The organism is Rhodomicrobium sp., from assembly GCF_047605405.1.
In the GTDB taxonomy this organism is placed as follows: Bacteria; Pseudomonadota; Alphaproteobacteria; order Rhizobiales; family Rhodomicrobiaceae; genus Rhodomicrobium; species Rhodomicrobium lacus.
Genome location: NZ_JASGFR010000029.1, coordinates 1 through 53,215, shown reverse-complemented (window position 1 = coordinate 53,215; position 53,215 = coordinate 1). Strand labels below are relative to the sequence as shown.

Sequence of the window (53,215 nt, the reverse complement as noted above, 5' to 3'; positions counted from 1 at the left end):
TTCTCGTTGACCTTATCCTTGGCCTGCTCGTAGGCTTGGCCGGCCTTCTCCTTCGCCTGCTTCCAGCTTTCGGCGGCCTTCTGGCGCCACTCGGCAACGCGCTGATTGAACGCCTGATCGTTCAGCGTCTTGTAGGCGGGAGCGGCCTTGAGCTGCTCTTTCGTCGCGTCGACCGTGAAGACATGCTTGTTGTCTTTGCTTTCGGACTTGATCGCGTCGAACGGAACCGCGACTTCCTTTTCACCGATCCCGAGCACGCCGCCAACGCCGATCACAGCGATCGCAATGCGGCCGTCCTTGTCGAACACGAGGTTGGCGATCTTGCCGATCTGCTGGTTGTCCTTCGCGAGGACGGGGGTGCCGACGAAGTCGGTGCCAAGCACTTCGTTGTTCGTCTGCTGTTCGATAAAGGTGACAGGGGCCGTAGCCGCCGGCGCCGTCGTCTGTGCTGCGAGGGGGCTGATAGCGATCATCAAAGCCGCGGCAGCCGTGAGAGTCGTTTTCATTCGGGAAACTCCATGTTCGCCGTGTCAAGAAACACGGGTGGTAAGACACACGCATATAGGAAAGGTTCCGGTACGGAGGAATGACGCGAGATCATGAATATTTAGAAAGACTCGAGCTTCCAGGTCGGCCGGAACTTAACAAAGCTGCAAAAAACGCCGGGCCTCATGCAACCTCTGCGGGTTGATTCGTCCGTGTGATGATGAGTTGCACCGCAACAAGGCCGTTTTCGGGCCGGATCGCGTGCCTTCAAGGCCGACACCACCCCGCGCTCGGCGGTTATCAAGAAACGATGTCGTGATGCGAAGAGCCGCACCGCCTATATCCAGCGGCGCACGCGCTTTCGATAATCGAAGAACTGCGGGCCGAATCGCGCCGCCAGATAGGCTTCCTCACGCTTCACGACGCGTTCCTGCATGTAGAGGAGAAGCGCGGGTGCGAGCAGGATCAACCAGAGGTTCGCAAGCGCGAGGCCAAGCCCGACCATAAAAAGAATGAAACTCAGATAGATCGGATTGCGAGAAAGCGTGAAGACGCCGCTTTGCACCAGCGCCGCAGCCTTCTCGCCGGGCAAAATGGCGGTTCTGGCGCGGAACATCTCGCGCGCGGCAAGCACGGCGATGACAAACCCGGCTACCATGAACGCATTGCCCGCCACGATGCTCGCGACGTCCGGCTCGCCCTGGAGCAACGGAAGGAAATGCTGAAGCACGAAGCCAACGGCAAGGAACAGCAGCAGCACGACTGGCGGCTTCGGAAAGATTGGTGCATTGACCGGCTCGCCGCCCGTGTGATCTTTAGTGCTCATCGCTTGCCTCTTATAACAGTGATCCCATGCATAAAGCTGAACGGTTTCCCTCTGTCACGCCGCTTTCGCGCGACCTTGAACCCTCGCTTCGCGCCGCCATCGACCAGAAGGCGAAGCCGGTCGGTTCGCTCGGCCGCATCGAAACGCTGGCGATCCACGCCGGTCTTATAACGCAATCCTTAAAACCAGATCTGGGTCGCGCGGCGCTTGCGATCTTCGCGGCCGATCATGGCGTCGTTGCGGAAGGCGTGACGGCGTACCCGGCCGAAATCTCGACACTCGTCACCGGCATGGCCTGCGACGGCAAGGCCGGGGGCAACATCGCAGCCAAGGGCGCTGACGTCGAGGTGTTCGTGATCGACGCGGGGCTGCGCCAGCCGCACCCGCCGCATCCGCGCCTCACGTCGCGGCGTATCGGTCCCGGCACGCGCGACTTCCTGCACGAATCCGCCATGACCGATGATGAACTGAGCGAGGCGTTGCGCGCGGGATCCGAGATCGCGCGGGATCTGAGGGCGCAAGGCTTCGGCATGCTAGCGCTCGGCGAGATCGGCATCGGCAACACAAGCTCGGCGGCGCTTGTCGCGCATTGCGTGACGAAGCTTCCGCTCGATGTCGTCGTGGGCCCCGGCGCGGGCGCACCGCCAGCGGGCCTGCAACACAAGCGCGATGTGCTCGCGCGTTCGTTTACCCGCGCGCCGGTCGAAACCGGCCTCGACGCGCTGCGCGAGTTCGGCGGCTACGAAATCGCGATGATGGCGGGCGCGATGTTCGGTGCGGCGAACGCGCGCCAGATCGTGATCGTCGACGGCTTCATCGCCACCGCCGCCGCCTGCGCTGCCGTCGCCATCGACCCGAACCTTCGCGATTACCTGCTGTTCTCGCATCAGTCGGCCGAACCGGGGCACATCGCGCTCATGCAATGGCTGAACGCGGAGCCCTTCTTCAGCTTCGGCATGCGGCTTGGCGAGGGCACCGGCGCCGTGCTCGTCGTGCCCATGCTGCGCATGGCGCAGGCCATGCTCGACACCATGGCCGACCTGCCCGGGCCGCATCCGACGCACGCCAAGTGAGGCCGAACCCGACATGATCGCCTTCGTCCGCACGGAGTTTTGCCTGTTCCTGAGCGCCGTGCAGTTTCTCACGCGGTTGCCGGTGCCCGGGCTGTTCGCCTTCGACCATGCCTGGCTCGACCGCAGCGTGAAATATTTCCCGCTGGCGGGCGTGGTGGTTGGCGGCATTTCGGCGGCGGTGCTGCTGGCCGCGTCGCTCGTGTGGACCGGGCCGCTCCCCGCGCTGCTGGCGGTCGCGGCTGGCGTTGCTGCGACGGGTGCCTTTCATGAGGATGGTTTCGCGGACTTCTTCGACGCCATGGGCGGCAGCACGAAGGAAAAGCGCCTCGCGATCATGACCGACAGCCGCCTCGGCACCTTTGGCGTGGTGGCGACGGTGCTGAACCTCGGCGTGAAGGTTTTCGCCCTGGCGGCCCTTCCGGTAACAGTTGCCGCTGCCGCCCTCATCGCGATTCACGCGGGCGGGCGGCTTGCGGTCATCGCGGCGATGCCGGTGCTGCCGTACGCGAAACCCGTCGAGGCAGGGAAGATGAAGCCTGCCGGGCAGAGCGTGACCGCGCGCGGGCTCGCCGTCGCCTCCGTCTTCGGCCTCGCGCCGCTGGCGCTGCTGCCGCTGCCGCTCGCACTGGCTGGGCTGGCGGCGGGCGTCGCCGCAGTGCTGTTCATGGGCTGGCGCGCGAAGCGGCTGATCGGCGGCTATACGGGTGACGTTCTCGGCGCTTTCGAGCAGAGTTTTGAACTGGCGTTCCTGCTGGCGCTGGCGGCATGCGTCTGATCCTCGCGCGCCACCCGAAGCCGGTCGTCGAGGCGGGTGTGTGTTACGGGCGGCTCGCTCTGCATTGCGATTCGCATGAGGTGGATGCGGCGGCGGCTCGGCTCATGCCACATGCCAGCGGCGCACTCATCTGCACGAGCCCCGCGCGGCGGTGCCTTGATCTCGCGCTGCGGGTCGATCCAGCCGCTCGTATCGATCCGCGCTTGCAGGAACTCGACTTTGGCGCCTGGGAGGGCGTGCGCTGGGACACAATCGCGCAGCCGGACTTCGATGCGTGGGCCAACGGCCTGCCCGATACCGCGCCGCCTGGCGGGGAGGCGCTGACCGCCATGGCCGCGCGCCTCTCGGACTGGCTCGCGGATATGTCGGCCGGTTTTGCCTCTGCGGGGGGCGAAACCTCGGGCGAAAACGGGGGCCACTCAAACACCGTGCTTGCGATCACCCACGCCGGCGCGATCCGTGTGCTTCGCGCGATCGTCGAGGGTGTGCCGCTGCTGACGCATTTCGCGCAGCCCGTTGCCTATGGCGAGGCGATCGCGCTGGATCTGGCAAGGCTCAAGTCATGATCGCGAGCAGCCGTCGACAATCTCGGAGCAAGGATCGAACTCAGCTCTCGCCTTCAGGACAGCGGCAAGCGAGATCACGACGCGCTGATGGAGGCGAAGTCATCGGAATACCATTCCTGGTGAGGCGCGCGACCTGACCTTTATCAGTGTGATCGCGCGCCCGCTTCCTCTGGCCTGGCTCATTCGACGGACGTTGAGGACGCGACCTGAGCCATGAGCTGATCGAACAGAAGCGTCTTGTCCAATATCGGAATGAGACCGATGTCCGAGAAATACATGTCCCGCGCGAAATTCGTCTTGCGGCTCTGAAAATGGGCGGGAACCCCGGTTCGGCTGATTTCCGGCAATGTCAGCACATCGCCGATCCTGTCGACGAGCAAAGCGAAGCATTCGTTTTGAACCTCAAGCGCTATTGCATATTTCTCGGTTCCCCCCTCTTTCGGGCGAAGGCTTAACCATTTGCGAAGGCTCACCGTCACCACGATGCGCCCTCGCAGGTTTGTCAGCCCGATATATCCGCCTCGCGCCGACGGCATGGGAGTAACCTCGCCAAGGGTGAAAATCGTCGGAGCGTCGCCGACGCTTATTCCGTAAACTTGGTCGGCCACAAACACGGTGAAGAAACTGGTGCGAATGTCGGACGTCGCCATGGAAGCTGGCTCTCGGCGATGTGTCGTGACAAGTCCGGGTTCAGCCTGCATGGCACATATCCTTTTCAATCGCTCCGGCTGCTGCATGGTTGCTGGACGGCTCAGGCATGGCGTAGTCACCCCCTGCGCGATCCGTCACGTCCGCATCGTCGTCATGAAGAGCGAGTTCCGCTCCGGGCTCGTTCACCGCGAGTACGATCTCCCTCGAAAAGGCAAGCTGGCGAAAATGCTCGGGGTCGATCAGTTCGACCGCATCACGCGCAATGCTGACGGTGCCGAGGAGACCGGGCGTGGCGGCTTCGAGTTCGATGACGGCTTGAGACGACACGATGTCGATCACGGCGTCTATAGCCAGACCGAACGTCTCGTCCCCGACATTCAGGATCAGGATCAGCACCGATTTACCGGTGGGTGAGTCCGTGAGAGGTTGCACCGGGATCAATCGACCCTGATAACGATGCACGAGGCGTCCGTCCGCCCGCGTGATGTCGGTCGCATCCACACGGATGATTCTCGACACGACCTTGCGGAAAACCGCCTTCGTGGCGCCGTTGCCAGCTTTGAAAAGAATGAGTGGCGTCTCCGTCCGTTCGACGGCGCGCTCCACTGGCGGCCCGCTCTTGACGGGCTCTTGATCGAGTTTCATGAAGTCGGCCATTCCGGCCGGATCCAGAATGAGGATGACGGATCCTTCTCCGAGGATTGTGCACCCCGTAAAGATCCGAAATTTCTGAAAGAGCCGACTCAGGGGCTTTACCACGATCTCCTGAATGTCGCCGATGCCGTCGACGATCAGGCCGAGCTTTCTGGCGCCAAGCCGCAAGACGATCACGACCTTGTCGGGAGACGCGTCGCTGTCGTCCAGATCGAACATCGTGGCCAGCGCGGCGACCGGGAACACTTCATCGCGAAGCCGAAGGACGCGCTGCCCCTCCATCTCGCCGATCACATGCGAGCCGTCATAATAATCGAGCGCCTCGACGACGTATTTCTGCGGCAACGCAAACCGCTGGCCCGCGGCCTGGACAATCAGCGCGGGCTCGATGGCAAGCGTCAGGGGAATTCTGAGCAGAAAGCGCGAACCGGCGCCCTTCGTCGAATGAAGCCCGATGCTTCCGCCGATCGCTTCGAGGTGCGCGCGTACGACGTCCATGCCGACGCCACGGCCCGATATCGTCGTTATCGTCTGTGCGGTGGAAAACCCCGGTTCCAGAATGAAACGGTACACCTCTTCGTCGGTCATGCGCGCGACCGCGTCTGCCTCCGCAAGGCCTCGCTCGACGGCTTTCGCCCGAATCCGTTCGCTGTCGAAGCCCCGGCCATCGTCTGACACTTCGATGACGATCTGGCCTGAATCCTGACTTGCGACGATGGAAATGAGGCCGGCGGCCGGTTTGCCGCGTGCCGCGCGCTCCTGCGGACCTTCAATGCCGTGGTCGGCACAGTTGCGCACGAGGTGCATCAGCGGATCGCGAATGGATTCGATCAGCTGGCGGTCGAGACGGGTGTCGGCCCCTTCGATGACGACATTGAATTCCTTGCCGGTTTCCGCCGAGAGATCCCGGATCAGCCGCGGCACGCTATCGAACAGGCGCCTGAGCGGCTGCATGCGGGCCTGCATGACGGCATCTTGCAATTCCGAAGTGAGGCCGGAGAGCCGCTCCAGCGGCATCTTCATCTGATGCATGTCCTGCCGCCGCGACAGGTTCATGATCTGGTTGCGCGACAGCACCAATTCCGTGGCAAGGGCCATGATACGTTCGATGACCGCCGTTGGAATGCGAAGCGTCTCCTGTCCCATCTCCTTCCCGGACGCCGGCTTGGACGAAGTCTGGTCGGCTTCGACCTTCTGCGAAGGAGACGGTTGCGACGGGGCAATGGCCTCAGCGACGGAAGGCGCCACGTCGGCTTGCGGAGAGTTCCCAGCGACAGTGCCCGGTGTTTCGGGCACGATTTCCTGACGGTCAGTCGACGCCTGTTGCGCGCAGGTCTCATCTTGCTTCGGCGTCACCGGCGTGTCGGCGAGAGCGGAGCCCGCTTCCAGGTCATCGCCCCGATCGAGAAAGGTCTCGATGCGGCTGACAATATCGGTGTCGTTGCCAGCCGGCTCCTCGCCAAGCTCCGCGACGCTTTCGAGCAGGCTTTTCACGCGGTCGATCGCCTTCAACAGCAACGAGGCTGCTGGCGATACCGGGGCACGTCCGCTGCGGAGCCCATCGATGAGTGTTTCCGCGGAGTGCGAAACGCTTTGAAGACGGGTGAGCCCCAGAAAACCGGCCGTTCCCTTTATGGTGTGAAAGAGCCGGAAAATCTGGCGGATAGCTTCTGAATTGTCGGGGTTCTTCTCAAAAACGACCACATGGGATTCGATTTCCTGAATGTGATCGGTCACCTCGCTCAGGAAATCGCTCAGCAACTCATCCATGGCAATACACTCTATAAGGACTTGATATCAGTGGCGGCTGCCATCAGGCGGTCGGCCATCACCTGGGATGTTTCGCTAGGCTGATCGATACCGTGATTGACGAGATCGACAGCCTTCTCGATCTCGATCCTGAGGCGTTTGGCGATGACCCTGCAGAAACCCTCGACATTCTCCGAGGTGAGTTCCCCGGCTTTCGACTGCATGACTCGAATGAGATAGATCGCCTGTTGTGTGATCGCATTCAGAAGAGCGAGTTGCTTCTCGAAAGCATTCCTGAAATCGACGTCGATCAGCTGGTAAACCGTGATTGCGATGTCGCCGCCACTCAGCGGTGAGCTTTCGAAGTACGCCACGTACGACTTCGGCTTCCAAGCCAATAGTTCATCGATCATCTCGGGGAGCAATACGGGCAAGTTCTCAATGAGGAGCAGCGCCTCATTGTATTGATTAAGAAAATCGTTCGCGATGCCGGATGCGGGATTAATGAGGTGCGGCGCACGCGCGATCAGATCCATGATCAGCGGTTCAGTCTGACCGAAAGTTGGGTGGGGGAGTGCGTTCGACATTGCAACCTGTTCCTGATTTCGAGGGTACTATCCCGTAGTCAGACTAATTTTTCTGCCCAGCTGGCATATCCACTTTTATGTAAATCGCGACGAATATTCCGAGCATCTCCCGCTACACACATTTCGCAAACATCGGAGGCTGGAAACTCCGCCTTAATGCTGTTCGTGTACAACCTGCGAGAGTTTTGAGTGGAGTATGCATCTATGGCCGCCCGTCTGAAAATTTTAACCCGGATCAATATGATCGTGGCCCTCGCCCTGTTCGCCTATGGGGTGACTGCCTTGGTGAGCTTCTGGTTCCTGCACTGGCAGATGGTGCAGGACAAGCAAAGCGAGCTGCGAAATTGGACAAATCTCGTGCTTTCCGTTGCTCGCGCGCAAATGGCAACGGCGGGGGGACCAGCCTCAAAGGTCGGTCGAGAAGCTTATCTCGGTGTAATCCGTTCCGCGCGCTTTCAGGACCAAGATAGTGTGACGACCGCCCTCGCATATGACCTCAATGGCGTCGCGCTCGGTCATGGCACTCCCTCCCAGTCGGGAAAGAATGCGCCGGAAGCAGGGCCGGAGAATCTCAAGAAGTCGCCGCAGACCTTCGCGGAAATTGCGAAAAGCCCCGCGGGCGCGGGCTTTACGCACGGTCCCGAAATCGTCGCGCGCCATTCCTGGACCCCGAAACTTACATTCGTGCAGGCCGCCCCGGAAATAGGAGGCTTTGTCTCAGTGAGTGCCGATGCGGCAAGCCTTCATGAAGCTTTCCTTTATCGGCTCTACGTCCATGGCGCTATCGTATGTGGTCTTCTGGCGGTCCTGGCGCTGGCTGTATGGTGGATCGCTCGCTCCATTCTCAACCCGCTCCTCGATATCGGGCGCGCCATAACGAGCCTCGCAGACGGCAATGTGCAGCCAGCGAACCTCCCGTTCGGTGAGAAGGCTCCCTTGGGGCCGGTCGCGCGAGCTGTCGAAGCGCTGCGCCGCAATTTGATAGAACTGTGGTCACTTCGGGAAGAGGTCACCCGGTCACGAGACCGCGAAAAAGAGCGCGAGCACTATCTGAGGCTCGAAGCAATTCAGTTTGAACAGACGATGGCTGGCGTGGTCGAGGGCTTGAAACGGCAAATCGGCCAACTGCGGCAATCGGCGGAAACCCTTTCCGACGCGGCTGAAACATCGACCCGCGAAGCTGAGATAGCCGCGCGAGTTTCCGCGAGCGCCGCCGACAATTCGAATGCCGTCGCGACGGCGACCGAGGAACTCAGCTATTCGATCCGGGATGTCTCGCAGCAGGCGCACAGTACCAACGCCGTTGTGGAGGTGGCGACGGAAGAAGCCCACCGGACGAACAGGGATGTCGAGAATCTGACGACAGCAACCGAGGAAATCGGCTCCATCGTTGAAATCATCCGCACTATCGCCGATCAGACAAACTTGCTCGCGCTCAATGCCACGATCGAGGCCGCGCGTGCTGGAGATGCCGGAAAGGGGTTCGCGGTGGTCGCCTCGGAAGTCAAGGAACTATCCGCACAAACGGCCAAGGCGACCGATGCCATCGCCGACCAGGTTCAGTCGATCCAGCAATATACCACGGCGGCTATCGCGACCATACAGTCGATGGCCGGAAGGATATCGGAGATTCATAGCTTCACTGGTGCGATCGCGTCAGCTGTAGAAGAGCAGACCGCAGCAGCCCAGGAAATCGCGCAGAATGTTTCTCTCGCCGCTGAAAGTAGCGAGAAGGCGGCGAAAAGCTCGGGCTCCGTCTCTGTCGTCGCGGGCAAGACGAGGGAACAGGCGGCGGCGCTGTCGGGGATCTCTTCCAGCCTCTCCGATATCACGTCGAAGCTATCGAAGAGCATGTCCGAATTCGTCCACGTCATCAATACTGACGACGACGGCGCCAAGTATCTGCCGCCAGTCAGCAGTGGTTTCGAGCCAGCACACCGCGCGCCGGAGCAAATCCACGCCTGACTACGTCTAAAAGCGCGGAACAAGTTGACAAATCCCGTCGCCTTGCGGCGGGATTTTTCTGTCATCGCTCGCTGTTTGACAGGCGACTCCCAGGCCATACAATTGAAAAATCAATGACGATCGATTGAATAGTTATTGATGTTCTTCGAGTTGTCCCGATCTGGCTATTCTTAACGAAAAATTAGCATTTTTCCTGTTTACTGTAGTTACGCGGGAGCGAGGTGCACAAATGCGAAGCACCATCGCAGGCATGATGCCGTTTCCGCGTGCCGGTTCAAGTCCGGTATGTCCCAAGATGCAATCCGACCAAGGGACACTTCCATGACCAGCATTCTGACGAACAACGCCGCCAACACAGCTCTGCTGAACCTCCAGAACACCGTCAAGAACCTCGACAAGACTCAGAGCGAAATCTCCACCGGTCTGCGCGTCAGCACGGCGGCGGACAATGCGTCGTACTATTCGATCGCGACCTCGCTGAAGAGCGACAGCTCGGCTCTTACGACGATCTCCGACTCGCTCGACGTCGCCGATGCGACGCTCTCGACCGCGACGGATGCGATGAGCAAGATCTCCGACACGCTTTCGAAGATCAAGAACTCGCTCATCACCGCTCAAACCCAGGGCGCCGACCGCACCAAGATTCAGGGTGAAATCGCTACATATCAGGCGCAGTTGAAGACGTATGCCGAGGGCGCCAGCCTCAACGGCCAAAACTTCCTGTCGGTCAATTCGGCCGGCACGGGCTACAACGACACCGCTTCCTTTGTCGCCTCTCTGTCTCGTTCGTCCGACGGCAGCGTCAGCTACGGTACGATCACATTCAGCAAGGCCGATACCGCGCTCTTCGATTCCAACGGCAACATCGGCATTCTCGACAAGGTCGACAGCACGACGACCGGCTCCTTCACCAAGGCTGACGGCACCACCGACACGGCTACGGCGGACGGCAAGAGCGTCTTCAACCTCGACATTTCGGCGCTGACCGATGAGGGCGCTGATCTGGCGATGATCAATGCCTACCAGAAGCAGGTTGAAGCGGCGATCAAGTCCGTGACGGCAGCGTCTTCGGTGCTCGGTTCGACGCAGTCGCGCATCGAGAGCCAGAAGGACTTCGTTGATTCGCTTGTGAATTCTGTGGATGCCGGTGTGAGCTCGCTCGTCGACGCCGACATGAACGAAGCGTCGACCCGTCTCTCGGCCCTGCAGGTCCAGCAGCAGCTTGGCGTGCAGGCCCTCTCGATTGCGAACGAGTCCTCGCAGTCGATCCTGAAGCTCTTCCAGTAAGCCGAACCGCGTAGCGGGAGTGCCTGCAACCCAGGCCTCCTGCCACGCGCAAGGTAACGAGCCGATGATCCGCCCTGCTTCGCAACGGGGTTGGGGAAACATGGCGATTCGCGATCAGATTGACGCGTTGACGGCGAGCTTTTTGGGCTTGGGCGCACGCCGCCTTGCTGCATTGGCGGCGGTGGGCATTGCAATTGTGGCGATCATCGGAATCGGCAGCTACTATGTCAGCCGGGCGGATAAAGATGTGCTGTATGTCGGGCTCACGCCTGCAGATGTCTCTCGCATCGGTGCCGCTCTCAAGGAAGCTGGCATCTCCTTCGACGCCAGCTCGGAAGCGAACAAGGTTTTCGTGAACCGGGGTGACACCGCGCGGGCCCGCATGATCCTCGCCGAGCGCGGTCTTCCCAACAACGCAACGGCTGGTTACGAGCTGTTCGACAAGCTCGGGTCGCTGGGTCTGACCTCCTTCATGCAGAATGTCACCCGTGTCCGGGCGCTCGAAGGTGAAATCGCCCGCACTATCGAAGCCATGCGGTCCGTAAGTTCAGCGCGCGTTCATCTCGTCATGTCGGACGCCGGCTCCTTCCGGCGCGAGCCTCAGCCTGCTTCGGCGTCGGTGGTCGTCAAGCAATCGGGAGCGCAGCCGCCCTCCGCAGCCGCCATTCGCCAGATCGTGGCGTCGGCTGTGCCGGGAATGAAGCCGGATCATGTGGCGGTGCTCAGCACCGACGGCACCATCCTTTCCGCCGGCGATGACGGTCCCGGCGTTGCCAGCGGCAAGATGCTGGAACTCGAAAAGCAGGTCTCCCGCGAAATAAACGACAATATTCGCAAGACGTTGACCCCCGTCATCGGGCTCGGAAACTACGAGACGAGCGTCACTGTCCGGCTGAACCTCGACAAGAAGCAGATCAACGAGACCGCCTTCGACCCTGAATCCAAGGCCGAGCGCTCCACCCGCACGGTAAAAGAGAGCAGCAACTCTCAAAATACCAATCAGAAATGGAATGTCAGCGTGGAGCAGAATATTCCCGCTGATCAGCAGAACACGAAGCCTTCCGATCAGTCGAAGCGCGCGAGCGAAAGAAAGGAAGAGACGACAAATTACGAGGTGAGTTCGAAAAGCGTCACGACACACAGCGAGGGCTACCGGGTGGAAAACATCGCCGTGGCGGTGGTTTTGAACAGGAAGCCGCTCATCGCTGCGGCCGAGAGCGCCAAGACCGCGCCGGATGAACAGCTACGGGTTGTGGAGCGGCTTGTCTCGTCAGCCGCGGGGCTGGACTCGCTGCGCGGCGACAAGGCTACGGTTGTTGCACTCGACTTCGCTGGAGGCAATGAGTTCGAGCCGGCGCCGGCGCCCTCGTTCTGGGATCATGTGATGGAAGGACTGGGAAGCTATGTGCTTGCCGCTGCCATACTTCTCTCGACGATCCTGTTTGTGGTGATCGGGCTTCGTCCCTCGCTGCGGATGATCCTTGAAAACAAGCCCAAGCCCGCGCCACAAATCGCCGCCGACAAGCGAAACACACCGATTCTCGACACCGTTGCCGCGCCGGTTGATGCTCTCGCTGAGGATGTCCCGCCCCTCACAACGCTGGGCACCAGTAATAAGGATACGCCTCTGAAATCCGTGGAGAAGGCCATCGCTCGGGACGAGGAGAAAGCCGCCGCCGTTCTCATCGACTGGATCAGGGAGGGTTGACGTGGAAGCGGTCTCGGGGCGCCTGCCTTTGCCGGATTTTCTTGCCCGTCTTGGGGCTCCCTTGGCACGCGAAAGCGTCGAAGCGCGGGAACTCGAAATGGCCGCAGCCTACCGGAAGGGGCTGGATGAGGGCGAAGCGAAAGCCCAGGCGGTCGCCGCGAAGATGCTCGCAGAGAGTGACGCAAGCCATAAAGCCGAGATGGAGGCGGCAAGAAAACAGTGGGTCGAGGGCGAGGCGGATCGTCTCCAGGCCCTGCTGATTCAGTCGTTGGCTGCCATGCAGGCTGAAATTTGCGACGTGGCAGCGCGGATCCTGACACCCATCGTCGAACGCCACCTGACTGATGAAGCTATAGCTCGACTTTTAGCGGAAATCCAAAGGCTAACTTCAGACGAAGGCGTCATAAAATTAAAAATCTGCGGTCCTTCGGATCTGGTTCACGAACTGGCCCAGCGCCTCGATGAGGCAGTGACAGTCGAGACGGTGATCACGAAGGCATGTGACGTGACGGTTTCCGTCGATAGAACCGTAATAGAGACGAGCCTTGGTCGCTGGTTAATGAGTATCGGAGTTCATGAGTATGACGCGACACAAGAAGAACGCGGCGGCGCACGCGGACATCGTGGTCCGCAAGAAGCTGTACAAGGGGGACGGGGACCAACATGGAGGCGTATGGAAGATAGCCTACGCGGACTTCATGACCGCCATGATGACCTTCTTCCTCGTGATGTGGCTGGTGAATTCCAGCTCGAAGGAGCGCCTGTCCCAGATAGCAAACTACTTCAATCCGATAAAGCTCAGTGAAGAGACGCCGCCAGCGAAAGGCGTCGCTGAGGCCATACCGAAAGCGCTTGATACAGACCCTTCCGAGGCTGCAGTGCGGCGGGCTAAGGCCGCTGCCGCAGATCCGCAGGATCGGCAAATCGTCTCCGAGGAAGAGCTTACCCGCAATCCCTTCGGCGTGCTGACCGAACTGGAGACCCGGGCTGAAGAAGCTCTGCGCATCGCTTCGAGAGATAACGTCTCAAGCAAGTCTGGTAGCGAGTTTTCGCGCGACCCCTTTATCGCCGAGCCGCGGTTGATCCAATCTGCGAAGCCGGAGGACATCACGCAGCCGGTGTCACGGTCATCGACTGACCACCCGGAGCCTGCCAAACCGCAAAAATCCATCACTATCGCCGAGAAAGAGCCGACGGAGACTCCTGCTCCCCTGGCAGAGCAGATTTTGAAGGAAATCGAAAATTTTCAAAGCAATCTGCCGCAGTCGTTTCGGGTTCAGGTCTCGGTTGCCAGCGTGACGGAAGGAACGCTGATCAGTCTCATGGATGACACGAAGCGCAGCATGTTCGATGTGGGCTCGGCGATGCCGAAGCCGGACACTGTCCTCGTGATGACCAGGATTGGCGATATCATCTCCAGGTATCCGGGTCAGATCATCATCCGGGGTTACACCGACGGGCGCCCCTTTGCGGGTGATCCCTACGGAAACTGGTCGCTGTCTTCCGAAAGGGCGCGCATGGCGTTCCTGATGCTGGCGCGAGGCAAGATCGGCGATGGAAGAGTGCTATCGATCGAGGGGTATGCGGATCGACAGCCACGCAATCCCGAAGATCCCCTGGCCCCCGAAAACCGCCGTATCGAAGTCCTGCTCAAGGACAAGGACAAATGAGGGCGGCGATTGCAACGTTGTTCGGGGCCCTGCTGCTGATGGCAGGCTCTGGGGCGAGCGGCGCGGAGCGCGAGCAAACGCTGATAGCGGATCTTCGGCAGGATGTGCGACGCTTCGATGAAGTGGCAAGGACACAAGCCTCTTCGCTGGAGATGGCCGAAGCCCGCGAGCGATATGAGGCCCATCTGCGCGAGGCTGAGAACCTCAAACTCATGAGCGGGGAATTTCTCAGATTCGCGGAAATCTTCGTTTTGAGCGGCGGCAGCGTCGAGCTGATCAAGCCGTGGAAGGAAGATCAGTTCAGCGAGCTGGAAAGAAATCTGATCCGCGGGATCATCGCGCATGGCAGCGGCGACGCGAATCGAGCCTCTTCGATACTCCTGTCGATCGATGCCCGCCGGTTCGAGCCGGTATTGGGAGGTCACCTTGCCCTCGTTCAAGCCCTGCTTGCCGCCCAAACCGATGCCGAACGCGCCTTCTCCTATTACACTCTCGCCCGGCTTCTGCTGCCGGGGACGCTCGTGGAAGAAGCAGCTTTGCGTCAGAGTATCGTTCTCGCAGGCGAGAAGCTCCGGGTGCAGGAGTTTTCGAAGGCTGCGCTGAGCTACATCCGGCGCTTCGAAACATCGACATTTGCCGCCGATGCGGAAGCGCGAATCGTCGGTTACCTTCCCCGTTTCGATGACGCCGATGGTGTAGCAACGCTCTCCCAACTCTTGGAAGCGAGGCCGCTGGGTTTTGGACGCTGCCCTGCCTGTTTGCTCACGGATGTTGCGCAACGCGGTGTGTTTTCCGGGCGGCGGTCGCTCGTCACGCTCGCCGCGGGCAAGGGCCTCTCGCTCGTTCAGAACGATCAGGCCCGAAAGCAGCGTCTTCTCTTGTACCAGGCGGCAGTCGACATCGTCACCGAAAAGTATGAAGAGGCGAACGCCACGCTCAATTCGCTCGACCCCGCAGTTTTCGATGCAGATGACGCCGCGCTGCTTTCTGCTTCGCTGCAGTTGGCGCGCAAGCTCCACGAAACCCCCAAGCCGTTAATAGGTAATGAGGTGGCTTTGGCAGGGAAACGGGGGGGGGACCGAACTTTTGTCGGCGGCAAACGGATGATGGAAGCGCAATTGGCCATCGCGAACGCCGATCTGGTCCTGAAAAAAGAAAGATGACAGCGACAGCGATAGCGCAGCCGGCGGCTGCGGCATCCTCGACGTCCGCCATAGTGGGCGCTGAGACGCTCGGCCAGCATAGAGGAAACAAGGGAGGAGCGGAATTTTCTTCCTTCCTCGATACCGCGTCCGACGGTGAAGCACCGGACTCGCGCTCCCACGGCGTTGAAGCCTCTGTCAGCGCAACAACAAGGTTTTCCGGTTCGCTGGCGGACGCGCTAATTCAGGGCGCCGGCCAGCGAAGCACAGGGAAGGATGTCCGCTCCGTCGACGACGCAAGCCGCACCGAGGCAATCGATTCGGAGCTGTCTGAACTCGCTGGGAGCGACATCGAGGACGGATCTCTTTTCGAGTTGGACGACACCGCGACGAATGCAGCAGACGCCTCCGAAACAGACGGAAGTGCTGCGGGCTCCACGAGTGTTATCCCAATGCAGGGGCAGCTTCTTCCGGTGCTCCTCCAGTTTGAAACGGGGGCGACAGCGGAAGGACCTCAGACCGCCGCAACGAGAGGCGAGAATTCCGCGCCCCTTTCCGCGATGAACGACGCGCTTTCATCGAACGGACAAGCCCTCCCGTTCAGCGTCCTGAAGTCCGAAACGCATTTTCAGCCATACGCTGACACTGCGGCGCGTCTCTCCCAAGTCCTGAGTGGCTCGACTTCGTCGCAGAACGCACAGGCGTCGCTATCGGCCGCGAGTGCACCTTCGCTGTCCTCATCGGCGCCATCGGCCGCGTCCGAAACGGAAGCCCTTCGCCAACGTTCGCTTACGTCCGCCGCACTCGCGGGCGATCCCGCATCGGTTGCCGGCTCCGGCGCGTCAGGCAGCGGCGCGGTAACGGCATCGAACAGCGCCGGGGATGCCTCCAGTTCGAGCACCGGCAAACGCGCTTTCCCGTCCGCCCCCGCTGCGTCTGGCTCGGGCGGAGCAACCATGGTCCCTGCGCAAGATGCAAGCGCACTGGGCGAGGCTCTTTCCGCGTCCGCTTCCCCCGCTTCCGGCACCCTCGCGCAGCAGGTCTCGAACGCGATATCAACGTCTTCGTCCGATGCGTCGCAATCCACATCCCGTGTCGCACTTCCGACTGCGGAGGCTACGCAGCCCTTGCGTACGCTTACCATCGGCCTCACGCCGCAAAATCTTGGCGAAGTCACAGTGCGCATGTCCATGAACGGCGGCAAGCTTTCCGTCGTCCTCAGCGTCGAGAAGCCCGAGGCCGCCCAGTTGCTGGCACAGGATCGGGAGGTTCTCGAAGGGCTGCTTCGCTCTACCGGATACAAGGTCGACACCATTTCGGTTCAGCTCGCGCCTCAGCCGGTAACGCCTTCCGTCACCGGCACCTCCACTGCTTCCAGCGATCAGTCGCTATCGGGTTCGACAGACACCGGGTCGGACGGAATGGGACAGAGCGGTCAGAAGGACAGGGGGGAGCCCGGCAATCGGGGCATGAGAGAGGGATCGGAGCATGGGCAAGCTGAGAGCCATCTCAACCGCACTGCTCTTTATATCTAGCCTCGTTCCAGCCGAATCGGTCGAGCCAAACCTGTGCGAGCGCGAGATGGTTGCGGCGGCCAGCAAGTATCAGATACCGCTTGGCGTTCTTTACGCCGTGGGGCTTACTGAAACTGGCATAAACGGCAATCTGCGTGCGTTCTCCCTCAACCTTGAGGGCAAGGCCATATATTCGCTCGACAAGGCGCAGGCGATCGAGCGTTTCCACGCCGCACGCCGCGAAGGGTTGAAGCTCATCGACGTGGGCTGCATGCAGCTGAACTACTATTTCCACGGCGAGCATTTCGCGTCCGTCGACGAAATGCTCGATCCGCACAAAAATGTCGACTACGCGGCGCGTTTCCTGAAGGCGCTCAAGCAACAGGAAAGCACGTGGACTGTGGCGGTGGCCCGGTACAACGCGGGAAAGAACAACAAGGAAGGACAAAAGCGTTACGTCTGCCGCGTTCTGGATCGCCTCGTTCAAAGCGGCTTCGGGGCCTGGACGCCTCAGGCATCGGAATTTTGCGCCTCGGAGAAGCTCCAGACGGCACCGCAATCAAAATAGCATCCAGGTTGTAGCGCGGATAGTCTCGCATAAGCTTTTTCAGCAAGAATGGAAAAAGATTGGGCGCCCGCCCGCGAGCAGGAGACGACACAATGACAGCCGGTTTAAAGATTCTGGTCGTAGACGATTACAGCACTATGGTCAGAATAGTTCGCAAATTGCTGAAGCAAATCGGCTACGACGATGTCGATGAGGCGTCCAACGGCGGAATGGCGCTGGAGCTGATACAGAAGAATTCTTATGGCCTGATCATCTCCGACTGGAACATGGAGCCGATGTCGGGCTACGATTTGCTCCGCTATGTTCGCTCGAATGCAGCGACGGCGCAGATCCCTTTCATCCTGGTCACGGCAGAATCGCGAGCGGACAACGTCGCGGCGGCAAAGGAAGCGGGCGCGAACGAATATCTCGTGAAGCCGTTCAGCGCTCCCGTACTCAAGGAGAAGATCGACAAGGCGCTTGCTGTCGCAAAAGCCGCCGCCGCCTGACGCTTCACCGGGCTCGCCCGGTGTCTCCTGCTTCCATCCCCGCATCTCTCAGCACGCCCCACCGGAGACGTTTATGCAGTCGTCGCTCTATGTTGCGCTTTCCGCTCAGGTGGCGCTTCAGAAACGCCTGGATACCGTTGCCCAGAACGTGGCGAACGCCAATACCGTTGGCTATCGGGGCACTGAAATGAAGTTCGATAGCGTTCTGTCGGCTGCCGATGCGCAGATGACAGCTTTCGTTACGTCAAAAGATAGCGTCGTCAGCCTTGGCGCAGGCGGGTTGGTCAAGACGGGCAATCCGCTTGACGTCGCCCTCAAGGGGCAAGGCTGGCTCTCCGTCCAGACTCCCGCTGGCAGGATGTACACCCGAGACGGTCGCATGCAGATGACGACGAGCGGCATGCTTGTTTCGATGCGGGGTGATCCGGTGCTCGATGCCGGCGGCGCGCCATTGCAGGTCGATCCCAACGGCCCGACGCCGCAGATTGCCGAGGACGGCACGATTACGCAGAATAACGAACGCATAGGCATGATCGGCGTGTTCGTGTTCGGCTCCGACGCGAAGCTTTCGCGGGTCGAAGGCGGCTTCGTTTCCGACAAGCCGGCCATCGCCGCGACAGACCCGGCGAAGAGCAACATGGCATCGGGCTATGTCGAGGAATCGAACGTAAACGCGATCAAGGAGACGGCCAGACTCATCTATGTGCAACGCGCATTCGATGAGGCGGCATCGACGATCCAGTCTGTCGAATCGGGCTTGAAATCCGCGATTCAAGCGCTCGGGTCGCCGACTTCCTGATGGTTGAGCAGCCGCATCGCGATCTTGACGGCGTTCTGCCGCGTTTCGGTCGCACCGCTCTCACAACTCTCGCCGAAGCCTTCGAGGCTGCTCTCGACGATCGGCTCGCTGTTGTGAGCGGCAGGGTCGTGGAGCTTTCGACGGAACACATCCGCGTCGATGGGCTGTCGAAGTTCACGAAGCTCGGCGATTGGGTGTCTATTGCGACCGACGAAGGCGATGCCCTCGCCGAAACGCTGCGGGTGGAGCGCGATACGATTCTGGTGCGCACCATTGAAGAGCGTCACCAGCCTTTTCTCGGCGCCCCGGTCAGGCTTGCTTCGACGCTGAAGCTTCGACCGAACGAGACCTGGAAAGGCCGCGTGATCGATGCGCTTGGCCGCGTCATCGACAACGGCCCGGCCCTGGGGCGCGGGGCGCGTCTCATTCCAGTCGATCAGGCGCCGCCGCTCGCTCTTGAGCGACAGCGTGTCAGCGAACCCGTACTCACGAGCGTGCGCGTCATCGATGTCTTCACGCCTCTCTGTGCCGGGCAAAGGATCGGAATTTTCGCCGGATCGGGCGTCGGAAAATCGACGCTCCTGTCCATGTTGACGCGCGGCAGTTCCTTCGACGTGACCGTCTTTGCCGCCATCGGCGAGCGTGGGCGAGAGGTCAGGGAATTCATCGACGACACATTGACCAAGGACGGAATGGCCAAGGCCGTTCTTGTCGTTTCCACGAGCGATGAAAGCCCGATGATGCGGCGCTTGGCTGCGAAAACAGCCTTCGCCGTGGCGGAATATTTTCGCGATGAAGGACAGCGGGTGCTTCTCGTGTTCGATTCCGTCACCCGCTATGCGCACGCGGTGAGAGAAATCGCATTGTCAGCGGGCGAACCTCCTGTCTCTCGGGGGTATCCGCCAAGCGTCTTCACGGACCTTCCGAAGCTGCTTGAAAGGGCCGGCAACGCGAGTGGCAAAGGATCGATAACGGGCGTCTTCTCGGTCCTCGTGGACGGTGACGACCATAATGATCCGGTGGCGGATACGCTGCGCGGCATACTCGACGGCCACATTGTGCTCGACCGCGCCATCGCGGATCAGGGGAGATTTCCGGCGGTCGACGTTCTGGGCTCGGTTTCGCGTCTTGCTCCCCGCGTCTGGACGCCGAACCAGAAGTCCGCGGTGCGGGAACTCAAGGGGCTCATTTCGAGGTTCGAGGAGACGCGGGATATTCGGATGATTGCGGGCCACAAGCCAAACAACGACGCCGAACTCGACAAGGCTGTCCGTCTCGTTCCCGCCGTATACCGCTATCTGACGCAAAGCGCCGAAGACCTTCGGCCCGGCGAAACGCTGGATGACATGCTGCGCCTGATGCTGCGCGCTTCCTGACTGCCGTAGCGTTTTCGAAGTCGCGGCTGCTCACCCTTCGATCCAAGGTCCGCACAAGCTAAGGAGCCTACAACCAATTAGGCGCATAGGTTGGGGGAGCGATTCGCAATGAGCCTTTACGGACTAATTAACACGAGTGCAGCGGGCATGGCCGCCCAGTCGACGGCTCTGAGCACAGTGGCCGACAACATCGCCAATGTGAGCACAACGGGATACAAGCGCTCGACGACAGAGTTCTCGACCCTCGTGACGAGCAGTGGCTCGGGAGATTATCAGTCGGGCGGCGTGGATACCGATGTGCGCACGGCGATCAGCGGCAAATCCACCACGACATCAACGACCAGTGCGACCGACCTGGCCGTGAACGGGAACGGCTTCTTCATCGTGTCGGGCCCGAACGGCACCCCGGTTCTGACGCGCGCGGGCGCATTTGAGAAGCAGGCTGACGGCACTCTGAAAAACGCGGCAGGATATACGCTTCTTGGGTATCCCGTTGGTACGACGCCGTCTGCAAACAGTTATGCGGGCCTCGAAGTGGTGAACGTCGGCGACCTTGCGATGAAGGCGGTCCCCTCGACGGAAGGTGTCGTCACTTTCAACCTGCCTATAGGCGCAACGGCAGTCACGGATGCCACCAAGCTGCCTTCCGCCAACGCCGCAAATGCGACCTATACGCAAAAAACCTCTTTCACCGCCTACAACAATGCCGGCTCATCGCTCAATCTCGACGTCTATTACACGAAGACGGCCGACAATGAGTGGGAAGTATCCGTCTACAATCAGGCTGATGCCACCAATGGTGGCTTTCCCTATTCGAGCGCCGCGCTTGTCACCGAAACCTTGACGTTCGACCCTACGACATACGCGCTCTCTACGCCAACGAGCCTTTCGGTTCCGGTGCCCAACGGCGGCACTCTGACGCTCGATATTTCGAAATCGACGCAGCTCGATTCCGCCTACACGTTTTCGGCGAACGTGAACGGCAACGCGGCGAGCGCGGTGAAGTCGGTCGAGATTTCGTCTGACGGCACGCTGTCGGTCGTTTATGAAAACGGATCGACGGTCGCCGCTTACACCATCCCGCTCGCAACCGTCGCCAGTCCCGACAACATGACCGTCATCAGCGGCAACGCCTATCTGCCAAATCAGGAGTCGGGCAGCGTTCAGATCGGGACCGCCGGGAACAATGGCTTCGGAACGATCAACTCTTATACGCTTGAGAATTCGGACGTCGATCTTGCGACGGAACTGACGCGAATGATCCAGGCACAGAACATCTATCAGTCCAACGCCAAGGTCTTTCAGACGGGGTCCGACCTTCTGAAAGTTCTCGTCAATCTGAATACCTAGGGGGCTGACCGATGTCGCTGACCTCTGCGCTGAATACAGCCGCCGCGGGCGTTTCCGTTGCCTCTTCTCAAACCGCCGTCGTTGCGCGCAATGTGGCGAATCAGAAGACGGACGGAGCGAGCCGCAAGCTTGCGAATGTGGTCACGATCAACGGCTTGCCGTCGGTTGTCTCCATTACGCGCGTTACAAATGCGGCCGCTCTGAAGAGTTTGTTGACTGCAAATGCCAACGACGCGCGCGACGGAGCGGTTTCGGACGCGCTCACGCAGCTTCAGAGCACGGTTGGCGCAACCACCGTCGATGATACCACATCGCCAACCGCTCTCATCGCGGCTTTGTCGGATGCGCTGTCGACCTATGCTGCCTCGCCTGAATCCCAGGCGTCCGTAGACGCCGTGCAGGCTGCGAGCGATCTCGCCGGCGCGCTCAACAGCGCCGCCGATACCGTGCAGCAAGTGCGCGCGGATGCTGACGCCGCGATCGGCGATTCCGTCTCGACCATCAACTATCTCCTGACGCGGTTCCAGGCTGTCAACGAAACGATTGTCAAGGGAACGGTCGCCGGTGCGGACATCACCGATGCGCTCGACGAGCGGGACAGTATCCTGCAAAGCCTGAGCGCCGAGATCGGCATCTCCACGGTGACGCGCTCAAACAACGACATGGCCATCTACACCGACAGCGGCGTGACGCTGTTCGACAAGACGGCCCGTTCTGTAACCTTCGAGGCCAAGACCACGTTTACGGCCTCCACGCAGGGGAACGCGGTCTATGTCGATGGCGTGCCCGTCACCACTTCGGGTGCCTCTTACGAAATCAAGAGCGGGCGCCTCGCCGGGCTCGTCGAAGTGAGGGACGATCTCGCCGTCACCTATCAGGACCAGCTCGACGAGATCGCGCGCGGCCTGATAACCGCTTTCCAGGAAACCGATCAAAGTGGTGGCGGGGGCTCGCCACAGGCTGGCCTGTTCACCGACGCCGGAAGTCTTGTCGTCCCAACCTCGGGAACGGTTTCCGAGGGGCTTGCGTCAAGGATATCGGTTGCGGCTTCGGTCGTCGCCACACCGACTCTCCTGAGAGATGGCGGCATCTCGACCAATGGCGCCGATCCTTATGTATATAATCCGACTCCAGGCGAAACCGGATACACGGATCGTCTGAATGAGCTGGTCAGCGGCCTTAAAACCGCCCAGGCTTTCGACCCCGTTGCCGACGCCGGAACTTCTCTCAGTCTTGCTGACTATGCCGCTGCCTCAGCCTCATGGCTCGGGGTCAAGTCGCAAGCTGCATCGTCCACGGCGGCCTACAGCGCCACCGTAAAAAGCACCGCTGCGACCGCGCTTTCGAATGCGACGGGAGTGAACATCGATACAGAGCTTTCGAAAATGCTCGCGCTCGAACAGTCGTATGGCGCTTCCGCGAAGCTCGTCTCTGCCGTCGATCAGATGTTTTCCGATCTTCTCAACGCGATCTAGCCGGAGGACGAACCATGGTAAGCACAGTTTCTACATCAGTCCTCTATTCAATTGCGCCTAACGCAGTTGCGGACGCCCAGGCAAAAATCGCGAAGATTACGGCCGAGACCACAAGCGGAAAGATCTCGGATCCCGTATCCAGTCTTGGAAGCCAATATGGGCTCTATCGATCTCTTCAGGCAAGATCGACGAGCCTGACGAGTACAATCACCGCAAATTCGGTTGTGCTGAACAAGATATCGACCTCGACCACGGCACTCACCTCGATCTACAGCGATGCCGAAAAGCTCAGCAACGCCCTCCTGTCCGCAAAGAGCACCGGGGACGTGAGTGCGCTCTCGGCGCAGGCGAAGGGAATGCTGGAATCCCTGATCACCTCCCTGAATGCGGCCACAGCAGGCGCTTACGTTTTTGGCGGCTCCAACACCGGAGCTACGCCGTTGAATGATTATTCGGACTCGGCAAAGGCCGCGACCGCCAGCGCCTTTTCCACGGCTTTCGGCATTACGCAGTCCGACTCTTCGGCGAGTTCGATAACATCCGCCGACATGACATCTTTTCTGTCCGGCGATTTTTCCGCGCTGTTCGACGATGCGTCGTGGTCAAGCAATTGGTCCAACGCCTCGTCGACGAGGGGAACCGCCCGGATCTCCGATGGGCAAACGGTAACGACATCCGTTTCCGCGAATGAAGAAGCATTCCGCCAGCTCGCCGAAGCCTACACGATGATCTCGGACCTCGGGCTCGACAATCTGAATACGGGAACGCAGCAAACGGTTATCGCAGCAGCGCTTGACAAGGTGAACAGCGCGATGGCGGGCATCAGCGGCATGCAATCCACGCTCGGCGTGTCGCAATCCCAGATCACATCGACGAACGAACGGCTCACCACGGAAAAGAAGCTGGTCGACAACTGGTCGAGCGAGCTGGGCGACTCGGACCCGACCGAGGCATCGACGAAGCTTGCCCAGCTTCAAACGCTTCTCGACACGTCATACGCACTCACCAATCGGATCTACAGCCTGTCGCTCGTCAGTTATATCAGCGCCTAAACAAGGCCGGGATTTCAACGATGTATCATTCGCCGTATCAGGAAGTGCTGGCGACAGATGTCAGAACAGCACGGGGGACCGAGCACGGGGCGATCCTGCGCTCGATAGAGCTTCTGCAGCGAGGTGCTGAGGCAGGCCCGCGATCTGCAGAAGCAATCGAAGCCCTTCTCTACACAAAGCGACTTTGGGTCTTCTTCATTGAACAACTGGGATCGCCGGAAAGCAGGCTGCCGAACAAGCTTCGCGCGGATCTGATTTCGATCGGTATCGCTGTGCTCCGCCGCATCGAGGCGATCCGACGCGGTCGGAGCAACGATTTCGGCTTCATCATCGATGTCTCTCGTTCCGTAGCAGAAGGTCTCAAATGAGTCGCCCTTTTTCTGTCAGTCTGAAGCCGGGCGAACGGATATTCATCAACGGCGCGGTCTTGCGGGCTGACCGGAAGGTTTCGGTCGAGTTTCTCAACGATGTCGCGTTCCTGCTGGAAGCCTATGTCATGCAGGCGGAGCGAGCGACAACCCCGGTCCGTCAGCTGTATTTCTTGATTCAAGCGATGCTGATCGAGCCGAAAAGCGCGGACAGCGTCAAAAAATCCGTTGTCGAGATGATATTGGAGTTGGGTGTCGGTGCATCTCACGAATTGGGTGCCGCCCTGGATCAGGTTGAGCAACTGGTCGATGGTGGCCGGTATTTCGATGCGTTGAAAGTTCTCAGGCCCTTCGTGGCCGAGTGTCTCCACGGCAAGATCAAAGACGCAGGGAAACAAAGAAATGTCAGTTCCGGCAACCACTTCGTCCACAGCGACCACGTCGACCGAATCAACGTCAACCAGCTCAACAAGTAAAACAAGTACGCTGGACTATAACGCTTTTCTTCAATTGCTTGTGGCGCAGCTCCAGAACCAGGATCCGACAGATCCCACGGACCCGACACAGTTCGTGTCGCAATTGGCCTCGTTCTCGTCGGTCGAACAACTCGTCAACGCTAACTCGCGGTTGGATACGCTGCTGACGCAAAACGCGATTTCGCAGGGCGCTTCGCTCATCGGCAAGACGGTGACTTCGGCGGACGGCACAATCTCCGGCATTATCAAGTCGATTGAAATCAACTCCTCGGGCTCAGTCGCGACCCTTACCAACGGGAGCACCATAGAGTTGGCTTCCGGCGTCGTGATCTCGTAGGCGACCATGAATCAGGCAGATGCCATGGATCTCGTGAGGTCAGCCATCTGGGCCGTTATCATGGCTAGCGGACCGATGATTGGTGCGGCGATGGCGGTCGGGATCGCCATCTCGCTGTTTCAGGCGCTGACCCAGATCCAGGAAGCGACGCTGACGTTCATCCCGAAAATCGTGGCCGTCTTCGTGGTGGCCATGATGACGGCGTCGTTCATCGGAAGTGTGTTGCTCGGGATCTCCGAGCAAGCTTATTCGCGTATCGAGCACGGCTTCTGAACCGATAGCCGCTTTCTCTAAACTTATCACGGAGATCGAACGTGTCGTCACCCCAGACGACCGGCGTGCAACCCATTGCCGCCGGAATGAGCAATCAGGATGTCGGGTTCGCCTTCGGTATCCTGTTTATCCTCACGGTGCTTTTCGTCCCGTTGCCGCCCGTGATCATCGATATCGGCCTGGCGATCTCGATCGCCCTGTCCGTGCTGATCCTGATGGTTGCGCTCTGGATTCAGAAGCCGCTCGATTTCTCGGCCTTTCCGACCGTGCTGCTGATTTCGACGTTGCTGCGATTATCGCTCAATATCGCAACGACGCGCCTGATCCTGTCTCACGGCGCCGAAGGCTATTCCGCGGCCGGTTATGTCATCGCGGGCTTCGCCGATTTCGTGATGAGCGGCGACTTCCTTATCGGTACGATCGTTTTCCTGATCCTCGTGACCGTCAATTTTCTCGTGATCACCAAAGGCGCGACGCGCATCGCGGAAGTCGGCGCGCGCTTCACGCTCGATGCGATCCCGGGCAAGCAGATGGCCATCGACGCCGATCTCGCCGCCGGCAACATCGACGAAAAGGAGGCGATGGAACGCCGGCGTGAGCTTGAAGAGGAGAGCGCGTTCTTCGGCGCCATGGACGGCGCATCGAAATTCGTGCGTGGAGACGCGATTGCCGGCCTGATCATAACGGCCATCAATATCTTTGGCGGTATCGTGATCGGCGTCGTCAGGCACGACATGACGTTCGCGTCCGCCGCCGACGTCTTCGTCAAGCTCTCGGTCGGCGATGGCCTCGTTACCCAGATCCCGGCCCTCATCGTCTCGCTCGCGGCCGGTCTGCTCGTTTCGAAAGGCGGAACGCGCGGCTCCGCGGAGAAGGTGGTTCTCAGTCAGCTCGGCAACTATCCCCGCGCTTTGTTCGTGGCAGGCGTCGTTTCATGCGTGCTCGCGGTTGCGCCAGGTCTGCCGTTCTTTCCATTCGCCCTTCTCGCCACGACACTGATGTTCGTTGCTTATGCGGAACCGCGGCGGAAGGCAGATGTCGCAACGCGGCTGGCGGCCGCGACCGAGCGCCAGCGCGCTGAAGCGGAGGCGCAGGCCAAGCTTTCAGTCAAGGAGTCGCTCAAACTGTCGGACGTCGAGCTTTGCCTCGGCAAGCAGATATCAAGCGTTCTTCTTCCGGAATTCCAGGAGATCAGCCATCGCGTCTCGATCATACGCCGCAACTTCGCGAAACAATATGGCTTCATCGTCCCGGAGATAAAGCTTACAGACGACATCTTCATGCCGCCCAAAGCTTATCAGATCAAGATCCATGGGGCTGTCGTCGCAAGCGGCGAACTTCGCCTCGGAGAAGTGCTCGTGATAACGGGAGACGGCCTCGTACCTCAGGTGCCGTGCGAGGCGACGCGCGATCCGACTTTCGGCATCAAGGCGGTATGGGTGCCGGATGGGTTCTCGGCGAAGCTGCGCGCGCAGGGCTTTACGCCGATCGACCGCACGTCGGTCCTGCTCACCCACCTCGCGGAAACATTGAGGAACAATCTCTCTCAACTGCTTTCCTATAAGGACTATCGTCGCCTCGTCGACACGCTGGAGCCGGAATACAAGCGGCTCATGGATGAAATCGTTCCTTCCAGCCTGTCGAATTCGACGTTTCACGCCGTGTTGCGGCGGCTGCTCCAGGAGCGTATCTCGATCCGCAATTTGAGCCTCATTCTCGAAGCCGTTGCCGAAATCTCACCACACGCAAAGCGCGTCGAACTGATCGCCGAACACGTCAGAACGCGCCTCGCGCAACAGATTTGCGCCGATTTCTCCGATAATGGGACGCTCAGAATTCTCCGTCTCGGCCAGCGTTGGGAGACGGCCATGCAACAGGCACTGCGCCGTGACGTGAAGGGCGGGATCGTTGAGTTCGACATCAGTCCGGCCCTCATCGAGCAGTTCGCACTGGAGCTGTCCGAGAAGGTCCGCGAATTGATGGACAAGAAGAACAATTTCGTTCTGGTTGCGGGCCCGGAAATCCGGTTCTACGTCCGTATGATAACGGAGCGCACCTTCCCGAACCTGCCGGTTCTGTCGCATCTGGAGATCGCGCGCGGCATTCCCATCGTGCAGCTTGGGGCTGTGTCATGATCTCGCAGGCTCTCGATGCTCTTCCGGGCGGGGTGCTCTCGATATTCCTCGTGTTCTGCCGCATCGGCGGATGCCTGATGGTTCTGCCGGCCATCGGCAGCTCCCGTATTCCGGTGCGCGTGCGCTTGATGGTGTCTCTCGCAATCAGCGTTGCGGTTGCCTTTTCTCTTGGAAATTTCGAGCGCGTGCAGGAGGGGTTGTCCTCGACGCCCTCGCTCGCGTCCCTCGTTCTGATCGAGACCGCAAAGGGACTCGTCATCGGTATAATGGTTCGCTTCTTCTTCGCGAGCCTCAAATTTCTTGCCGTCGCGGGCTCTGCTGCCATCGGCCTCGCTACGCCTGTCAATTCCGTGGAAGACGACGGAGAAACCACGCCTCCGCTGGCCGACTTCATTACTCTGACGGCGGCCTTTTTGTTTCTCGCAACCGACCAGCACCTTGAGGTGCTGAAGGCGCTTCTGCAATCCTACGAGGTCTTGCCCATCGGAACCGGTATCAGCGTCTCTCATAGTCTGACCAGCCTCGTAGACACTCTCAGAGAGGCGTGCCTCATCTCGCTTCAGGTCGTAGCCCCTCTTCTCGTGTTCGCCTTCCTCGTGAACCTGATGTTCGGCGTACTGAACCGCATCGCTCCGCAGACACCCGCCTACTTTCTGTCGATGCCGTTTGTCGTCGGGGGGGGCCTTCTGATGTTCTACTTCATCGCGGGGGAGATGTTCATCCTGTTCATGGGGGCCTTCGCATCCTGGCTTCGAGCGATCTGACCCATGAAAAATTCTTTAGAACGCACAGAACGCCTCTTGAATGCATACCGTCAACTGCAAGTGGCAACACGGATCGAGGCGCAGCAGATAAAATCTCTCATCGAAGAGAGCAAAAGAGAGGTGGCGGTAGCCGAGCGCTATCTGAACGAGGCTGTGGAAGGGGGCGTTCCGCCGCTACTCATCGTTCGCAGGCTGGCCGCCTGTGAAGATGCGGTCCAGAGGAACACCATTCTCCTAGACGGTCTCTCTCAGGAGACGCTGGAACTCGCGAAGATAGAGCTTCTCCTCAAGAAGCGCCTTGACCGGTTCGAGGACGAAAAATTTCGCATGGAACTGAGATCGTGGCTCGCCGAGGCCATCGACGCGTTTATCGGGCAAGCCGACCGCAACAACACCCGCAACCAGACAATTACCTCGGAAACAAACGGATGATGGTCGATCAAGGTGCAGACCTTATCGTGGACGCGATGCGCGCTGCAAATCCGCAACGCGTCAGGGAATCCACGGAACGACTGAGACTTCTGGCCGAAACGACCGGCTCGGTTCCTTCGATGGAAGAGCTGCTATCAGCGCCGCAAGCGCAGGCGGCGAGAGGTCTGGCTGGCCAGGGGGCCGCATCTCTCGCCGCTTTTCATCCCGCGACTTCGGGGCAGGCGGCAACCGGAAAATCTCCCTACGAACTGTTCGAGATTTCCGTGCTGAGCACGCTGTTCGAAATCATGCTGCCGAAAAGCGCTTCGGCCTTTGGCGCCGGCTTCTCGGGCAACGTCTGGAAATCGATGATGTCGCAGTCGCTCGCGGATGCGTGCGGCCGTGCCGGCGCGCTCGGCATAGCGAACCGCCTGGAAGAGCGATCAAAGAACGGCGGCGCGCGCGCCGCCCGATCCGTTTGACCAAATATCCATTTTGAAGGAGGGCCATATGATTGACCGGGATACATCGATAGGTGTTGCGCGAGTTGCGTTGAATCGTCTCGTTCGCACTCTTGACGCCGAGAACAATGCACTGGCCGCCCTCGATGCGAGGCATATCGGCGAGTTTTGCGCGGCCAAGACTGAGTCCCTTCTTGAGCTTCATCATATCGGTATTTCCATCTCGGCGCAGACCCTGCCTGACGATCTGAAGCCGCTCGTGAGCCTTGCGAGGCAAAAACTCGACCTCAATCAGTGGCTGCTGCTTATGCATCTGGACGCCGCGCGCGCCATCACCACGACGATCATGCACGCTATCTGCGATTCCGAGTCGGATGGCACCTACTCCAGATCAATCCGATAAAAGGGGGCCTTCTTGTTTCGGGAAATCGCCATTGCCGCGTGGATCGTGGCCGTCACTCTTGGAGCGGTCTTTGCCGGGAGCGTCGCCGCCAATCGCGCCGTTTCCTCGCCGTCCGTGGAGCAGGCAACTGAAGAAACTACGATCAAATTGAGGCAGCTGACGATACCGGTGATCGAGGCCGCAGGGGTCCATGGCTACGTTCTGGTACAGATGTCGGTGGTGGCCAATGTGAAGTCGGGCGGCCATGCGGCCAACTATATCGAGCTTGCCGTCACCGACGAGGCGCTCAAAGCGCTTTTCTTCAAGAACAGGGTGGCCCTTGCCAATCTCAGCAAGGACAGCCTCAAGCAGCTCGCGGAGGATATCAGGAAAAACGCAAACTCGAAAGTCGGAGACGCAACCATCAAGGACGTCTTCATCACGAGTTTGCACTTCCTGGGCAGGGATGAACTCGCCAGGGCCAACGAGCTCCGCGAGCGATAATCGCGGAGCGCCCATTGGAGCGAATTTGACATTTGAGTCTCGGCTGCCGCGAGCTCTCGCTCAAATGTCAAATTCAAAAGCTCCACCAGAATCATGGTGTTGCCAGTGGTCCTTTTGATTCCGACATTCGCTCCCAAGCGTACGAACGGATGCAAATGCCGGAATCCGGCCAAAAGCTTCAGGATCGATGATGCGGTTCGGTCTGTTCGACGTCGATATCGGACAGGGCCTCGTCAATGGTAATGGTGTAAGTTCCACGTTCCCTGCCGAGACAGCCGCGGAAGAGACGTTCGCCTTCGTACTCGAAGAAGATCTGCCGTTCCGTGCCTTCCAGTTCCAGGGTCTTGCCCACCTGAAGGTTCAACATCTCGCCAAGTTCGATCTCCTTGCCGAGAATGACGGCATCCATCGCCACCTCGGCGCGCGAAACCCGCTGGCTCAGAAGGCTCGTCCATCTTGGATCTACGGACGAAAGCATGGGAGCGCGCTGCCGCTCAAGCTTTTGCCGCACGGGAAGCAGCACGTTTTGCGGGATCAGCACGAACATGACGCCGCCGAAGTCCAGAACCTGGAACAGAATCTGCGCGTGGATCAGCATCATGTTGTGCTGGCCGAGGCTCGCGAAATCCAGCGCGGTCTCGGTACGCTCGGGCACGAGGGTGATTTCACCGACTGTCTGGAACGCTTCCGCCAGCGAGCGCGCGCCAAACTCGCAGATGACGCGGCCAATCCTCGTCTCAAGCGTAGTAAAGGGACGCTTGTCCTCATACGGCAGTTCACTGCCATCTCCACCGTACATCGCATCGACGATGGAGAAGACAAGTCGACGTTCCAACCCGATCACAATGCGCGCGTCCCACTCGCGGCAGTAAAAAATCACTGAAACGCCATCCGAGCACGCTTCGAGCAGGTCCCAGGAATCCCCGGACACGATCTGATTGACGAAAGCGGTGACGGCTGGCGAGCAATACTCGCGGAATTCTTCGCAGCACGTTGTCGCCGTGCTTTCGAAGATCGACGTGAGCACCGGCAGGCGATCGAGCGAGAGTTTCGTCAGTTCTTTCAGCTTGTCGACGATCTCGACACCGGCCCCGGCGTCGGGCGATTGGTTTCCCATGCGATCTCCAATAATCAGTTCGAACCGTCGGCGAAATTGAGTGAGATGATGCCCTGTTCCGAAAGCTTGAGAGCGATGTCTGCAATTTCGCGCCTTGCAGTCTCGATTTCTTCCTCGGTCAGTCTTGGCGGATTCGCCAGTTCCTGCTCGATGTTGCGCCTCGTGCGGGAGGGCATGGACGAGAGAATCAACTCCTTGATGCCCTCATCGAGGCCAATCAGCGAAGGAGCTATCTGGTCGGCTTCGATGTTTTCAAAAAGCTCGATCCGGGACTTCTCCGACATCTTTGCGATATCTGAGAACGTGAACATGAGATTGCGGACCAATTCCGCTTCTTTCGGACGACAATTTTCCAGACTTTGGAGCACGTCCTCCATTGCCTTCCGGTTCAATCGGTTCACGATCTTGGCCACGCGCTCGTGACTGTTCTGACCCGTTGCCTTCGCAACCTTGAGAATAAGTTCGTCTCGGATGGTCTGTTCGAGCAGCCTCATGGCGCCCTGCGTGACAAGCTTGGTCGTCAGCATCCGCCGCATGACTTCGTTGCGGTTCGGAATGAGGGGCACGATCTCGGCCGAAAAGGAGACCTTGAGCTTCGACAGGACAAAGGTAATGACCTGCGGGTGCTCTCGGTTCAGAAACTGCGCGATGAGGTGCGGCGGAAGTTCTTCGAGCCTCGGCCATACTGCCTCGTTCATTCTGGCGCGGACGTCAGCCATGATCTGGCGCACTTGCCCGGGGGGAAGGACACGGCTCAACAACCCCTCGATGGCCTCGCCGGAGCCCTTGAGACCTCCCTCGTTCGACAATTGAAGGAGAAAGTCGCCTGCAATTTGGTTGATCGTTGCCTGCGGCACGGCGCCAAGACGGGATGCAGAGCGCGCTACCGCGCGAATCTCCTCTTCCCCGAGATGCGGAAGAATCTTGGACGCGTTTTCAGAGCCAACCGCAAGAAGAAGAGCGGCCGCCCTTTCCGCCCCGCTCAGTTGTCGCGTGGGCTCTTGGTCGATGATGAGCGTTTCGGTCACAGTGGTCCACCGGTTGAGACGTACTCAACCCAGAGGTGATTCAGCTTGCGCAAAACCCGCGTAATCGCCCGAACCGTCAAATCTCCTGAAATTTGTCCCCAGACTGTTCGCTACGCACGAACAAAAACGCCCCGCACATGGCGGGGCGTTTCCGACAGGAGCAATGCCTTCAATCAGGCTCGCGTGCGGGAATGACAGGCCTCGGCGCCATCACCGCGAGCACGTTCTCCAGGCTGCAACCTGCTGTAGAGTTAGATATATAGGCGACACCTTAACGATATCTCACCAACGCGGGTGCAGCAGAAAAAATAACAACCGAAGATATCAGTCGGTTGCAACCACCCTTTAATGTGTGTGCGTTATACCTGCTACAGGTTGAAACGCAATTGGGCGGCGGCATCAGGACCATCCGCGCCGACTAAGGGGGGCTTCGTTGAAATCGACAGATTCGCAGGCAATCGAACTCCCGGGCAGCCTTGATATCAGGACTGCTCCCGAGCTGAAAGAGAGCCTCATCGCAATGCTGGCCGCTTCACCGGACCTGCGCGTTGTCGGCAACGGCGTCGGCATAGCAACGACGCCTGGCCTGCAACTGCTGATGGCTGCTGCCAGTTCGGCCGAAAAGCAGGGTGGAAGGCTGGTTCTCGTCGATCCGTCCCCTGCGCTGTGTGCCGCATTCACGGACATCGGATGCGGTTCGTTAATAACAGATTGGAGCAAGGCCGATGGCTAAGCGTGTCCTCACCGTCGATGACTCAAAGACCATGCGCGACATGGTCGCTTTCACTCTCAAAAATGCCGGCTTCGACGTGGTGGAAGCCGAAGATGGCCAGAAAGGTCTCGGCGTGCTCGGTAGCGCCAACGTTGATGTCATCATAACCGACGTCAACATGCCGAATATGGATGGGATGACCTTCATCAGGCATGTCCGGGCCCAGCCTCAATTCAAGTCGACCCCGATCCTCGTACTGACCACCGAAGGCAGTGAGGACACGCGGCAAAAAGGCCGAGATGCTGGCGCGACCGGCTGGATCGTGAAGCCTTTTTCGCCCGAGAAATTGCTGCAAGTCGTCAACAAGGTTTGCCCGTAACGCGAGGCTCAGATGTCTTCCGACCGATCTTCAGCGCTGGATCTTGACCAGTTTCGGGCGACATTCTTCGACGAATGCGCCGAAGTATTGCCAGATCTGGATTCGCGCCTTTCTACGCTCGACGCAAACGCGGTGGATGGTGAAAACTTGAATGCGATCTTCCGCGCGGTGCATTCGATCAAGGCCGGCGCCGCCGCGTTCAATTTCCGGTCGCTCGTCACATTCGCGCATGGCTTCGAGGCCCTTCTCGACCGCCTGCGGGATGATCGTCTGGAACTCAGCGCGGACGTCGCAAGCGTCTGCGTCCGTTCCGGCGACGTGCTTGCAAGCCTGGTGGAAGCCGCCCAGAAGGGCACGGACATCCCCGAAGGCTTCGGCGCGGACGTCCTCGCCGAGGTCGAGGCGCTGATCAACCCGGAGGGCACTCCCGCCTCTATTCCGGAAGAGAAGGCCTCAGCTCCCACCGCATCGGAGATGCAAAGCTGGCGCATAAATTTTACGCCCCATCGCGAGCTGTTCCGTCATGCCAACGAGCCGCTGCTCATCATCCGTGAACTGAAGCGACTCGGCGAACTCGAAGTTTGCTGCGACAGGACGGGGCTGCCCGAGCTTGCGACCCTCGATCCAGAGGAAGCCTATCTCGGATTTTCCTTCAGCCTGCGGAGCAAGGCTTCGCGCGCTGACATCCAGGAGGTTTTCGAGTTCGTAGATCAAGATTGCGATCTTGTCATCGAGGCGTTTTCTCCCGAACCCACCAAGGAAACGAAAGTGCCGTCGCGAGCGCTCCTCCCCGGATCGGCTGCGACCGCTAAGAGCGCTTCCTCGGAACGCAAGGCGAAAAGCCCCAGCTTCGTCCGCGTCGACCTGGCCCGCGTCGACCGCCTCATCAATATGGTCGGAGAACTCGTCATCACCCAGGCCATGCTGACCCAGCAGCCTTCCGAGGTTGGAACGAATCTGCGGGACCAGCGCGTGCAGGGCGCGGATGAGCTTGCAGCGCATATCCGTGAATTGCAGGAATGCGTGATGGCCATTCGCATGCAGCCGGCGCGAACGGTCTTCGCGCGGATGAACCGCCTCGTGCGCGAGTTGTCTCACAAGCTCGGCAAGAAGGTGCGACTGGTCACCTCGGGTGACGAGACGGAGGTAGACAAGACCATCGTCGAGGAATTGGTCGATCCGATCACCCATATGATCCGGAATGCAATCGACCATGGCATCGAGATGCCGGAACAGCGCCTGGCGGCGGGAAAACCGGAAGAAGCCGTGATCCACCTCTCCGCAACCCAGCGCGCCGGTAACATCCTCATAACCATCGAGGATGACGGCGCGGGCATAGACGCGGAAAAAGTGCTGGCAAAGGCCATCAGCAAGGGGCTCGTCCGACCGGATGCCGATCTCAGCGAAGAAGAGATCCATGAATTGATCTTCGCCCCCGGATTCTCCACGGCCGACAAGGTGACCGAGGTATCCGGGCGCGGCGTGGGCATGGATGTCGTGAGGCGCAACATAGCGAGCATCGGCGGCCGCATTCATACCAATTCGCAAAAGGGCCAGGGGTCGAGCTTCACTGTCGTCATCCCGCTCACGCTGGCTGTGCTCGATGGAATGCATGTCGCGGTTCGCGGGGAAAAATACATCATCCCCCTGGCCAGCATCGTTGAGAGCTTGCGCCCCGACCGGCGCCAGATCCGATCCGTTGCAGGCGGCGATGTCATCTTCATTCGCGGAGAGTACATAAGGCTCATCTACCTGCACCAGCTTTTCAACGTCGCCGGTGAAAGCGAGAATTCGCATCCGGCCCTCGTTGTGGTGGTCGAGACCGAAAACGGCACCAAGGCTGGGCTCGTGGTAGACGAACTGATCGGCCAGCAGCAGTTCGTCTTCAAGAACCTGAACGAGAATGCGGACCCGGTGCCCGGCATCGCCGGAGCTACGATCCTCGGGAACGGCCGCGTCGCCCTGATCCTGAACCTTGAGGATATCTGCTCGATTGCGAGCGCGAGCCTGAAACGCAACTCGAAGCTTGAACACCAGCGTGAGGCCTTTCTTGACGCTGGCGAAATGAGCGCCCTGGCGCAGGCTTCCGCTTCCGCCGAGCCGGTCTTGCAGGCGCAGGCCTAGATCCCGAACACCGTTGCAGAGAGAACGAACATGACCGAAGCGGCACTCGCAGTCCCGAGACAAAAATCAGTAGACAGATCATTGGGCGCCGACGCGGCCCATCAGTTCATCAGTTTTTCCATCGGCGGCGAGGAATACGCCATCGACATCACCGCTGTCCGGGAAATCCGAGGGTGGAGCGGCACCACTGCGCTGCCAAATCAGCCGGACTACGTTCTCGGCGTCATGAACCTCAGAGGCACGATCATCCCGGTTTACGATCTGAAACTGCGGTTCGGGACCGGTGCCACGGAAGCGGCCAAGTCGAAAATCGTCATCATCGTTGCGATTCGCGAACGGACCGTGGGCCTCCTTGTGGATGCCGTATCCGACATCCTGACGATCGAGACTTCGGAGATACGGCCTGTTCCGGAAATGGATCGAGGCGCCGTCGCGGAATTTCTCTCCGGCATCGTGTCCGTCGAGGGAACGATGGTGGTCGTCCTTTCGCTCGAACACCTCTTCCAGCGAGACGAAGTGGAGCAGCTACGGGAGATGGAAGATGCAGCAATCCAGTAATTCGACATCGCCCGCGAATAAAGAAATCAAAATTACCGAGAAAAAAGGCTCCATCATGTTCAATGTCAGTGGCACAGCAAAAAAAATCGCAGGCGGCCTGTTCCGAAAGGAGAAGAAACTCGAGGAGGAGCACGCGCTGCTGAGCCAGGTGCGTCGCCTTGCCGATGTCGCTTCCAATCCGCTGATGATGATCGATCGCGATTTCAAGATCATCTATGTCAACGACGCGTCGAAGGCCCTCATTCGGAAGGTGCGTGACAGCTTGCCTGCTCGGGCGCAAAGCCTGGATCCCGATAACATGACGGGGCTCTCCGCTGACATCTTCCACAAAGACCCGTCGCACATTCGCCGGTTGCTCGATGAGCCTTGGCGCTTGCCTCACAAGGCGGACGTCAAGGCCGGCGAAAGCACGTTCGAACTGTGCGTGAACGCGATCTACGGAGCGGACGGCGCCTATATCGGAAACGCTTTCGAGTGGGCTGATGTGACCGAGATCCGCGACATCATTTCGCGCGCGAAGGCCGATGAGGAAGCCAGCCAGAGGCTCCGCGCGATCATCGAGTTCACGCTGGACGGGCATGTCATCACGGCGAATGCCAACTACCTCAATATCATGGGTTTTACGCTGAACGAGATCAAGGGGCAGCATCACAGCATGCTCGTGGATCCCCAGATTCGCGGCACTGAAGCCTATCGCAACTTTGTCCAGAAGTTCGAGAAGGCGGAATTCTTTAGAGGAGAAGGAAAGCGCATCGCCAAGGGCGGTCGCGAAGTCTGGATCGCGGCGAGTTATAACCCGGTTTTCAATCACTTCGGAAAGCCGGTGAAGATCGTTGCTCACGTCACGGACATCACCGAGCAGAAAAAGGCAAATCTCAACTACGAAGCGCAACTCGCCGCCATCAACAAGAATCAGGTGGTGATCGAATTCAGCCTCGATGGCAAGGTTCTGAACGCCAACGAGAATTTCCTGAAGGTGACCGGTTATACGCTCGAAGAAATCCGCGGCCGGGATCATGAAATTTTTCTCGATCAGGATTTGCGGGGATCGAGCGAAATTCGGGGTATTTGGGACCGTCTCCGTAGTGGCGAAGCCTACAACGGGCAGGGCCGCCGCATCGGCAAGAATGGGCGCGTTTTCTGGCTGCAGGCCAGCTACAACCCGATCCTCGACTTCGATGGCAAGCCAACGAAGGTCGTCGAATTCGCCGCGGACATCACCGAGCAGAAGATTGCGGAAGTCCAACTCGTCAAAACCGTCGAGGAGATTCGAAGCGTCATCCAGGCGGCGAAGGAGTCGGACTTGACCCGCCGAATTCCGATCAATGGAAAAAGCGGAGACATGCGCGAACTGTGTCTCGGAATCAATGGGTTCCTTGATGAGATGACAGGCATCATCGGCTCTATCCTGCATGCCTCATCGACGATCGCGGCTGCGACTGCCGAAATTGCGACCGGGACGGACGACCTTTCACAGCGGACCGAACAGCAGGCATCGAGCCTTGAAGAAACGGCTGCCTCGATGGAAGAAATGGCGTCGACGATCAGGAACAATGCCGACAACGCAAGCCGCGCCAATCAGTTCAGCGCGAGCGCGCGGACTGTTGCCAGCGACGGCGGCTCCGTCGTTGCAAGGGCGGTCAGCGCCATGTCAGCCATCGAGCACTCGTCCAACAAGATCTCGGACATCATCAGCGTCATCGACGAGATCGCCTTCCAGACCAATCTCCTCGCTCTCAATGCGGCGGTCGAGGCGGCGCGCGCGGGCGATGCCGGCAAGGGCTTTGCCGTTGTTGCGTCGGAGGTTCGCTCGCTAGCGCAGCGCAGTTCGGTCGCCGCTAAAGACATCAAGGCGCTCATCGTCGAAAGCGGGCGCCAGGTGAAGGACGGTGTGAAGCTCGTCGCCGATACTGGCACGGCGCTTCAGGAAATCGTCACCTCGATCAATAGCGCCGCCGACATCGTCTCCGAAATCGCTTCGGCGACACAGGAGCAGTCGACCGGGGTTTCCGAGATCAACAAGGCCGTGGCGCAGATGGACCAGATGACGCAGCAGAACGCCGCGCTTGTGGAGGAAACCGCAGCGTCGAGCCGCACCCTGCAGACAGAGGCCGAGGCCATGTTCGAGCGGCTCTCCGCATTCCGCCTGGGAAGCGACACGGAAGCGTCAGTCAACAAGCGATCGGCCGGTGCGAAGACTGCTTCTCAGAAGCGGACATTCCGGGGCGGCGAGACGAAGCTGAACGGCTCCTATCGCGCCAACGGTGCGAACGGCCAACACTGCGCCACGCGCTCGAAAGCATCGAGCGAAGAAAATGACTGGCACGAGTTCTGATCGTCGCCAGCGACGGGCCTGAAAGCCCGCCATAGCCCGAGTGTCGGGGGCGAGATACCCCCCGGCTCTCCTTCGAAACAGATCGATATCCAGCCGACCTGAAGCGGCATCAGCCTCCAAAAGACAGATAGTGCCATGCGAGTAAGAGTCGAGCCAATGGAACGGGGAAACACGAGTTCCTCCTCCGCCGCCACAGAGTTTCCGTTCACGGCGGCTGATTTCCAGACTATCGTCGGCATCGTTTACAAGCGAAGCGGCATCGTCCTGAACGCGCACAAGCGCGACATGACATATTCGCGGCTTTCGCGGCGTCTCCGCGCGCTGGGACTGCGCTCGTTCCGGGATTATTGCGCGCTCCTGGAAAGCAGGGAAGGTGACGGCGAGGCCAGCTTCCTGATAGACGCCATCACGACGAATCTCACAAAATTCTTCCGTGAAGCACATCACTTCGATTTTTTGAAGGAGCACGTGCTCGCGCCAGGGGCGCAGCGCCGAAACGGCGAGCGTTCACACATCCGCCTTTGGTCCGCCGGTTGTTCGACCGGTGAGGAACCCTATTCCATCGCCATGGTCGCAGCCGCGCTTCAGCGCGAGGCAATGGCCGATTGGGATTTGCGCGTGCTCGCCACGGATCTCGACACGAACGTGGTGAAGAAGGCAAGGGCGGGCATTTATCCGCGGGCGTGCCTCGAAAATGTTCCGGCTGCGATGCGCGAGACATTCTTCGAACGGCGTCCCGAAGATCGCAACACAGTTCAGGTTCGGCGCAATATTCAGGATCTCGTGTCCATAAGGCAGCTCAATCTGCTGAGTCCGTGGCCTTTCCATGGGAAATTCGACGCGATCTTCTGCCGGAACGTGATGATCTACTTCGATGCTGCGACAAAGGCTGCGCTCATCGAACGGTTTCATGCGCAACTCAAGGAGGGCGGCTGGCTGTTCGTCGGCCATTCCGAATCGCTGCTCGACCACCAGGCGCGCTTCAAACTCTGCGGACGCACCGTCTATCGAAAGATCGGACAATGACAGCACTCAGGCGCTCCGTTTCCCCTCCGCGATCGAGAGTCTTCGTTCATCGGCTTGGCACGCATGCGGTGCGGATCCTGCCGGGCGAGACCTATGTCGCGGCCGACAAGGATGAATCCATCGTCACTGTTCTTGGCTCCTGCGTCTCCGCCTGCGTTCGCGACGTGAAAACGGGCATCGGCGGCATGAACCACTTCATGCTCCCCGAAAGCGAGACAGGCCAATGGGGCGATATGCTGAGCGGAGCCAACCGCTACGGGAACTTCGCGATGGAGGAACTGATCAACAAGGTTCTGAAAGCAGGCGCTCACCGCTCCAGACTCGAGGTCAAGCTGTTCGGTGGGGCGAATTTCTTCGGCGCGACGTTGATCGGCGACAAGAACGCGAGTTTCGCGCGCCGTTACGTGAAGGATGAAGCGTTGCATTTGGCGGCAAGCGACCTCGGCGGCGTTCTCGGTCGCTGGATTTGCTACACCCCATATACAGGCAAGGTTGCAAGGTTATTCTTGCGCGGCACGCAGAAGGCGCAGGTCGCCGAGGAGGAGCGTCTGTTCGGCATCACCCTCGAAGGTCAGCAGGTCGGCGGCGATGTTCAATTGTTTGACTGAGAGCGAACTCATGGCCGAGCGCAAACCCGTACGAGTTCTTGTCGTTGATGACTCCGCACTGATGCGGCGGCTCATCACGAGTATTCTTTCCTCCGATCCCGAAGTCGAGGTGATCGGCGCGGTGAACGATCCCTTCGCCGCGCGGGAAAAGATCAAAGAACTGAACCCTGACGTGATCACCCTCGACGTGGAAATGCCGCGCATGGACGGCATCGCCTTCCTTGAGAAGATCATGTCGCTGCGCCCAATGCCCGTTGTGATGTTCTCGTCGCTCACGCGCGAAGGGGCTGACGTAACGCTTCGGGCGCTCGAACTGGGAGCGGTCGACTTCCTGACCAAGCCGGACGGCGCGCTCCAGATCGGGCTCGCGGAAAGGCAGGCCGAAATCATCGCCAAAGTGAAGGCGGCGGCTCGGTCACGTGTTCGTCAGATGCCTTTGCCCTCAAGGACTGCGGTCAGATGCGGCCCTTACTCACCCGACAGAATCATCGCCATCGGGGCATCGACCGGCGGCGTGGAAGCCCTCAACCATATCCTTCGTGCGATGCCGGCCGACAGCCCGGGTATCGTCATCACGCTGCATATGCCTCCCAAGTTTACAGCGAGCTTCGCACGCCGGCTCGACGACGTCTGCGCGGTGAAAGTGAAGGAGGCCCAGAGCGGCGATGTCGTGCTTCCAGGCCACGCCTATATCGCTCCGGGTCACGCGCATCTGCGCATCAGGCGATCCGCGACGAACTATGTCTGCATCGTCGAAGGCAATGACCGCGTGAACGGTCACTGCCCCTCGGTCGACGCCCTGTTTTTCTCCGCTGCGGAGCAGGCGGGGCCTAAGGCGATTGGCGTAATTCTCACGGGAATGGGCCGGGATGGCGCGGACGGCCTGCTTGCCATGCGCACAAACGGCGCCCGTACGCTCGGCCAGGATGAAGCGAGCTGCGTCGTTTACGGCATGCCCAAAGTAGCTTTCCAACGCGGTGCGGTCGAGGCCGAAATCGCGCTCGCCGATATGGCCGGGCAGATCATGGCGCTCTTGAGCGGCGAAGGCCGTCGAAAGCCCGCCACCTCTCGCCATTCTCATGAGATTTTCTCGAACAGCAGAGACGCGAAATGACCCTTTCGACATCACAGGGCACCAGCCCCGCCACGCTTGTCTCGTTCGAAGCTGCCGGCGACGATCGCGAGGACGGCTTCCTCCGAAAAGCGCTCGACTCCGCCGCCGTGCAGGGTGTGTCGCTGAAAGCTCTGGTCAGCGAGCTGTCCGACACCTCGCATGACATCGAAACGACAGTGCAAACTCTCGTCGGACGTTTCCAGGACATCGCCTCCACAGCGCGGGGCCAGATCCAGTCCGTTCAGGAGATGCTCGACGCTGAAAGCTCCATCGAACTGAATGGGGCAACCGTCGCTCTTCCGGAACTGGCGACGAACATCGCTTCGATCTTCAACCAGCTCTTCGAGAAGATCATCCGCCTGTCATCAGGGGCTACGGCCCTTGTCTCAGCGCTCGACGATGTGCAGCAAAAAGTGCAGTCGATGCAGAAGTCGCTGGCGCAGATCGAAAAAATCAACAAGCGGACGAACCTGCTTTCGCTCAATGCGAAGATCGAGGCGGCGCGAGCGGGCAGCGCCGGGCGCGGCTTCGTGGTCGTAGCGACAGAGATCGGGGATCTCGCGCGCAGCGTCAACACGCTGTCGGACACCATCAAGCGCCAGATGTCCGAGGTTGCGGTGGGAGTTCAGCGCGGTGATTTGCTGCTCAAGGAAATTTCTTCCATCGACATGTCGCACGAGAAGGAGAAGGCCCAGGAACGCATTCGCGCCATGGTCGATCGGCTGCTCGATCAGAACGCCGCAATTGCGAGCAGTCTTTCCACAACCGGGGTCTCGTCGCGCTACATTGAGGATGCGGTTGCCTGCGCGGTGAGGGAACTCCAATTCCAGGACCGTGTGACCCAGCATATCCAGAACATCTGCGGCGCGCTTGCTCTTCTCGCCGACAGGAACGCAGACCTCGTAAAGGAAGGGCTTGCCGAAACGCGAATGTCCGCCGCTCCTCCGCACGCGACGATTCTGCTCAAGGAGATCGCCGGGACATTCAGCTTGAGCGAAATGCGCGAACGCTTCGCCGATGCGACCGGCCTCCCGATCGAACGCACCACGACGGAACCAGCCGCCGAGACCTTTGCCGACGTCCAGCTCTTTTAGGAGGCTTGCATCATGACTTCCACGCTTACAACGTTCCTTTCGATCACGAACAACTACAGCAAATGGATCGAACTGACGGCGGCTGACCCTACCGTGGCGAGCCAGACCGAATATTACAAGGCCAACATCGCCAGCGTCACGTCCCCGGATGAACTCGTCAACGACTACAAGTTGTTTTCCTATGCGCTTACGGCCTACGGCCTCGGAGATCAGGTTTACGCAAAGGCACTTTACAAGCAAGTGCTGTCCGAAGGGGCCGACAGCAAAAGTTTGGGAGCCAAACTTGGCAACCTCGGAACCCTTGAACTAGCAAAGACGTTCAACTTCGAGGAAAACGGCACATCCACCACAACGTCAGAGGCGGTTCAGACCGGCGTCGTCGATCAGTATATTGCTCAAAAGCTTGAAGAGAAGCAGGGCGAATCGAACGAGGGCGCTCAGCTGGCGCTTTATTTCTATCGCAATGCATCGAAGATCGACAGTGTCTACGACATTCTGGCCGACAAGAAGCTTCTTTCAACGGTCTACACCGCGCTCGGGCTTTCCGAATATACGGCGGCGATGGATATCGACCGGCAGGCCGCGCTTCTTACCAAGGCCCTCGATATCAGCGACTTCCAGGATCCGCAGAAGCTGACAAGCTTTATCGCAAAATTCGCCTCCCTGTATGACGCCAAGAATAACGACACCGCGAGCGACTACGTCAATGCGCTCTTCGGAAGATCGTCCAGCGGCGGCGGCGTGGTGTCGATCGGCGTCGACCTTCTTTCCAGCGTGCAGGGACTTTCGCTTGGCGGTTCCTGGCGATAGCGAACGAAGGGTCAGCCCCGCACAAGCGACTCACTCATGATGCAACCTAAATAGGATTAAGATTGTGGTCATCGCTCTTGGATTATTCGTCACCTTGGGTTGCATGCTCGCCGGCTACGTCTGGATGGGCGGTCATGTGGCCGTCATCTGGCAGCCTGCAGAGTATCTGATCATCTGCGGTGCAGCCATCGGTACCTTCATCGTGGCAAATCCCATGAAGGTTATCAAGGATACGGGCAAGGGTATCGTGGAGGCGCTCAGGAACTCTGAGCCCAAGGAAGCGGAATACCTTGCTGTTCTCGGGTTTCTCTATGCGCTTATGCGGGAGTTCAAGAATAAGCCGAAAAGTGAGGTGGAGAAGCACATCGACGATCCGTCGAAGTCGGCGATCTTCGCGAGATATCCCGAGGTGCTGGCGAATCCGGAATTGACGCAGTTCATCTGCGACTATGCACGGCTCCACATCATGGGTAACGCGCGTCCCGCAGAAATCGAGGCGCTGATGGACGAGGAAATCCAGACCATTCGACACGACGGCCTGAAGCCCTATCATGCGCTGCATGCTGTCTCGGAAGCGTTTCCCGCTCTCGGTATCGTCGCTGCGGTTCTCGGCGTCATCAAGGCCATGGCGTCGCTCGACAAGCCGCCGGAAGTGCTGGGCGCGCTCATCGCCTCTGCCATGGTTGGCACTTTCGCAGGTATCTTCCTGTCGTATGCGGTGGTTTCGCCCATCGCGACAAAGCTCAAGACCGTTCGGGAAAAGCGGCTTCACCTCTATATGCTCGTAAAGCAGACGTTCCTTGCCTTCATGAATGGCGCGATGGCCTCGGTCGCGGTCGAACATGGGCGGAAAATGATCTCGGCCCATGAACGCCCCACCATCAATCGCGTGGAGGAAAGCTTGACGGCGCCGGAGGCGAAGGCGGCGTGACCTGACGTTTGTCTCACACCAACCGAATGAAAGGGATATCGATGACGCATGAAATGGTCTTGGGTGAGGCTCTGGCGGCTGGAAATGACGTCGCTGAGGAAGTCAGCAAGACGGCGATGAACCTGATTGGTCTCGGCAAGGCAAGCGATCCCGGCGGCCTTGAGAGAGTGTTGCGGATCCCGCTTTCCCTCAAGGTTTTGCTGGGCTCTGCATCCATGCCGATCTATCAGGTGACCAAATTGGGCAGAGGCGCTGTCATTCCTCTCGATCGCAAGGTCGGCGATCCCGTCGATGTGATGATCAACGGACGCATCATTGCAAAGGGCGAGATCGTGGTGCTCGACGAGGAAGGCTCCCGTTTCGGCGTCACTCTCACCGAAATGATCGACAACACAAAGCTCTAAACCAGGCGTTCCGGCATTAAGCAGGTGTCGCTTCAACTCGATGCGCCTCGGGCTGAAGAGGCGCGCCACGGGCGGAGGCCGGTTTCTTGGCAGACAGCTCTGAAACAGACAACAAGACAGAGCCTCCGAGCGAAAAGCGTCTCCGCGACAGCCTCGAAAAGGAAGGCGGCCCGTCTTCACGTGAGGTGAACTCCGCGGCGGCGTTGTTTGCCCTTGTGCTTTTCCTGATGACAGTCGCACCGGCGTTTTTCGGCGACGCCGCGAAAAATCTGTCTGTCTTTATCGAGGACCCCTCCGGCTTCAGCCTCGAAAACGGGGCCGACGCTTTTTTTATTCTGAAGCTCGCGGGTCTGACGATCCTCAATTTCGTATGGCCGCTTGTTCTCATGCTGCTGGTAGCCACACTGGTGGCATCCTTCGCCCAGAACCCGCCGACGCTGATATTCAACAAGATCAAGCCCGATTTATCGAGGATTTCACCCCAGCAGGGGCTGAAGCGTCTTCTCGGCTTTGACAGTGTCGTTGATCTTCTGAAAAGCTTGCTCAAATTCGCTATCATTGCGGTTGCGTTCTATATCGCATTCGAAGGGGGTGCTGCCGCTCTGCTCGTGCTTCAGACGGACGCCGCCAATACGCTCGAACTGGTCAAGCGGCTTGCCTTCAAGGCCGTCCTCATCTGCGCATTTGCATGCGGCGTGTTGGCTGCTGCGGACGTTTTCTGGACGCGCTTAAGATGGCTCCGCAAGCTCAGGATGAGCCGACAGGATCTGAAGGACGAGCACAAGCAGTCCGAGGGCGACCCATTGCTGAAGGCGCGCGCTCGCTCGATCGCTCGGGCGCGCTTGCGGCGCAACATGATGTCGAACGTGCCGAACGCGACAGTCGTGATCGCCAACCCCACCCATTATGCTGTCGCGCTTCGCTATATTCGGGGTCAGGACCGGGCGCCGCAGACGCTGGCCAAAGGCAAGAACAAGCTCGCGCTGAGGATACGCGGCATAGCGGAGGCCAACGGCGTTCCCGTCGTGGAAAACAAGGCCCTCGCAAAATCGCTGCATGACGCTGTGCGCGTTGATCAGCCTATCCCGCCGGAATTCTACAAGGCGGTGGCCGAGGTTATCATCTACATCAACAAAAAGGGGCGCTGAGGCCCTTTCGGTCGAGGCATGCACCCAGCCTTGAGAGGGGCAGTCGCTTGCGCTGCGGCCGCGCGCATCCGGGGCGATCCCCGGTCGTCAAGCGCCCATGCAGTAGAAATTTATCTAAAATTTTTCAATGGTTTAGCTCGCAGCTGAGCTATGAGCCGAGCATGAACAGCTTCAGGCAAGAAATGCAACCTAAACCATTAATAGGTTGTAAAGCGTTTTGAGTCGAACCCAACTCGCGACGGACGGACGCTTGCACATGTCGAACGTGCTCGATATCGCATCTCTACAAGGCCGATGGCTTTTCGCCAAGGAGCGGGTTCTGGCTCAGAACGTCGCGAATGCGAATACGCCTGGATACAAGACGGCTAACGTCGTTCCGTTCGAGGCCGTTGTGGATAACATCGGGCTGCAGATGACTTCGACGAGCCCGTCGCACCTTCAGGCCGAGGTTTCGCAGGTTGCGTCCTTTGCGCAGGAAGACGCCGCCGATGGAGCGACGTTCTATTCCGGCGGCGATGTGAATCTCGATCAGGAGATGCTCAAGAGTTCGGAAGTGATGCGCGATTACGCGCTGAACACCGCGGTCGTGAAGAGCTTTCACAGCATGATCTCTCAAGCGGCGAAGGGGTGATGGCGATGGACAATCTGTCTGCCTCTCTTGCCATCGCGGGTTCGGGCCTGTCGGCGCAGTCGCAGCGCATTCGCGTCGCGACCGAGAACCTCGCGAACTCCGAATCCACCGGCAAGACGCCGGGGGCGCTCCCTTACACGCGCAAGATCCTGAGCTTCGATCAGGAACTCGATGCCGCAACGGGGGCTGAACTGGTGACCATTGGCGATGTCGAGGCGGATCGGTCTCCCTATCGCATCGAAAACATTCCGGGACATCCGGCGGCCGACGCCCAAGGCAATGTCAAGCTTCCAAATGTGAACGTTCTCGTGGAACTCGCGGACATCCGCGAAGGCGCGCGAAGTTACGAAGCGAACCTGCAAGTTCTCAAGCAGGTGCGCCATCTCGAAACCCTTACCATCGACATCCTCAAGGTTTGATCATGACGATTGCCTCGCTTGCCTCATTTGCCGTTTCCGACTCTTCGGTGACGTCCGCTTTACAAAAGAAGACGGCCTCGGCCGGCATCGCTTCGGCGGATTTCTCCAGCGTGCTGGCTGCGCTTGGGCAGCAGACGGCGACCGATATCAAGACGGGCGAAAGTGTCGCCGCGGCCGGTCTCCAGGGGCGGGCTTCCACCCAGGAGGTGGTGCAAGCGGTATCCAGGGCGGAGCTGTCGCTGCAATCGGCCCTCGCCGTGCGCGACAAGGCCGTCTCTGCCTATCAGGAACTCACCCGGATGACGATCTAGCGAGGCCATCATGCGCGCCCTTTCCGTCGCTGCGACCGGCATGGTTGCTCAGCAAACGAATGTCGAAGTCATCGCGAACAATATCGCGAATGCCAATACGGTTGCCTTCAAGCGGTCGCGAGCGGAATTCGCCGACCTGCTTTACCAGTCGGAGCGTGCGGCGGGCGTCCCCAACCGAAGCGATGCCGACCCGATACCGGAGGCGTCGCAGATCGGTCTCGGCGTACAGCCGGTCGCCATCAGAAGTCTGCATACGCAGGGCCCGCTCACCAAGACCGGCAATTCGCTCGACCTCGCGCTCAGCGGGCGCGGGTGGTTCCAGATCACCGGCGCGAACAACGAGACGCTTTATACGCGTGCGGGCACGTTCAGCAAGAACGCAACGGGCCAACTCGTGACGCAGGACGGCTACACAGTTATCCCGAGCATTACGATCCCGACGAACGTAACGTCGATCCAGGTCAACACCGATGGGACGGTCTACGTCGATCCCGGCACGGGTGTCATGACGCAGGTCGGACAGCTCACGATCGCCAATTTCGCAAACGAAGCGGGACTTGAGGCACTCGGCAACAACCTCTTCCGGGAAACGCTATCCTCGGGCAGCGCTCAGGTTCAGGTGCCGGGGAGCGAGGGTTACGCCACGGTTCAGCAGTACTACGTCGAAAGTTCGAATGTAGACCCGGTGCAGGAGATCACGAATCTGATCTCCGCACAGAGAAACTACGAGATGAACTCCAAGGTCATTCAGGCCGCGGACGAGATGTTCCAGGTTCTCACGAAGAATAATCTCTGATGGGTGGCTTCATGAAAGGCGTCATGATCACCGCGGCGTTGGCCGCACCGATTTTCCTCGCCACCCCATCGCAGGCGGAGCAGGGGGGACGGGTCGTGCCCGTGCCGAAGCGCGCGCTCTACCCCGGCGACGTCATTACGGAGGACATGCTCTCCTCGAAGCAACTGTCAGAGAACGAGAACGCAGGCTCTTTCGTGACCGAAGCGAGCGGCCTGATCGGCAAGACTTCGCGACGCACCTTGTTGCCGGGACTGCCTATCCCGAAAGTCGCGATCCGGGAGCCTGTGGTTGTCCGCCAGGGCAAGGCGGTTTCGCTCGTTTATGAATCCGGCACCGTGCGCATTACGGGCGTCGCCACGGCGCTGCAATCCGGCAGCGTCGGCGAAACCATCAGCGCGCGCAATCCGGACTCCGGGGTCGTTATCCACGGCATCGTTGCGGCCGATGGCAGCGTGCGGGTGAACTAAGCCGTGAAACGTTTCCTGATCGCACTTCTGATGGTCCAGCCTGCGCATGCGACGACTCGCATCAAGGACATTGCTGTGATCCAGAATGTCCGGTCGAACCAGCTCGTGGGCTACGGGATCGTGGTGGGATTGAATGGCACCGGCGACAATCTCAGAAGCTCGCCTTTCACCAGTCAGTCGATCCAGTCGATGCTGGACCGAATGGGCGTAAACATCCGCAACAACCTCACGAACAACAATCAGGTTCAGACGAAGAACGCGGCGGCCGTCATCGTGACGGGGGAATTGCCCGCCTTCGCCCGTGAGGGTGGCCGGGTTGATGTCACGGTTTCTTCGCTCGGCAACGCAACCTCGCTTGAGGGGGGTACGCTCCTTATGACGCCGCTTTCGGGCGCGGATGGCGTGATCTACGCCGCCGCGCAGGGCCAGGTCAGCGTATCGGGCTTTGCTGCAGGTGGCCGCGCGGAGAAGCTGACGCAGGGCGTTCCGACCGCCGGCCGCATCGCGAATGGCGCGCTTGTGGAGCGGCGCCTGCCAATCGAACTCGAACGCTTCAAGTCCTTTACGCTGGAACTTCTGAACCCCGACTTTTCCACGGCGACGCGAGCTGCCGATGTGATCAACGCGTATACGATGCCGACCTACGGCGGACGCTCTGCGCGTGCGAAAGACCTGCGCTCCATCGAACTGCTGCGTCCGCCAAGGCTCGATGCAGCGCGCTTTATCAGTGAAATCAGCGAGCTGCCCATTCAGCCGGACGCGCCAGCGCGGATCGTGATCGACGAGCGCACGGGAACCGTGGTGATCGGGAGCGACGTGAAGATCAGCACCGTGGCGGTTGCGCACGGCAACATAACGGTGCGCGTCACCGAGATGCCGAAGGTCGTGCAACCCGCGCCCTTCTCGCGCGGAGAGACGGCAATCGAGGATCGTACGGCGGTCAACGCCGAGCAACCCGATGGGACGCTCTTCATGCTGAACGGCGCCAACCTTCAGTCTCTCGTCACGGGGCTCAACCGGATGGGGCTCAAGCCCCAGGGCATTATCGCGATCCTTCAGGCCATCAAGTCGGCGGGCGCGCTGCAGGCAGAACTGGTGGTGCAATGATGAGGCGCATGGTTCGATCCGCAAGTTGCCTCATGGCGCTCGCCGCCGTTGCGCAGATGTCGACGCCTCCGGCCGCAGCTCAGCAATACGCATGGGGCTGGCCAGACGAGGGCGGAGCGTCGCGCAAGGCTCGCGGGGCCACTCCGCAACCCCAGTGGGATGCCTCCGTCGACCAGGCTGCCAAAAAGGCGGGTGAAGCTCGCGCGAAAGAGCCTGATGCGGCAAAGGCCGCGCCGGCGCCAGGGGCCGTGCCGGCCCCCAACTCGCGGGCTGCGCAGTCCTACTGCGAAAATATCGCAGATGCGGCGGCGGATGCGCGCTATCTGAGCCAGAAAGCCGAATTGATGAAGCTCGACGACGAGCTCGCGCGGCGCACGGCTCTGCTCGAAGAGAAAACGACTGAATACAAGGTGTGGCTCGAACGCCGTAACGAGTTCATGAAAAAGGCAGAGCAAAGCCTCGTGGAGCTTTACACCAAGGTGAAGCCGGACGCGGCGGCCGCTCAGATCGCCGCCATGGACGAGGAGGCAGCCTCGGCTCTGCTCATCAAACTGAGCACGAAGAAATCCAGCGCGATTCTGGATGAGATGCCGCCGGAAAAGGCGGCCCGGATCGTGGCCGTGATGATTGGGGCGGTCAGGGAACAGGATAGTTCCGCCCCGGCTGCGGCTCTGGGCGATGCAAACCGGAAGAACAACGTAAAGTCGGCCAGCCCGTCTCGGCAGAGCGAGGAAAAATCATGAAGATCTGCACGGCGGCAGCAGTGGGGACCGCCTTGATGCTTGGTGGATGCCTCAACAAGATGAACGAGATCGGTCGCGAGCCGACGCTCACGCCAGTCGGCGCTGGGCTGGTGCCGTCTCACACGGCGATCGGCACGATGCCGGCGACACCCGCGTCTTATGTAACCCGAGCCTCGCTGTGGCAGGACAACGGAGCGGACCTGTTCAAGGATCCGCGCGCGACCAAGGTCGGCGACGTCATCACGGTGAGGATATCCATCAAGGACAAGGCCTCGATCGATAACAACAACAGTCGCTCGCGGTCCTCGACGCGGGAACTGGATATCACCAACAAGGCCAACCTGAGCTGGTCGGGGCTCAACAAGCATCTGGACACGCAAAGCAGCGGCGAGTTGGACCCCAAGGTGGAATCGACGACCAGCACCGATGCAAAGGGCGGCATTTCTCGTGCGGAAAGCATCAACCTCCTCATCGGCGCGGTCGTGACGGAGGTGCTGCCGAACGGCAACCTTATCGTCGCCGGTCGTCAGGAAGTTCGCGTGAACTTCGAGCTGCGGGAACTGCTGATTTCGGGGATCATCCGGCCGCGCGATATCGCGACCGACAACAGCATTTCATACGACAAGATCGCGGAGGCCCGCATCTCCTACGGCGGACGCGGGCGCATCATGGAAGTGGCACAGCCGGCCTGGGGCCAGCAGGTGACCGACTGGCTTCTGCCCTTTTAAGACGCGAGAGGATCTGGCGTGACGGAACGTGGACCAAAAATGCTGCTCGGAGCCGTTACCGGCGCGCTGGTCGCTGCTGCGGCGGGGTTCGCGTTCGGCTTCATGGAGCCCGGAGTTTTTCAGTCGGCGCCGGTCGCGCCCGCGCCGCAGCCGGTGATAACGAGAAGCGAGGTCAAGGTGCTTCCGCCCATCATCGCCAATCTGGCGAACGGCTCGAACCTCTCGATCCGGCTTGAGGCGGCGGTCGTTCTCAAGCCCGACGTCGCCGAGGCAGCGGAAATCAGTGCAAGGATTTCTGACGATCTGGTGACATTCCTGAAAACAGTCTCGATCCGCGAGATAGAGGGGCCGACCGGGTTTCAGCTCCTCAAGAACGATCTGAAATCGCGCGCTTCCCGGATCGGCGACGGCAAAACCCTGGATCTGTTGATCCTGACTTTCGTGGTGCAGTGAGATGCAGGGCGCAATCGCACCGTCTGTCATCGGCTATTCGGAGGGCGACATGCGCCCGCATCCGCATGAAGCACCTCTGACTAGGGGAAGTGCGGGCGTCGTCTCCACCTGGCGAGGAAGGCGAGCAACGGCGGCGCTCGTTCTCATCCTGCTGATTCTGGTGCCAGCCAGCGCGTGCGCTCAACAAGCTGGCGGTCCGCTCGGCGGTCTCGCTTCGTTGTTCCCGGAGACAGCGGACGGCACATCGTCGCGCATCATTCAGCTGGTGCTTGTGATCACGGTGCTGTCGCTGGCGCCCGGGATCCTCATCATGGTGACGTGCTTCACCCGCTTTGTCATTGCGCTGTCTTTCTTGCGGGTCGGTCTCGGTTTGCCATCCACCCCAGCCAACATCATCCTCGTGAGCCTTGCGCTGTTCATGACCGCTTTCACGATGTCGCCCACTTTCGAAAAGGCTTGGGAAACGGGTGTCAGGCCCTTCATGGACAAGAAGCTTTCAGAGGATGAGGCTTTCTACAAGATTACCGATCCGTTCCGGGAGTTCATGATGGCGAACGTGCGCCAGAAGGATCTCGATCTCTTCTCGGGAATGTCTCGGCAAGCGAGCCCCGAGGGGACGCCCACCCTCAGGATGCTCATCCCCGCATTCATGATCTCCGAGCTTCGGCGCGGCTTCGAAATCGGCTTCCTGATCATGCTTCCATTCCTGGTGATCGACCTCATCGCGTCAACGGTGCTGATGGCCATGGGCATGATGATGGTCGCTCCAACTACGGTCTCGCTGCCTTTCAAGGTCCTGTTCTTCATCCTGATCGACGGCTGGAATCTTCTGGTCGGGAATCTCGTTCGCTCGTTCAACTAGGATCAATCGTAAGTTGTGCAATACGTGCATTACCAGTTGCCAAACCACGAGGTGAACCGTCATGGTCGCGTTAGCTTCTCCCATAACTGAGAAAGGCTTTGTTGGCTCAAGTCGTTCAAACGAAGTTGCCCACGATCACCATTCGCCATCAAAAGCCCGACGACCGTAATCATCAGAATGATCGTTCGGCACTCCCAAAGGACCTTCAAAGTGGCCACAACGATATAGGCACCGAGCGCGAGCAGGGCGATCGACTGGAACGGGAGGTTCGTCAACGTTGCTGTGAGGGGCAAAACGTCGACTCCCGAAAATGGAGCACTCGTCATCCTTGCCTCTTTGCCACCCCCAATGAACCACAGATTGTGCAAAACATAAAGCACAACGGACTGCCGCAGCAAGTAGTGAGAGAAACGGTGTCGCCCAAGAATGGAATAAAAGTAAACGACTGGTGAATGTGCTCACTAAACTAATGGAAGATTTGTCCGCTTCTAGCAGACGAGTAATGTGTTCAACCTAGCTTAATCAATGTCGAGTTCTGGTCACTCAAACGCGAAAAAAAAAGCATGTCTCTCCGCATTTCCGCTTTTGCCGATGAAGTCGGCTTTCATGTGCACTCAACTCGCTCCAGCGTTAATAAATACGCGATCGACGCTGATGCATGGATAGAGGGTGCCACCGCTGCCGGATGGATGCCACATTTGCGGCAGAGGCCGCTTTCGGCTGGCTATGTCGCTGGTGAATGGCAAATTGCTACGCTGAAAAACGCAAACACGGTCAGCTATCCGGGCCCGATACCCGAAGCCTTGTGGGACGATGTCTTCATAGGGCTGGGCTCGCGCGGCTTGGTGAGGGCACAGCCCGACCTCAGGGTCTGGAACGGCGACGTTTTGCCGGATGTTCTCTCGCCCGGGGCCGTTCTCGTGCGCCTCAGCCTTCTGCGCGCTGCTGCTGCGCAGCCGGCCGCAATGGCCCTCGATATTTCCAGTCTTCAGGCCCGCCTGGCGAAAAGCGCGGCGAGCAGGAAACTTGAGCTCGATGAACTGATGATCGAGCTTCTGGAAAGATACGCCGAGCGTGCGGGCATTCCCGAGCACTGGCTGATCTGGGGCATTGCGGAGGAGCTGTAATGCCCACCCGGGTCGCTCACCGGGAAAGAGTTGACGAGGACGAGGCTGCGCGCCGTGGGCGGCGCAACCTCAATTCGCCGGGCCGCAAATCGCGAGCCGTGGCAGCAAACGTTTAGTAACCCCGAGTAACGGCTGATCCGAGGCATAGCGAAAGGCTTTGCTGCCCGTTCCGTCTGCTATTCGGGGGACGTGTCCATTGGGACGGAGGCTGCGCGCCGCGGGCGGCGCAACCTCAATTCGCCGGGCCGCAACGCGCGAGCCGTGGCGCCAGGCGTTCAGTATTCACGAGTATCGGCTGATCCGAGGCATAG

58 protein-coding genes are annotated in these 53,215 nt (G+C 59.6%); 51 read left to right on the top strand and 7 right to left on the bottom strand.

Annotated elements, in window-relative coordinates; genetic code table 11:
* Both QM659_RS12405 and QM659_RS12400 read right to left on the bottom strand, forming a co-directional pair.
* On the bottom strand, positions 1–506 hold a 506-nt coding region (locus QM659_RS12405; protein ID WP_415188639.1), incomplete at its 3' end, for a PRC-barrel domain-containing protein.
* A gap of 317 nt (positions 507–823) precedes the next feature.
* Positions 824–1,312: a methyltransferase family protein gene (locus QM659_RS12400; protein ID WP_415188638.1), complete on the bottom strand. Its 489-nt coding sequence runs from the start codon at positions 1,310–1,312 to the stop codon at positions 824–826.
* Between the two features lie 26 nt (positions 1,313–1,338).
* On the opposite strand from QM659_RS12400, the gene cobT reads away from it, so the two are divergent.
* The 3 genes from cobT to QM659_RS12385 are packed head-to-tail and all read left to right on the top strand — an operon-like array spanning position 1,339 to position 3,726.
* Positions 1,339–2,385, top strand: coding sequence for a nicotinate-nucleotide--dimethylbenzimidazole phosphoribosyltransferase (cobT, locus tag QM659_RS12395; protein ID WP_415188637.1), 1,047 nt, complete (start codon positions 1,339–1,341; stop codon positions 2,383–2,385).
* A 13-nt stretch (positions 2,386–2,398) separates the two neighbouring features.
* Complete coding sequence (cobS, locus tag QM659_RS12390; RefSeq protein ID WP_415188636.1) at positions 2,399–3,160, top strand: adenosylcobinamide-GDP ribazoletransferase; 762 nt, start codon at positions 2,399–2,401, stop codon at positions 3,158–3,160.
* Positions 3,151–3,726 (top strand): histidine phosphatase family protein, encoded by a 576-nt coding sequence (locus tag QM659_RS12385; protein ID WP_415188635.1) that lies wholly within the window; start codon positions 3,151–3,153, stop codon positions 3,724–3,726. The genes cobS and QM659_RS12385 overlap by 10 nt, the downstream gene beginning before the upstream one ends.
* A 179-nt stretch (positions 3,727–3,905) precedes the next feature.
* Here the strand turns inward: QM659_RS12385 and QM659_RS12380 are convergent, their stop codons facing one another.
* The 3 genes from QM659_RS12380 to QM659_RS12370 are packed head-to-tail and all read right to left on the bottom strand — an operon-like array spanning position 3,906 to position 7,367.
* Positions 3,906–4,376 (bottom strand): chemotaxis protein CheW, encoded by a 471-nt coding sequence (locus QM659_RS12380; protein WP_164730019.1) that lies wholly within the window; start codon positions 4,374–4,376, stop codon positions 3,906–3,908.
* A 40-nt stretch (positions 4,377–4,416) separates the two neighbouring features.
* The gene (locus tag QM659_RS12375) at positions 4,417–6,801 is read right to left on the bottom strand and encodes a chemotaxis protein CheA (protein ID WP_415188634.1); all 2,385 of its coding nucleotides are present in this window, start codon (positions 6,799–6,801) and stop codon (positions 4,417–4,419) included.
* Between the two features lie 11 nt (positions 6,802–6,812).
* A complete protein-coding gene (locus QM659_RS12370; protein ID WP_415188633.1) occupies positions 6,813–7,367 on the bottom strand; it encodes a hypothetical protein in 555 nt (184 codons plus the stop codon).
* A 204-nt stretch (positions 7,368–7,571) separates the two neighbouring features.
* On the opposite strand from QM659_RS12370, the gene QM659_RS12365 reads away from it, so the two are divergent.
* The 23 genes from QM659_RS12365 (at position 7,572) to QM659_RS12255 (ending at position 29,872) form a co-directional block, all read left to right on the top strand.
* Positions 7,572–9,332, top strand: a complete 1,761-nt coding sequence (locus QM659_RS12365) for a methyl-accepting chemotaxis protein (protein WP_415188632.1) — start codon at positions 7,572–7,574, stop codon at positions 9,330–9,332.
* A gap of 321 nt (positions 9,333–9,653) precedes the next feature.
* Entirely contained in the window at positions 9,654–10,619 is a 966-nt protein-coding gene (locus tag QM659_RS12360; RefSeq protein WP_415188631.1) for a flagellin, read from the top strand.
* Positions 10,620–10,800: 181 nt separating this feature from the next.
* Positions 10,801–12,327 (top strand): flagellar basal-body MS-ring/collar protein FliF, encoded by a 1,527-nt coding sequence (fliF, locus tag QM659_RS12355; RefSeq protein ID WP_415188630.1) that lies wholly within the window; start codon positions 10,801–10,803, stop codon positions 12,325–12,327.
* A gap of 575 nt (positions 12,328–12,902) precedes the next feature.
* Entirely contained in the window at positions 12,903–13,997 is a 1,095-nt protein-coding gene (locus QM659_RS12350; RefSeq protein ID WP_415188629.1) for a flagellar motor protein MotB, read from the top strand.
* A gap of 104 nt (positions 13,998–14,101) precedes the next feature.
* On the top strand, positions 14,102–15,160 hold the full coding sequence (locus QM659_RS12345; RefSeq protein ID WP_415188628.1) for a hypothetical protein: 1,059 nt from the start codon (positions 14,102–14,104) through the stop codon (positions 15,158–15,160).
* Positions 15,157–16,674, top strand: coding sequence for a flagellar hook-length control protein FliK (locus QM659_RS12340; RefSeq protein ID WP_415188627.1), 1,518 nt, complete (start codon positions 15,157–15,159; stop codon positions 16,672–16,674). The genes QM659_RS12345 and QM659_RS12340 overlap by 4 nt, the downstream gene beginning before the upstream one ends.
* Positions 16,628–17,221: a transglycosylase SLT domain-containing protein gene (locus QM659_RS12335; protein ID WP_127078170.1), complete on the top strand. Its 594-nt coding sequence runs from the start codon at positions 16,628–16,630 to the stop codon at positions 17,219–17,221. Before QM659_RS12340 ends, QM659_RS12335 begins: the two co-directional genes overlap by 47 nt.
* Positions 17,222–17,313: 92 nt before the next feature.
* Positions 17,314–17,709 carry a response regulator gene (locus QM659_RS12330; protein ID WP_127078168.1) on the top strand — a complete coding sequence of 132 codons (396 nt, stop codon included), beginning with the start codon at positions 17,314–17,316 and terminating at the stop codon, positions 17,707–17,709.
* Positions 17,710–17,782: 73 nt separating this feature from the next.
* Positions 17,783–18,508 (top strand): flagellar basal-body rod protein FlgF, encoded by a 726-nt coding sequence (flgF, locus tag QM659_RS12325; RefSeq protein ID WP_415188626.1) that lies wholly within the window; start codon positions 17,783–17,785, stop codon positions 18,506–18,508.
* The gene (locus QM659_RS12320; RefSeq protein ID WP_415188625.1) at positions 18,508–19,884 is read left to right on the top strand and encodes a FliI/YscN family ATPase; all 1,377 of its coding nucleotides are present in this window, start codon (positions 18,508–18,510) and stop codon (positions 19,882–19,884) included. Before flgF ends, QM659_RS12320 begins: the two co-directional genes overlap by 1 nt.
* Before the next feature lie 108 nt (positions 19,885–19,992).
* Positions 19,993–21,234 (top strand): flagellar hook protein FlgE, encoded by a 1,242-nt coding sequence (locus tag QM659_RS12315; RefSeq protein WP_415188624.1) that lies wholly within the window; start codon positions 19,993–19,995, stop codon positions 21,232–21,234.
* An 11-nt stretch (positions 21,235–21,245) separates the two neighbouring features.
* Positions 21,246–22,709 (top strand): flagellar hook-associated protein FlgK, encoded by a 1,464-nt coding sequence (gene flgK, locus QM659_RS12310; protein ID WP_415188623.1) that lies wholly within the window; start codon positions 21,246–21,248, stop codon positions 22,707–22,709.
* A 14-nt stretch (positions 22,710–22,723) separates the two neighbouring features.
* The gene (locus QM659_RS12305) at positions 22,724–23,761 is read left to right on the top strand and encodes a flagellar hook-associated family protein (RefSeq protein ID WP_415188622.1); all 1,038 of its coding nucleotides are present in this window, start codon (positions 22,724–22,726) and stop codon (positions 23,759–23,761) included.
* A gap of 20 nt (positions 23,762–23,781) precedes the next feature.
* Positions 23,782–24,129, top strand: coding sequence for a flagellar biosynthesis regulator FlaF (flaF, locus tag QM659_RS12300; RefSeq protein ID WP_415188621.1), 348 nt, complete (start codon positions 23,782–23,784; stop codon positions 24,127–24,129).
* Positions 24,126–24,605 carry a flagellar biosynthesis repressor FlbT gene (locus QM659_RS12295; RefSeq protein WP_415188620.1) on the top strand — a complete coding sequence of 160 codons (480 nt, stop codon included), beginning with the start codon at positions 24,126–24,128 and terminating at the stop codon, positions 24,603–24,605. The genes flaF and QM659_RS12295 overlap by 4 nt, the downstream gene beginning before the upstream one ends.
* The gene (gene flgD, locus QM659_RS12290) at positions 24,532–24,942 is read left to right on the top strand and encodes a flagellar hook assembly protein FlgD (RefSeq protein ID WP_415188619.1); all 411 of its coding nucleotides are present in this window, start codon (positions 24,532–24,534) and stop codon (positions 24,940–24,942) included. Before QM659_RS12295 ends, flgD begins: the two co-directional genes overlap by 74 nt.
* A gap of 6 nt (positions 24,943–24,948) precedes the next feature.
* The gene (gene fliQ / locus QM659_RS12285; protein ID WP_127078150.1) at positions 24,949–25,215 is read left to right on the top strand and encodes a flagellar biosynthesis protein FliQ; all 267 of its coding nucleotides are present in this window, start codon (positions 24,949–24,951) and stop codon (positions 25,213–25,215) included.
* Between the two features lie 86 nt (positions 25,216–25,301).
* Positions 25,302–27,350 carry a flagellar biosynthesis protein FlhA gene (gene flhA, locus QM659_RS12280; RefSeq protein ID WP_127079770.1) on the top strand — a complete coding sequence of 683 codons (2,049 nt, stop codon included), beginning with the start codon at positions 25,302–25,304 and terminating at the stop codon, positions 27,348–27,350.
* The gene (locus QM659_RS12275) at positions 27,347–28,114 is read left to right on the top strand and encodes a flagellar biosynthetic protein FliR (protein WP_415188618.1); all 768 of its coding nucleotides are present in this window, start codon (positions 27,347–27,349) and stop codon (positions 28,112–28,114) included. The genes flhA and QM659_RS12275 overlap by 4 nt, the downstream gene beginning before the upstream one ends.
* Positions 28,115–28,150: 36 nt before the next feature.
* Positions 28,151–28,546: a hypothetical protein gene (locus QM659_RS12270; protein ID WP_415188617.1), complete on the top strand. Its 396-nt coding sequence runs from the start codon at positions 28,151–28,153 to the stop codon at positions 28,544–28,546.
* Positions 28,543–29,007: a rod-binding protein gene (locus QM659_RS12265; protein ID WP_415188616.1), complete on the top strand. Its 465-nt coding sequence runs from the start codon at positions 28,543–28,545 to the stop codon at positions 29,005–29,007. The genes QM659_RS12270 and QM659_RS12265 overlap by 4 nt, the downstream gene beginning before the upstream one ends.
* 70 nt (positions 29,008–29,077) lie before the next feature.
* Positions 29,078–29,389, top strand: a complete 312-nt coding sequence (locus QM659_RS12260; RefSeq protein ID WP_415188615.1) for a hypothetical protein — start codon at positions 29,078–29,080, stop codon at positions 29,387–29,389.
* Between the two features lie 12 nt (positions 29,390–29,401).
* Entirely contained in the window at positions 29,402–29,872 is a 471-nt protein-coding gene (locus tag QM659_RS12255; RefSeq protein ID WP_303484380.1) for a hypothetical protein, read from the top strand.
* 178 nt (positions 29,873–30,050) lie between these two features.
* Here the strand turns inward: QM659_RS12255 and QM659_RS12250 are convergent, their stop codons facing one another.
* Both QM659_RS12250 and QM659_RS12245 read right to left on the bottom strand, forming a co-directional pair.
* Entirely contained in the window at positions 30,051–30,989 is a 939-nt protein-coding gene (locus QM659_RS12250; RefSeq protein WP_303484382.1) for a FliM/FliN family flagellar motor switch protein, read from the bottom strand.
* Between the two features lie 14 nt (positions 30,990–31,003).
* Complete coding sequence (locus QM659_RS12245; RefSeq protein ID WP_127078136.1) at positions 31,004–32,017, bottom strand: flagellar motor switch protein FliG; 1,014 nt, start codon at positions 32,015–32,017, stop codon at positions 31,004–31,006.
* Positions 32,018–32,450: 433 nt separating this feature from the next.
* On the opposite strand from QM659_RS12245, the gene QM659_RS12240 reads away from it, so the two are divergent.
* The 25 genes from QM659_RS12240 (at position 32,451) to QM659_RS12120 (ending at position 52,904) form a co-directional block, all read left to right on the top strand.
* On the top strand, positions 32,451–32,750 hold the full coding sequence (locus QM659_RS12240) for an STAS domain-containing protein (RefSeq protein WP_164730016.1): 300 nt from the start codon (positions 32,451–32,453) through the stop codon (positions 32,748–32,750).
* Complete coding sequence (locus tag QM659_RS12235) at positions 32,743–33,108, top strand: response regulator (protein WP_127078132.1); 366 nt, start codon at positions 32,743–32,745, stop codon at positions 33,106–33,108. Before QM659_RS12240 ends, QM659_RS12235 begins: the two co-directional genes overlap by 8 nt.
* 12 nt (positions 33,109–33,120) lie before the next feature.
* Positions 33,121–35,232: a chemotaxis protein CheA gene (locus QM659_RS12230; protein WP_415188614.1), complete on the top strand. Its 2,112-nt coding sequence runs from the start codon at positions 33,121–33,123 to the stop codon at positions 35,230–35,232.
* A gap of 30 nt (positions 35,233–35,262) precedes the next feature.
* The gene (locus tag QM659_RS12225; protein ID WP_127078128.1) at positions 35,263–35,790 is read left to right on the top strand and encodes a chemotaxis protein CheW; all 528 of its coding nucleotides are present in this window, start codon (positions 35,263–35,265) and stop codon (positions 35,788–35,790) included.
* 55 nt (positions 35,791–35,845) lie between these two features.
* Complete coding sequence (locus tag QM659_RS12220) at positions 35,846–38,125, top strand: methyl-accepting chemotaxis protein (protein WP_415188613.1); 2,280 nt, start codon at positions 35,846–35,848, stop codon at positions 38,123–38,125.
* A 156-nt stretch (positions 38,126–38,281) separates the two neighbouring features.
* Complete coding sequence (locus QM659_RS12215) at positions 38,282–39,151, top strand: CheR family methyltransferase (protein WP_127078124.1); 870 nt, start codon at positions 38,282–38,284, stop codon at positions 39,149–39,151.
* Positions 39,148–39,759, top strand: a complete 612-nt coding sequence (locus QM659_RS12210; RefSeq protein WP_127078122.1) for a chemoreceptor glutamine deamidase CheD — start codon at positions 39,148–39,150, stop codon at positions 39,757–39,759. Before QM659_RS12215 ends, QM659_RS12210 begins: the two co-directional genes overlap by 4 nt.
* Positions 39,760–39,769: 10 nt before the next feature.
* The gene (locus QM659_RS12205; RefSeq protein WP_415188612.1) at positions 39,770–40,873 is read left to right on the top strand and encodes a protein-glutamate methylesterase/protein-glutamine glutaminase; all 1,104 of its coding nucleotides are present in this window, start codon (positions 39,770–39,772) and stop codon (positions 40,871–40,873) included.
* Entirely contained in the window at positions 40,870–41,967 is a 1,098-nt protein-coding gene (locus tag QM659_RS12200; protein ID WP_415188611.1) for a methyl-accepting chemotaxis protein, read from the top strand. Before QM659_RS12205 ends, QM659_RS12200 begins: the two co-directional genes overlap by 4 nt.
* A gap of 12 nt (positions 41,968–41,979) precedes the next feature.
* On the top strand, positions 41,980–42,777 hold the full coding sequence (locus QM659_RS12195; protein WP_415188610.1) for a DUF1217 domain-containing protein: 798 nt from the start codon (positions 41,980–41,982) through the stop codon (positions 42,775–42,777).
* Positions 42,778–42,841: 64 nt separating this feature from the next.
* The gene (gene motA / locus QM659_RS12190) at positions 42,842–43,708 is read left to right on the top strand and encodes a flagellar motor stator protein MotA (protein WP_303484396.1); all 867 of its coding nucleotides are present in this window, start codon (positions 42,842–42,844) and stop codon (positions 43,706–43,708) included.
* A 116-nt stretch (positions 43,709–43,824) separates the two neighbouring features.
* Complete coding sequence (gene fliN, locus QM659_RS12185; RefSeq protein ID WP_164730095.1) at positions 43,825–44,112, top strand: flagellar motor switch protein FliN; 288 nt, start codon at positions 43,825–43,827, stop codon at positions 44,110–44,112.
* Positions 44,113–44,198: 86 nt separating this feature from the next.
* Positions 44,199–45,260, top strand: coding sequence for a flagellar biosynthesis protein FlhB (locus QM659_RS12180; protein WP_415188609.1), 1,062 nt, complete (start codon positions 44,199–44,201; stop codon positions 45,258–45,260).
* Positions 45,261–45,516: 256 nt separating this feature from the next.
* A complete protein-coding gene (locus tag QM659_RS12175; protein WP_127078108.1) occupies positions 45,517–45,891 on the top strand; it encodes a flagellar basal body protein in 375 nt (124 codons plus the stop codon).
* On the top strand, positions 45,891–46,310 hold the full coding sequence (flgC, locus tag QM659_RS12170) for a flagellar basal body rod protein FlgC (RefSeq protein WP_127078106.1): 420 nt from the start codon (positions 45,891–45,893) through the stop codon (positions 46,308–46,310). The genes QM659_RS12175 and flgC overlap by 1 nt, the downstream gene beginning before the upstream one ends.
* Before the next feature lie 2 nt (positions 46,311–46,312).
* Positions 46,313–46,621 (top strand): flagellar hook-basal body complex protein FliE, encoded by a 309-nt coding sequence (locus QM659_RS12165; protein WP_127078104.1) that lies wholly within the window; start codon positions 46,313–46,315, stop codon positions 46,619–46,621.
* A gap of 10 nt (positions 46,622–46,631) precedes the next feature.
* Positions 46,632–47,417, top strand: coding sequence for a flagellar basal-body rod protein FlgG (gene flgG / locus QM659_RS12160; protein WP_415188608.1), 786 nt, complete (start codon positions 46,632–46,634; stop codon positions 47,415–47,417).
* A complete protein-coding gene (gene flgA, locus QM659_RS12155; protein WP_415188607.1) occupies positions 47,417–47,884 on the top strand; it encodes a flagellar basal body P-ring formation chaperone FlgA in 468 nt (155 codons plus the stop codon). Before flgG ends, flgA begins: the two co-directional genes overlap by 1 nt.
* Before the next feature lie 3 nt (positions 47,885–47,887).
* The gene (locus QM659_RS12150; protein WP_415188606.1) at positions 47,888–48,991 is read left to right on the top strand and encodes a flagellar basal body P-ring protein FlgI; all 1,104 of its coding nucleotides are present in this window, start codon (positions 47,888–47,890) and stop codon (positions 48,989–48,991) included.
* 8 nt (positions 48,992–48,999) lie between these two features.
* Positions 49,000–49,734, top strand: coding sequence for a MotE family protein (locus QM659_RS12145; protein WP_415188605.1), 735 nt, complete (start codon positions 49,000–49,002; stop codon positions 49,732–49,734).
* Complete coding sequence (flgH, locus tag QM659_RS12140) at positions 49,731–50,462, top strand: flagellar basal body L-ring protein FlgH (protein ID WP_303484409.1); 732 nt, start codon at positions 49,731–49,733, stop codon at positions 50,460–50,462. The genes QM659_RS12145 and flgH overlap by 4 nt, the downstream gene beginning before the upstream one ends.
* Before the next feature lie 18 nt (positions 50,463–50,480).
* Entirely contained in the window at positions 50,481–50,915 is a 435-nt protein-coding gene (locus QM659_RS12135) for a flagellar basal body-associated FliL family protein (protein ID WP_415188604.1), read from the top strand.
* 1 nt (position 50,916) lies between these two features.
* Positions 50,917–51,777, top strand: coding sequence for a flagellar type III secretion system pore protein FliP (gene fliP, locus QM659_RS12130; RefSeq protein ID WP_415188603.1), 861 nt, complete (start codon positions 50,917–50,919; stop codon positions 51,775–51,777).
* A gap of 101 nt (positions 51,778–51,878) precedes the next feature.
* Positions 51,879–52,229: a hypothetical protein gene (locus QM659_RS12125; RefSeq protein ID WP_415188602.1), complete on the top strand. Its 351-nt coding sequence runs from the start codon at positions 51,879–51,881 to the stop codon at positions 52,227–52,229.
* A gap of 111 nt (positions 52,230–52,340) precedes the next feature.
* Positions 52,341–52,904 (top strand): hypothetical protein, encoded by a 564-nt coding sequence (locus QM659_RS12120; RefSeq protein ID WP_127078088.1) that lies wholly within the window; start codon positions 52,341–52,343, stop codon positions 52,902–52,904.
* Positions 52,905–53,215 lie beyond the last annotated feature (311 nt).

Coding starts and splice junctions, on each gene's coding strand:
- QM659_RS12400 (WP_415188638.1), bottom strand. CDS start 1,312: ATGAGCACTAAAGATCACACGGGCGGCGAGCCGGTCAATGCACCAATC.
- cobT (WP_415188637.1), top strand. CDS start 1,339: ATGCATAAAGCTGAACGGTTTCCCTCTGTCACGCCGCTTTCGCGCGAC.
- cobS (WP_415188636.1), top strand. CDS start 2,399: ATGATCGCCTTCGTCCGCACGGAGTTTTGCCTGTTCCTGAGCGCCGTG.
- QM659_RS12385 (WP_415188635.1), top strand. CDS start 3,151: ATGCGTCTGATCCTCGCGCGCCACCCGAAGCCGGTCGTCGAGGCGGGT.
- QM659_RS12380 (WP_164730019.1), bottom strand. CDS start 4,376: ATGGCGACGTCCGACATTCGCACCAGTTTCTTCACCGTGTTTGTGGCC.
- QM659_RS12375 (WP_415188634.1), bottom strand. CDS start 6,801: ATGGATGAGTTGCTGAGCGATTTCCTGAGCGAGGTGACCGATCACATT.
- QM659_RS12370 (WP_415188633.1), bottom strand. CDS start 7,367: ATGTCGAACGCACTCCCCCACCCAACTTTCGGTCAGACTGAACCGCTG.
- QM659_RS12365 (WP_415188632.1), top strand. CDS start 7,572: ATGGCCGCCCGTCTGAAAATTTTAACCCGGATCAATATGATCGTGGCC.
- QM659_RS12360 (WP_415188631.1), top strand. CDS start 9,654: ATGACCAGCATTCTGACGAACAACGCCGCCAACACAGCTCTGCTGAAC.
- QM659_RS12350 (WP_415188629.1), top strand. CDS start 12,903: ATGAGTATGACGCGACACAAGAAGAACGCGGCGGCGCACGCGGACATC.
- QM659_RS12340 (WP_415188627.1), top strand. CDS start 15,157: ATGACAGCGACAGCGATAGCGCAGCCGGCGGCTGCGGCATCCTCGACG.
- QM659_RS12335 (WP_127078170.1), top strand. CDS start 16,628: ATGGGCAAGCTGAGAGCCATCTCAACCGCACTGCTCTTTATATCTAGC.
- QM659_RS12330 (WP_127078168.1), top strand. CDS start 17,314: ATGACAGCCGGTTTAAAGATTCTGGTCGTAGACGATTACAGCACTATG.
- flgF (WP_415188626.1), top strand. CDS start 17,783: ATGCAGTCGTCGCTCTATGTTGCGCTTTCCGCTCAGGTGGCGCTTCAG.
- QM659_RS12320 (WP_415188625.1), top strand. CDS start 18,508: ATGGTTGAGCAGCCGCATCGCGATCTTGACGGCGTTCTGCCGCGTTTC.
- QM659_RS12315 (WP_415188624.1), top strand. CDS start 19,993: ATGAGCCTTTACGGACTAATTAACACGAGTGCAGCGGGCATGGCCGCC.
- flgK (WP_415188623.1), top strand. CDS start 21,246: ATGTCGCTGACCTCTGCGCTGAATACAGCCGCCGCGGGCGTTTCCGTT.
- QM659_RS12305 (WP_415188622.1), top strand. CDS start 22,724: ATGGTAAGCACAGTTTCTACATCAGTCCTCTATTCAATTGCGCCTAAC.
- flaF (WP_415188621.1), top strand. CDS start 23,782: ATGTATCATTCGCCGTATCAGGAAGTGCTGGCGACAGATGTCAGAACA.
- QM659_RS12295 (WP_415188620.1), top strand. CDS start 24,126: ATGAGTCGCCCTTTTTCTGTCAGTCTGAAGCCGGGCGAACGGATATTC.
- flgD (WP_415188619.1), top strand. CDS start 24,532: ATGTCAGTTCCGGCAACCACTTCGTCCACAGCGACCACGTCGACCGAA.
- fliQ (WP_127078150.1), top strand. CDS start 24,949: ATGAATCAGGCAGATGCCATGGATCTCGTGAGGTCAGCCATCTGGGCC.
- flhA (WP_127079770.1), top strand. CDS start 25,302: ATGAGCAATCAGGATGTCGGGTTCGCCTTCGGTATCCTGTTTATCCTC.
- QM659_RS12275 (WP_415188618.1), top strand. CDS start 27,347: ATGATCTCGCAGGCTCTCGATGCTCTTCCGGGCGGGGTGCTCTCGATA.
- QM659_RS12265 (WP_415188616.1), top strand. CDS start 28,543: ATGATGGTCGATCAAGGTGCAGACCTTATCGTGGACGCGATGCGCGCT.
- QM659_RS12250 (WP_303484382.1), bottom strand. CDS start 30,989: ATGGGAAACCAATCGCCCGACGCCGGGGCCGGTGTCGAGATCGTCGAC.
- QM659_RS12235 (WP_127078132.1), top strand. CDS start 32,743: ATGGCTAAGCGTGTCCTCACCGTCGATGACTCAAAGACCATGCGCGAC.
- QM659_RS12230 (WP_415188614.1), top strand. CDS start 33,121: ATGTCTTCCGACCGATCTTCAGCGCTGGATCTTGACCAGTTTCGGGCG.
- QM659_RS12225 (WP_127078128.1), top strand. CDS start 35,263: ATGACCGAAGCGGCACTCGCAGTCCCGAGACAAAAATCAGTAGACAGA.
- QM659_RS12220 (WP_415188613.1), top strand. CDS start 35,846: ATGTTCAATGTCAGTGGCACAGCAAAAAAAATCGCAGGCGGCCTGTTC.
- QM659_RS12215 (WP_127078124.1), top strand. CDS start 38,282: ATGGAACGGGGAAACACGAGTTCCTCCTCCGCCGCCACAGAGTTTCCG.
- QM659_RS12210 (WP_127078122.1), top strand. CDS start 39,148: ATGACAGCACTCAGGCGCTCCGTTTCCCCTCCGCGATCGAGAGTCTTC.
- QM659_RS12205 (WP_415188612.1), top strand. CDS start 39,770: ATGGCCGAGCGCAAACCCGTACGAGTTCTTGTCGTTGATGACTCCGCA.
- QM659_RS12200 (WP_415188611.1), top strand. CDS start 40,870: ATGACCCTTTCGACATCACAGGGCACCAGCCCCGCCACGCTTGTCTCG.
- QM659_RS12195 (WP_415188610.1), top strand. CDS start 41,980: ATGACTTCCACGCTTACAACGTTCCTTTCGATCACGAACAACTACAGC.
- fliN (WP_164730095.1), top strand. CDS start 43,825: ATGAACCTGATTGGTCTCGGCAAGGCAAGCGATCCCGGCGGCCTTGAG.
- QM659_RS12175 (WP_127078108.1), top strand. CDS start 45,517: ATGTCGAACGTGCTCGATATCGCATCTCTACAAGGCCGATGGCTTTTC.
- flgC (WP_127078106.1), top strand. CDS start 45,891: ATGGCGATGGACAATCTGTCTGCCTCTCTTGCCATCGCGGGTTCGGGC.
- QM659_RS12165 (WP_127078104.1), top strand. CDS start 46,313: ATGACGATTGCCTCGCTTGCCTCATTTGCCGTTTCCGACTCTTCGGTG.
- flgG (WP_415188608.1), top strand. CDS start 46,632: ATGCGCGCCCTTTCCGTCGCTGCGACCGGCATGGTTGCTCAGCAAACG.
- flgA (WP_415188607.1), top strand. CDS start 47,417: ATGGGTGGCTTCATGAAAGGCGTCATGATCACCGCGGCGTTGGCCGCA.
- QM659_RS12145 (WP_415188605.1), top strand. CDS start 49,000: ATGGTTCGATCCGCAAGTTGCCTCATGGCGCTCGCCGCCGTTGCGCAG.
- flgH (WP_303484409.1), top strand. CDS start 49,731: ATGAAGATCTGCACGGCGGCAGCAGTGGGGACCGCCTTGATGCTTGGT.
- fliP (WP_415188603.1), top strand. CDS start 50,917: ATGCAGGGCGCAATCGCACCGTCTGTCATCGGCTATTCGGAGGGCGAC.
- QM659_RS12120 (WP_127078088.1), top strand. CDS start 52,341: ATGTCTCTCCGCATTTCCGCTTTTGCCGATGAAGTCGGCTTTCATGTG.